The sequence below is a fragment of the Janthinobacterium rivuli genome (assembly GCF_009208735.1).
In the GTDB taxonomy this organism is placed as follows: Bacteria; Pseudomonadota; Gammaproteobacteria; order Burkholderiales; family Burkholderiaceae_D; genus Janthinobacterium.
This window is the reverse complement of record NZ_WFLJ01000018.1, coordinates 1-57671: the sequence shown is the minus strand read 5'-3', so window position 1 is coordinate 57671 and position 57671 is coordinate 1. Positions and strand designations below refer to the sequence as shown.

The 57671-nt window shown below is 58.9% G+C and carries 45 protein-coding genes and 2 tRNA genes (1 of these 47 running past the window's edge); 14 read left to right on the top strand and 33 right to left on the bottom strand.

Going from position 1 to position 57671, the window contains the following annotated elements; genetic code table 11:
- From GCN78_RS22315 to GCN78_RS22275, 9 genes are all read right to left on the bottom strand, one after another.
- On the bottom strand, window positions 1–1597 hold the 5' portion of the coding sequence (locus GCN78_RS22315) for a T6SS effector phospholipase Tle3 domain-containing protein (RefSeq protein WP_152253658.1). The gene continues 695 nt to the left of window position 1, outside the view; the window shows 1597 of its 2292 coding nt (coding positions 1–1597); it begins with the start codon at window positions 1595–1597; its stop codon lies off the left edge, out of view.
- 18 nt (window positions 1598–1615) lie between these two features.
- Window positions 1616–4411 (bottom strand): type VI secretion system Vgr family protein, encoded by a 2796-nt coding sequence (locus tag GCN78_RS22310; RefSeq protein ID WP_152253657.1) that lies wholly within the window; start codon window positions 4409–4411, stop codon window positions 1616–1618.
- A 129-nt stretch (window positions 4412–4540) separates the two neighbouring features.
- Window positions 4541–5404: a hypothetical protein gene (locus GCN78_RS22305; protein ID WP_152253656.1), complete on the bottom strand. Its 864-nt coding sequence runs from the start codon at window positions 5402–5404 to the stop codon at window positions 4541–4543.
- Between the two features lie 74 nt (window positions 5405–5478).
- Entirely contained in the window at window positions 5479–6474 is a 996-nt protein-coding gene (locus GCN78_RS22300) for an extracellular catalytic domain type 1 short-chain-length polyhydroxyalkanoate depolymerase (RefSeq protein ID WP_152253655.1), read from the bottom strand.
- A 124-nt stretch (window positions 6475–6598) separates the two neighbouring features.
- Entirely contained in the window at window positions 6599–8803 is a 2205-nt protein-coding gene (locus tag GCN78_RS22295) for a TonB-dependent receptor (protein WP_226939775.1), read from the bottom strand.
- 147 nt (window positions 8804–8950) lie between these two features.
- A complete protein-coding gene (locus tag GCN78_RS22290) occupies window positions 8951–9757 on the bottom strand; it encodes an alpha/beta fold hydrolase (RefSeq protein WP_152253654.1) in 807 nt (268 codons plus the stop codon).
- A 116-nt stretch (window positions 9758–9873) separates the two neighbouring features.
- Window positions 9874–10512, bottom strand: a complete 639-nt coding sequence (locus GCN78_RS22285; protein WP_198521383.1) for a TetR/AcrR family transcriptional regulator — start codon at window positions 10510–10512, stop codon at window positions 9874–9876.
- Window positions 10513–10619: 107 nt separating this feature from the next.
- The gene (locus tag GCN78_RS22280) at window positions 10620–11576 is read right to left on the bottom strand and encodes a bifunctional helix-turn-helix transcriptional regulator/GNAT family N-acetyltransferase (RefSeq protein ID WP_152253653.1); all 957 of its coding nucleotides are present in this window, start codon (window positions 11574–11576) and stop codon (window positions 10620–10622) included.
- A gap of 73 nt (window positions 11577–11649) precedes the next feature.
- Window positions 11650–12078, bottom strand: coding sequence for a hypothetical protein (locus GCN78_RS22275; RefSeq protein WP_152253652.1), 429 nt, complete (start codon window positions 12076–12078; stop codon window positions 11650–11652).
- Window positions 12079–12192: 114 nt separating this feature from the next.
- Here GCN78_RS22275 and GCN78_RS22270 point away from each other — a divergent pair, with 114 nt between their 5' ends.
- Window positions 12193–13383 (top strand): Lcl C-terminal domain-containing protein, encoded by a 1191-nt coding sequence (locus tag GCN78_RS22270; RefSeq protein ID WP_152253651.1) that lies wholly within the window; start codon window positions 12193–12195, stop codon window positions 13381–13383.
- A 40-nt stretch (window positions 13384–13423) separates the two neighbouring features.
- Window positions 13424–13945, top strand: a complete 522-nt coding sequence (locus GCN78_RS22265; protein WP_152253650.1) for a hypothetical protein — start codon at window positions 13424–13426, stop codon at window positions 13943–13945.
- Window positions 13946–13948: 3 nt separating this feature from the next.
- On the opposite strand, the gene GCN78_RS22260 is transcribed toward GCN78_RS22265, so the two are convergent.
- On the bottom strand, window positions 13949–14665 hold the full coding sequence (locus GCN78_RS22260) for an SDR family NAD(P)-dependent oxidoreductase (RefSeq protein WP_152253649.1): 717 nt from the start codon (window positions 14663–14665) through the stop codon (window positions 13949–13951).
- 152 nt (window positions 14666–14817) lie between these two features.
- Between GCN78_RS22260 and GCN78_RS22255 the strand changes: the two genes are divergently transcribed.
- Together GCN78_RS22255 and GCN78_RS22250 are read left to right on the top strand one after the other, a co-directional pair.
- Complete coding sequence (locus GCN78_RS22255) at window positions 14818–16122, top strand: MFS transporter (protein WP_152253648.1); 1305 nt, start codon at window positions 14818–14820, stop codon at window positions 16120–16122.
- An 83-nt stretch (window positions 16123–16205) separates the two neighbouring features.
- The gene (locus tag GCN78_RS22250) at window positions 16206–16799 is read left to right on the top strand and encodes a cysteine hydrolase family protein (protein ID WP_152253647.1); all 594 of its coding nucleotides are present in this window, start codon (window positions 16206–16208) and stop codon (window positions 16797–16799) included.
- A gap of 175 nt (window positions 16800–16974) precedes the next feature.
- Here the strand turns inward: GCN78_RS22250 and GCN78_RS22245 are convergent, their stop codons facing one another.
- Window positions 16975–17391: an SMI1/KNR4 family protein gene (locus GCN78_RS22245; RefSeq protein ID WP_193316828.1), complete on the bottom strand. Its 417-nt coding sequence runs from the start codon at window positions 17389–17391 to the stop codon at window positions 16975–16977.
- Window positions 17392–17770: 379 nt separating this feature from the next.
- Between GCN78_RS22245 and GCN78_RS22240 the strand changes: the two genes are divergently transcribed.
- A complete protein-coding gene (locus tag GCN78_RS22240) occupies window positions 17771–19351 on the top strand; it encodes an isocitrate lyase (RefSeq protein ID WP_152253645.1) in 1581 nt (526 codons plus the stop codon).
- Window positions 19352–20276: 925 nt separating this feature from the next.
- On the opposite strand, the gene GCN78_RS22235 is transcribed toward GCN78_RS22240, so the two are convergent.
- The 4 genes from GCN78_RS22235 to GCN78_RS22220 form a co-directional block, all read right to left on the bottom strand.
- Window positions 20277–22565: a GGDEF domain-containing protein gene (locus GCN78_RS22235; RefSeq protein WP_152253644.1), complete on the bottom strand. Its 2289-nt coding sequence runs from the start codon at window positions 22563–22565 to the stop codon at window positions 20277–20279.
- 781 nt (window positions 22566–23346) lie between these two features.
- Window positions 23347–24489, bottom strand: a complete 1143-nt coding sequence (gene gapS4b / locus GCN78_RS22230) for a GapS4b family protein (RefSeq protein WP_152253643.1) — start codon at window positions 24487–24489, stop codon at window positions 23347–23349.
- Entirely contained in the window at window positions 24489–25430 is a 942-nt protein-coding gene (gene gapS4a, locus GCN78_RS22225) for a GapS4a family protein (protein ID WP_152253642.1), read from the bottom strand. Before gapS4a ends, gapS4b begins: the two co-directional genes overlap by 1 nt.
- Entirely contained in the window at window positions 25427–26434 is a 1008-nt protein-coding gene (locus GCN78_RS22220; protein WP_152253641.1) for a nucleoid-associated protein, read from the bottom strand. Before GCN78_RS22220 ends, gapS4a begins: the two co-directional genes overlap by 4 nt.
- A gap of 1231 nt (window positions 26435–27665) precedes the next feature.
- On the opposite strand from GCN78_RS22220, the gene GCN78_RS22215 reads away from it, so the two are divergent.
- The gene (locus tag GCN78_RS22215; RefSeq protein ID WP_226939774.1) at window positions 27666–27935 is read left to right on the top strand and encodes a helix-turn-helix transcriptional regulator; all 270 of its coding nucleotides are present in this window, start codon (window positions 27666–27668) and stop codon (window positions 27933–27935) included.
- A gap of 94 nt (window positions 27936–28029) precedes the next feature.
- Here the strand turns inward: GCN78_RS22215 and GCN78_RS22210 are convergent, their stop codons facing one another.
- From GCN78_RS22210 to acs, 4 genes are all read right to left on the bottom strand, one after another.
- Window positions 28030–28653: an Arm DNA-binding domain-containing protein gene (locus tag GCN78_RS22210; RefSeq protein WP_193316827.1), complete on the bottom strand. Its 624-nt coding sequence runs from the start codon at window positions 28651–28653 to the stop codon at window positions 28030–28032.
- A 10-nt stretch (window positions 28654–28663) separates the two neighbouring features.
- The gene (locus GCN78_RS22205) at window positions 28664–29953 is read right to left on the bottom strand and encodes a tyrosine-type recombinase/integrase (RefSeq protein ID WP_152253639.1); all 1290 of its coding nucleotides are present in this window, start codon (window positions 29951–29953) and stop codon (window positions 28664–28666) included.
- Between the two features lie 220 nt (window positions 29954–30173).
- Window positions 30174–30264: transfer RNA gene (locus GCN78_RS22200), tRNA-Ser, on the bottom strand.
- Window positions 30265–30448: 184 nt separating this feature from the next.
- Window positions 30449–32455, bottom strand: a complete 2007-nt coding sequence (gene acs / locus GCN78_RS22195; protein ID WP_152253638.1) for an acetate--CoA ligase — start codon at window positions 32453–32455, stop codon at window positions 30449–30451.
- Window positions 32456–32749: 294 nt separating this feature from the next.
- Between acs and GCN78_RS22190 the strand changes: the two genes are divergently transcribed.
- The 5 genes from GCN78_RS22190 (at window position 32750) to GCN78_RS22170 (ending at window position 36652) form a co-directional block, all read left to right on the top strand.
- The gene (locus GCN78_RS22190; RefSeq protein WP_152253637.1) at window positions 32750–33364 is read left to right on the top strand and encodes a YqhA family protein; all 615 of its coding nucleotides are present in this window, start codon (window positions 32750–32752) and stop codon (window positions 33362–33364) included.
- A gap of 71 nt (window positions 33365–33435) precedes the next feature.
- Window positions 33436–34977: a fumarate hydratase gene (locus GCN78_RS22185; RefSeq protein WP_070218188.1), complete on the top strand. Its 1542-nt coding sequence runs from the start codon at window positions 33436–33438 to the stop codon at window positions 34975–34977.
- 67 nt (window positions 34978–35044) lie between these two features.
- On the top strand, window positions 35045–35890 hold the full coding sequence (gene murI / locus GCN78_RS22180) for a glutamate racemase (protein ID WP_152253636.1): 846 nt from the start codon (window positions 35045–35047) through the stop codon (window positions 35888–35890).
- 142 nt (window positions 35891–36032) lie between these two features.
- Window positions 36033–36108 (top strand) — tRNA-His (locus tag GCN78_RS22175).
- A 247-nt stretch (window positions 36109–36355) separates the two neighbouring features.
- A complete protein-coding gene (locus tag GCN78_RS22170) occupies window positions 36356–36652 on the top strand; it encodes an addiction module antidote protein (RefSeq protein WP_152253635.1) in 297 nt (98 codons plus the stop codon).
- 28 nt (window positions 36653–36680) lie between these two features.
- Here GCN78_RS22170 and GCN78_RS29425 read toward each other — a convergent pair whose 3' ends face one another.
- The gene (locus GCN78_RS29425; RefSeq protein WP_193316826.1) at window positions 36681–37127 is read right to left on the bottom strand and encodes a response regulator; all 447 of its coding nucleotides are present in this window, start codon (window positions 37125–37127) and stop codon (window positions 36681–36683) included.
- Between the two features lie 287 nt (window positions 37128–37414).
- Here GCN78_RS29425 and GCN78_RS22160 point away from each other — a divergent pair, with 287 nt between their 5' ends.
- The 3 genes from GCN78_RS22160 (at window position 37415) to GCN78_RS22150 (ending at window position 41222) form a co-directional block, all read left to right on the top strand.
- Window positions 37415–39529: a TonB-dependent receptor family protein gene (locus GCN78_RS22160; protein ID WP_152253633.1), complete on the top strand. Its 2115-nt coding sequence runs from the start codon at window positions 37415–37417 to the stop codon at window positions 39527–39529.
- Window positions 39530–39856: 327 nt separating this feature from the next.
- Window positions 39857–40516: an FxDxF family PEP-CTERM protein gene (locus GCN78_RS22155; RefSeq protein WP_193316825.1), complete on the top strand. Its 660-nt coding sequence runs from the start codon at window positions 39857–39859 to the stop codon at window positions 40514–40516.
- Between the two features lie 256 nt (window positions 40517–40772).
- Entirely contained in the window at window positions 40773–41222 is a 450-nt protein-coding gene (locus GCN78_RS22150) for a hypothetical protein (protein WP_152253632.1), read from the top strand.
- A 365-nt stretch (window positions 41223–41587) separates the two neighbouring features.
- Here the strand turns inward: GCN78_RS22150 and GCN78_RS22145 are convergent, their stop codons facing one another.
- The 13 genes from GCN78_RS22145 to rluB all read right to left on the bottom strand — a co-directional run.
- Window positions 41588–41968: a hypothetical protein gene (locus GCN78_RS22145; protein ID WP_152253631.1), complete on the bottom strand. Its 381-nt coding sequence runs from the start codon at window positions 41966–41968 to the stop codon at window positions 41588–41590.
- Window positions 41969–42129: 161 nt separating this feature from the next.
- Window positions 42130–42702 carry a hypothetical protein gene (locus tag GCN78_RS22140; protein WP_152253630.1) on the bottom strand — a complete coding sequence of 191 codons (573 nt, stop codon included), beginning with the start codon at window positions 42700–42702 and terminating at the stop codon, window positions 42130–42132.
- A gap of 168 nt (window positions 42703–42870) precedes the next feature.
- Entirely contained in the window at window positions 42871–43218 is a 348-nt protein-coding gene (locus tag GCN78_RS22135; RefSeq protein WP_193316824.1) for an energy transducer TonB, read from the bottom strand.
- Window positions 43219–43278: 60 nt separating this feature from the next.
- On the bottom strand, window positions 43279–45018 hold the full coding sequence (locus tag GCN78_RS22130; RefSeq protein WP_152253733.1) for a methyl-accepting chemotaxis protein: 1740 nt from the start codon (window positions 45016–45018) through the stop codon (window positions 43279–43281).
- 534 nt (window positions 45019–45552) lie between these two features.
- On the bottom strand, window positions 45553–46014 hold the full coding sequence (locus GCN78_RS22125; RefSeq protein ID WP_152253629.1) for a hypothetical protein: 462 nt from the start codon (window positions 46012–46014) through the stop codon (window positions 45553–45555).
- Entirely contained in the window at window positions 46014–47009 is a 996-nt protein-coding gene (gene dusA, locus GCN78_RS22120; RefSeq protein WP_152253628.1) for a tRNA dihydrouridine(20/20a) synthase DusA, read from the bottom strand. The genes GCN78_RS22125 and dusA overlap by 1 nt, the downstream gene beginning before the upstream one ends.
- Before the next feature lie 119 nt (window positions 47010–47128).
- Window positions 47129–48961, bottom strand: a complete 1833-nt coding sequence (gene typA / locus GCN78_RS22115; RefSeq protein WP_034760139.1) for a translational GTPase TypA — start codon at window positions 48959–48961, stop codon at window positions 47129–47131.
- A gap of 207 nt (window positions 48962–49168) precedes the next feature.
- A complete protein-coding gene (gene truB / locus GCN78_RS22110; RefSeq protein ID WP_152253627.1) occupies window positions 49169–50104 on the bottom strand; it encodes a tRNA pseudouridine(55) synthase TruB in 936 nt (311 codons plus the stop codon).
- A 2-nt stretch (window positions 50105–50106) separates the two neighbouring features.
- The gene (gene rbfA / locus GCN78_RS22105) at window positions 50107–50523 is read right to left on the bottom strand and encodes a 30S ribosome-binding factor RbfA (RefSeq protein ID WP_152253626.1); all 417 of its coding nucleotides are present in this window, start codon (window positions 50521–50523) and stop codon (window positions 50107–50109) included.
- 114 nt (window positions 50524–50637) lie between these two features.
- Window positions 50638–53496, bottom strand: coding sequence for a translation initiation factor IF-2 (gene infB, locus GCN78_RS22100; RefSeq protein WP_034760145.1), 2859 nt, complete (start codon window positions 53494–53496; stop codon window positions 50638–50640).
- A 46-nt stretch (window positions 53497–53542) separates the two neighbouring features.
- Window positions 53543–55108 carry a transcription termination factor NusA gene (nusA, locus tag GCN78_RS22095; RefSeq protein WP_100429040.1) on the bottom strand — a complete coding sequence of 522 codons (1566 nt, stop codon included), beginning with the start codon at window positions 55106–55108 and terminating at the stop codon, window positions 53543–53545.
- Window positions 55105–55593: a ribosome maturation factor RimP gene (rimP, locus tag GCN78_RS22090; RefSeq protein WP_035828693.1), complete on the bottom strand. Its 489-nt coding sequence runs from the start codon at window positions 55591–55593 to the stop codon at window positions 55105–55107. Before rimP ends, nusA begins: the two co-directional genes overlap by 4 nt.
- A gap of 344 nt (window positions 55594–55937) precedes the next feature.
- Window positions 55938–57671 (bottom strand): 23S rRNA pseudouridine(2605) synthase RluB (gene rluB, locus GCN78_RS22085; RefSeq protein WP_152253625.1); only part of this gene is annotated, 1734 nt, incomplete at its 5' end.

Below are 57671 nucleotides of genomic sequence, written 5' to 3'. Positions count from 1 at the left end.
CGCAGGGGTCGACGTCCTCCGCCGGTCCCTGATCGGCAACGGTACGGTTTCTCATCATGGACGTTGCGGGAATATTGGCGGGATCGATTTGCGAGGTGCCACGCAAGTCGGCAGGTACCGGTTGCTTCAACGCTTCGCCAGTGATGGTGCGCACGCCATTGCGCTGTTCCGCTTTGCTCAACCTGGTATTGACAGGCCACGCCACCGCCTTGTGTTGCGCACGATGACTACGTAAGGAAACTTCCACGTGCGACTGCTCCGTTTCCGTCGGCAGGCGCAACGGAAAATCAAAAGGCGGCGGCTTGCCTACGAACGATACCGTGGTCTTTCCAGTGGCAGGATCCAGCCTGGTTTTGTTGCTGAATACCCGTTGATAAAATCTGCCGCCCAGTTCCGCCAGCGCGCCGCGTACCTGCGAGCGCTCCACCATCTTGGTATGTCCGGAGGAAATACTATACCCATCCAGACTGGATGTTTCCTCTTCCTCTATGAGCTCACTTCCCGTTGCATAATCGGGCACGCCATCCCATCCTATGCCCTGGATGTTATCCAGCGCCACCGTCATGTCTTCGGGACAAAAATACAGATAGACCTTGCGGCGGTTGTCGCGGTCGTCGGCACTCTGCCAGCGGCTGCCGACCATGCCACGATGATCGTCCTTCTTCAGGTCGGCAAACGGCGGCATGCAGGGCTGACCGTTCCCCTTCGCCACGCCGGCAACAATGTTCACCAGGGTCTTCAGGCGCGCGCCCAAGGTCTGCGCACCACTGAGCAGATGGTAATAGGGTTTCATTGCCGCATCTTCGCCGCCGTCGAACCAGGCTGCCCCTCGCATCAACAGCGGCAGGCTATCCACCAGGCTGTACGGCGGATGCGTAAGTATCAGATTATCGGCCGGCGCCAGCCCCTTTTCCATCAGCATGGCTTGCGCCAGCAGCGACAGCAGACAGCCCTGGCTGTGCGCGACGATGCTGACGGTATCATCCGCATCGTAATCGCGGATCATGGAAATGAGCGCGGCCAGCCGTTGGGCCGCCAGCACCATGTACATGCGGCCGGGCGCCGTCTTCAGCGGGCGCAAGGCATCGCCCATGGGGTCCGCAGGCGCATACATGCCTGGACGCCACATATCGGGTAAATTGCTGGTGGCGTTGCCGAAGGGGCCGCCTTCCTTGGACAGGTCCTTGTCGAGACGGTTGCCGTAGCGATCGACGAACTGGCCATTGACGGTGCGGCATTTCTCTCCTACCTCACGGTAGCCCCAGTAAAACGGAATCACGGGGCTGTTGGTGTCCTTGGCAATCGTGCGCTTGAAGAAGACGGCGTCGGGATCGTCTTCCAGCCTATCCTTGTCCGCCGCCACTGGCATGCGGTAAGACGCCGGGGTAAAGCCGCGCCCCAGCCTTTGCGTCAATCCCTCGCACAGGCCATGCTCCACCGCCTTGTAGCTGACGCCCACGTCGTTGACACCATGGATGACGATGATATTGCCCGGCAGGTTGCGGCGTATCTTGACCTTCTTGCACACGCTGCGTTCGCAATGCAGGATCGCCACATCGTCGCCCACCACGTACGGCACTTTCGGATAGCTGCCCATCGCACTCTCCTGGCGTCATCAATCCTTGTTATTGAACACTTCGATGGCGGCCAGGTGCATCGCGGCGCGCTCCAGCACCTCCGTCTTGCCGCCCCCATCGCTGCGGCCATCTGCCGACGAACCGTCGCCCAGCTTCACGGCAAAGTGCGCTTGCGGCGCCAGTTGCGGTTCCTGCGGCACGCCATCGACAGGGCTGTCGTCGCCCTCGTATTGAAAAATGAATTGCTGATCCGCCTTGCCCTCGGCAAAGATTGGCAACTCCACCGCCATGCTCTGCGGGTCATTGAAGACGAAATTGGGCGCATTGAAGTTCAGCGGCGACTTGCTGCCGAAGGTGATGCCGTCGGCGATGCGGATGAACGCGCCATGCTTGGAAATCAACACGATCTCATCGGCCATGCCCGTCAGCTGGCCTTCGCTGGCGGTGAGCTTCAGGTTTTTTGCCGCATTGAGTTCCATATCGTCATGCTGGCTTTGCAGCAGGAACTTGCCATGGTGGGCGATGGCCCGGATGCCGTCCGCATGGGAAAACAGCGAGATGCCCTTGCCCGCGTTCACCCTGTAGCGCTGGCCCGCCACCGCTTGCAGATGCTGCTGCGCCACCGTGTCGATGCTGCCGGCGGCATAGCTGACGATGGCTTTCGAACTGGCAAAACTGATGCCGGCGGGCGCGGTGACGGCAATCGCGGCCGCACCGCCCAATTCGCCACGGGGCTGCGTATTGCTGCCACCTTCCCAGCCTTTCAAGCTCTGCTGCAATTCCTGCTGCGCCTGGTCTTCCTGTTCCATTGCCTGATGCGTCGCGGCATACCTGCCCAGCGAGCGGAACAATTCCAGGCAGTTTTCCATCAGCCCCAGATATTCGCTGCGCGCCATGTGTCCGCCATCGCCATTCAAGCGCTTCCAGGCCGAGAGCAGCATGCCCTTGCCCGCACGCATGGCCAACTGCTCATCGGTACGCAGCTCTGCGCCCTCGCCGCGCGCGTCGCCCTGACCGTTGCGCCGGTCGTGCGTCAGCCAGCCCAGGTTGAGCTGGGTGGAACCGTGATCGCTGGCAAGCTGGGCATTGATCTGTCCATGCACATCGTCAAAGCGCAGCTGATTGCCACGCGTGCCACGGATCTCGCGGCTCTTGATGCCGGACAAATAGCGGTTGGCGGGCAAGTCGCCTGCCTTGCTCAGGGCAACCGGCAGCGCGCTATGGTTGTACAGCTGGCCCACGATGATGGGCCGGTCCGGGTCGCCGCCGAGAAAGTCCAGCAAGACTTCGCTGCCCACGCGCGGCAAGCCCAGGTAGCCGCATTGCTGCATGCTGCCAGGTCCGCTTCCCGCCCAGCTGGACGCGACGCGCACCCAGGCCGAATCGGCATCCGTGTCCGAGGCGCCCGTGCCGCCTGCGTGCTGGTGATCCAGCGTGCGCGTGGCGGGAAAGCGCACCTTGACCCGTCCCATCGCATCGCAATGGACTTCCTCATTGGGCGGCCCTACCACCACGGCGCTTTGCATGGTCACTGACGGCAAGTCGATGCGCGTGTCGTAGGCCGGCACGATGGGCACGCCGCGCCGCACGGCCGTCAGTTCAATCTGCATGCGCAAGGGGCCGTCGTCCACCGCCGCCGCCAGCTCGCGCTGCGGCAACGATGCGTCATCGGCCAGCCAACGGTTGCGCGCAAACAGGCGCTCCACCCTGACGGCAAGCTCCCTGGGTAAATTATTTTGCGCCGCCACCTGCAGCGACGTGACGACAAAATCGCGCTCGACCGCTGGCAAGGCGTCGATGCCGGGGTGCTCGGCCAGGCTGAAGTATTCGCCCGGACACAGGTCGCGCACACTGCCTTCGGCATGAAAGCAATGGCTCTCGTAATCGTGCTGTTGCATGGCCAGCATACCCAGCTGGCACAAGGCCTCATGATCGTTCCCCGCGCGCGGCGGCAGCACGCGGTAATCGTCCAGCGTGGCCGCAATGGCATTGCCATGCATGCCTTGCTGTCCCCGCCCCAAGGCATCGGCGGTCATGAACGGCCGCGCACGCGGGTGTTCCTCATTCCAGCTATGGCGCGTTACCTTGCCCGCCTGCAGCTTGCGCACTTCGCTCCACGACGTCAGGGTGTCGCGCTCTTCGCTTGCCCGGTCTGCGTGATAGCGCACGGTGTCCGCCAGGTTTTTTCGCAAGCCGTCGGCATGATTGAACAGCACCAGGGTATGAGCCGGCTCGGCATGTGCATTCGCCTTGCCCTCCGCACGAAAAAACCAGGCGACGCCGCTGCGCTTGAGCAGGCGCCGCACGAATGCCGCATCGGATTCATTGTGCTGCATGACAAACTCGCGCTGCGGATACGTTTGCGCCTCGAAGAAATCGGCAAACGCATACTGGAAGGCGTGCGCCAGCACGGTATTGCTGCGTATCCATTCGTCGAGCAGGGTCTTGGCGATCTCGATATCCGTGAGGCGCCGGAAGACGCGCGTATTGCAGCGTTTTTCCATGATGGAAAAAGCATCCGTCAGCACCAACTGGTAGCTGGCCAGCCCGCCGTCGCTGTCACCGGCGCTCGCTTGCGTGACAAGCCCGCAGATACTGCGCAGCTGGCCCTGGTCGGTGACGATATCGAGTGCGGCGGGCAAGGCAATCAAACTACTCAGCGGCAAGTCGGCATGCGTCGAGACACACAGCACGCGGTACTCGATGCCGCCACAGATGGCCTCACTGCCGGCGATGCGCTGCGGTATCAACACACCGGCGGGCACCTTGGGCGAAATCCCCAGGCGCAGGCGCAAGGGGCGCTGGGCACCCGATATCGACTCGTCACCGTCCATGGCGTTCTCCTCATGCGCACTGCATTTAGAGCCTATCCCAGTAGATGAATACATCTCCTTACTGGGATAGGCTCTTAGTCAAGCTGGAGAACCGACAATGCCATGGGATGGCGGAGAAATACTTGATATTTAGTAAGAATCCGCCAAGGTTCCCAATACTTCCCTCAACTTTTCCCGCTTGGCCAGCAAGGCGGGATCAAACGCCGTCCACCGCTCCAGCCGCAGCGCATACGCCGGCGTCATCATCCAGCCGAACACTTCCGCCTTGTCTTCCTCGGGGCCGTAGGCGCCGTACAGGCTGACGAGACCCGGCTGCGGGTGGCCCAGGTTCTGGAAACCTTTGCCGTAGGCCGTGGCGCCGCCCTGGCCGTAGGCCGTGCCGGGCGGATTCAGGGCCAGCCAGGCGGGGTCGCGGTAATAGAAATCGTTGAACAGGCGGTATTCGATGAAGTGGTAATACTCGTGGTGCACGCGCAGCTCCATGCCGGATGGACACAGGGCAGCCAGCAGGTTGTCGGCGTAGACGACGCTGTCGATTTCCGGCGCCGGCATGGCCAGGCGGCGCTGGCCTTCCACGCTCAAGTCCTTGACCAGGACGACATGGCGCAAGCCCGTGCGCGCGAAGACACCGGCCGGGTAGCGCTCCATGGCGGGCAGTACGATGCTGAGCAACAATTGCAGCCCGGCGCGGTCTTGCTCCGACTCCGTAAACGCGTGCGCCGCGCCGCCGGGCATGGACAAGGTCCAGGCGGGCGCCAGTTGCAAGGCCGCCAGGCGCGCGGTGGCGATCGCCTGCAATTGCGCCACGCTGGCGTCTTCTGGTGCGACGGGGGCGTAGCGCACGTTCCAGTCGCATTCGCTGCGCATGCTGTCTTGCTGGGCGGCACGTTCGAAAGCCTGCGCGTCGGCGGCCGAGGTCGCGGGCGGGCCGCTAGTGGCGCAAGCGGACAGCAACGCAAGGGCAAGGCAGGACAGCAGGCGGCAAGCAGGCATGGGATCTTTCACAGGCAACAAAATGGGGCGCAATCGCCGCGCCCCATTCTACAAGCTGCCAGTTCCTCACGCCATCAGCGCTGGTACTGCTTGAAGAAATTCCAGCTGATCACGGTGGCGTCCGGGCCCAGCTCATCGCTGAACGGCCAGCCGGGAGGACCGCCGCTCCACGCATGGTTCATGCCCTCGACCGTGTACTTTTGCGCGATGACGGCGCCGTTGTGCAGGTAGGTGTCGATGGCATAGCTGCGGCCGTACGGCACCGTCTGGCGCACGATGCTGTCGGCGCGGTAGCGCACGCTGTCATTGTCGAGGCCATCGTCGCCATAATCGCTGGTCTGCAGGAATTGCTCGATGGTTTGCTCGCCATTGACCGGGTTGACGACGATGTCGGACGTGCCGTGGAACACCATCGTCGGCATCAGGCGGCGCGGCGAACCGGAGCAGCGCCAGGCATCCTTGCCGCGCACTTTCGGATCGAAGGAACTGCCGTTGAACAGCGAATCGGCGGCCGTGACCAGGCCAGTGGCGCCCTTGTACATGCCGCCCGAATGCACCATCACGGCAGCGAACACGTCCGAGTAACAGGCGGCCATGATGGAGGCCATGGCGCCGCCGGCCGAGATGCCCGTCACATAGATGCGGCTGTCCTGCACCGCGTACTTGCTCTTGACCTTGTTCAAGATGCCCATCAGCACGGCCGGCTCGCCAGTGCCCCGTTCCTGGTTCAGCGGCAACATGAAGTTCCAGCAACGCATGGGGTTGGCCGTGACGTTCTGGCGCGGATAGACGACGATGAAGTTTTCGCTGTCGGCCAGCTGGTTGTAGCGGCTGACGGCGGCCATGCTGTTAGGCTCGGAACCGCAGCCATGCAGCATCAACACGACGGGCAGCGGCGTGTTCGGATTGTAATTGCTCGGCAGCCAGACCTGGTATTCGCGCGAACCCCACAGGCTCGCATACAGGCCGAAGTCCCACTGGCCGGCGGCGGCCGGCAGCGCGGCCAGCAAGCCGCAGGCGGCGATGAGTGCAGATAAGAAGTGACGCAGTTGCTGATGCAGATGTGCCATGCCAGTCTCCTGATTATTATTCACGACGAAAACAGCGACAACAAACCGGCTGGACGCCCGTCGAGCCGGCACTTCCGACCGGCGAAGCCAGACCCAACGGGTCCGGCCCCGGCAGTAAAGAACATTAAAATTTGTAGCCAGCCTTGGCGATGATCTGGCGCGGCGGGCCATAGAAACCGTCGAGGATGAACACGGCGGGAATGTTGTAGCCATCCGTGCGGTAGCGTTTGTTGCCCAGGTTGCTGCCATGCAGGCTGAAGGTCCAGTGCTTCGGCGCTTCCCACACGACGCCCGCCGTCCAGATGCTGTAGCCGCCCTGCGCCAGGGTTTCACTCAAGTCCGTGGTCGGGTAAACCTTGCTGCGGTAGCCATAGCCGACCATGCTGCGCAAGGCGCCGCCAAACACGCCGCGGTCCGTGCGCGTCACGTTCAAGCCCACTTGCCGCGCCGGCGTATTGCTGAACTTTTGCGTATCCGCAATGTTCTTGCCGCCGCTCATGAACTCGTCATAGCCGGCGTCCAGCAGGGCGAGGAAACCGTTGACTTCCCACTGGCGGTTCGGACGCCACGAGAATTCGAACTCGGCGCCTTTCACGGTGCCCTTGCCCGCATTCGTGAAGTCGCCATAGAAGCCCGGCACGCCGCCCGGCTGCACGTAGCTGGTAAACACCGACAACTGGATATCCTTGTAGCGGTTGTAGAACAGGGCCACGTTGGCGTCGAAGGTGTCGTCCGGCGCCGCATACTTCATGCCCACTTCCAGCGCGTCGAGTTTTTCATCCTTGTATGGCCGTGCGGAATCGGGCACCACCAGGTTGTTGGCGCGCACGTTGTAGCCGCCCGACTTGAAACCGCGCGACAGGTTGCTGTAGAAATTCGTCGTCTTCGACGCTTCATAGCGCACGGAAATTTTCGGCGAGGTATTGCTAACCGACAAGGACTTGTCGAAATCGGCCGCCGTCTGGATGGGCCGCGTGAAGCCCACGTCGGCAAAGGAGCGGTTGAGCACGATGGCGCGCTTTTCCTCGCGCGTGTGGCGCAAGCCCGCATTGATGCTCCACGCCTTGCCCACGGGCCAGGTCCAGTCCGTGTACAGCGCCGTGCTGTCCGTCTCGACCGTGCTGACGGCGGCCGTGAACTGGCGTCCCAGGAAGTTGTTGTAGATGCCGCCGCCCGCCGTGCCTTCGAAGCGGTACAGGCCGATCACGCCGGCACCGTAGTCGCCGCTGTACGACGCCTGCAATTCCAGGCTCTTCTGCTCGTCGCGCGAATCGCCGAACACGTCGGCGATCGGCTGCGGCAAGCCGTCGAAGTCGATGGTTTGCTCGGACGTGCTGCGCCGCTTGGCGCCGATCACTTTCACGGACCAGTCGTTCGAGACCGTGTAGTTGGCCACCAGCGAGCCGCCCCGGTTGTGCGTGAAGTTGTTGCCCGGCATGCCGCTCTGGATGTCATACGCATCCTTGCTGGCGGGCCGCTTGAGGGGGTCGAAAGCGCTCACGCCCATGCGCTGGAAACCGCGCACGCCCGATTTGTCATCCGTGGCGTCCAGGCTCAGCACGACGGTCAAAGGGATGTCTTGCGGAAAGTAGCCGATGGACAGCCGCGCGGCCGTGCTGTCCTGGTCGCTGACCTGTTCGCCATTGAACGTATTGCGGCCGAAACCGTCACGGTCCAGCTTGGCAGCCGCCAGGCGCGCGCGCCAGGTGCCGCTCTCGTTGGCCAGGTTGAAGGCGGCCTTGAAGTTGCGCTGGTTGTAGTTGCCGAGGCCCACTTCCGCCGAGGCGCCATTTTCCTTCGCCAGCGGACGCGAAATGTACTTGATGGCGCCGCCGATGGTGTTCTTGCCGTACAAGGTACCTTGCGGGCCGCGCAGCACTTCGATGCGCTGCACGTCGAACACGTCGAGCAGCGCGCCTTGCGGACGGGCCATGTAGACGTCGTCAAAATAAATGCCCACGCCCGGGTCCACGCCCCAGACGGGGTCGGCCTGGCCCACGCCGCGGATGAACGCCGTCAGGGTGGTATTCGTGCCGCGCGACGCGTACACGGTCAGGTTCGGCACGCGCTCCTGCAAGTCGGCCAGGTTCTGGATATTCGCCCGTTCCAGGGCCTTGGCGGAAAACGCCGTGACGGCCAGCGGCACGTCCTGCAGCCGCTCTTCGCGGCGGCGGGCAGAGACCGTCACGGTGTCCATGCGTTCTTTCGCATCGCTGGCTTCCTGGGCAGTGCTGGCGGCAGCAGGGATGGCTTCCTGCGCCTGGGCCTGGGTGGCAAAGGCGCCGGCAACGGCGAGGGCGGCGGGCATCAATTTCAAAGCAAGTTTCATAGCGTCTCCAATGTCAGGCTTGCTTGCCACCAGGGAAGACGGCCGGATGCCAGGATCGCAAGACGTAACGGTACCGGCGCGCGCAATGCGAGCACCTGCCCTGCGATGACTGTTCCCGGCCCTCGGCCCGTGCGGCGAGTGGCCTGTTTATTTTGAATTTATGGTAAGGAAGGACTGCAACAAGGTATTCACACGCTGCGCCTGGTCCAGGGGCGTGGCGTGGCGCGAGTTCGCGATGATCTCGATCTCGCACTGCTGAAACTGCGCGGCAAAGGCCCGCTTGCTGGCGACGGGCGTGTAATCCTGGTCGGCCGCCACGATGAAGACGGGCATGGCCAGGGCCTGGAAATGGATGTCGATATCCCAGTGGAAAATGGCGTCCAGCGCGGCCAGGTAGGCGCGCTTGTCCATGCCCGCCATCTGCGTGGCGAAGCGCTCGACGAGCACTTGCTGGGCGGGATCGGGAAACAGTTTCTTGCCGATGATCTTGCCCATGGCTTTCAAGCCAAACGTGGCGATCACCGTGCGGCGCAGCCAGTAGGCAAACAGCAGCGACGCCGGTTTGCTGCCCTGGAACGGTTGCGAGTTGATCAGGCACAAGCTGGCGACCCGTCCGGGGGCGCGGTTGGCCATTTCCAGGCCCACCATGCCGCCCAGGGAAAAGCCGACGACGTGCGCGCGCGGCACGTCGAGCTGGTCCATCAGGTTGAAGAGGTCGTTGGCAAAGTCGCCGATCTGCCAGTCGCCGTTCGGTGCGGGACTGGCGCCATGGCCGCGCAGGTCGGGCACGATCAGGCGATGGCTGCTGCCGAGGGCGTCGATCTGCGGGCGCCAGTCTTCGGCGCAGGAACCGAGGCCGTGCAGCAAAAACACGGGATCGCCCTGCCCTGTCCCTGTGCCGGGATCGAGGTCGAGGTAATGCAATGGAACATCGGATGTCGTGTGACGCCGCATTCTGTCTCCTTGCTGTTGAACATGCTTTGTGTTCAGGTGCAGGAATATGTTTTCCTGCTGTTGGAAAACATAATACGGAATCCGAATTCCGATTTCAAGTTAAATCGCTAAATATCTCAAGTCAGGTAATTTAAAGCAACACGCACGAGTTCATCTTCCAGCGCCGCACCCGACAAAAAGGACAGCGAACCGGTCAGGGTGTGCTGGTTCAGGATGCCCAGCAGCACGGGCGGCACCACCATCATCGCCTGCGTGGGGTTCGGGTGGCGGATGCTGGACGACTTGCTGGCCAGCACGGCCACCGTGCGTTGCGAGATCAAATGATTGATCTGGTGCACCCTGTCGCGAAATTGCGCATCCTGCGACGCGCGCGTGATCAAGGCCCGCAGGACGCCGCTGCGCCCGCCATTCACGGCCACGAACATGGCCACCATGGCGCGGATGAAGTCTTCCAGGCTACGCCCTTCCCACTGGCGCAGCTCCGTCAGGGTCTCGACCTTTTCCACCATGTCGGAGAAGAAGCGCTGCAACAGCAAGCGGCTCAGGGTGTCCTTGTCGCCCAGTAGACGGTAAAACGTGCCCACCGAGGTTTCCGCCAGTTTTGCCAGGTCGGCCACGCCGATTTCATCGAAGCGGTTTTCCGCCAACAACTGTTCGCCCACCTGCAGCAGGCGCTCGAACGCTTGCTTGCTGCGCGCCTGGGTGGGTTCCGGGGGAACGATCATCTGCGGGAAGGGCATCGGAAAGGAAGGCATGCGGCGTCGGCGTCTCTCGATAGTGGAACCTGGGTTCCGTTATGGGTGCGCGTATTGTAACGCGGGAGACGGCCGATGGGGAGCGCCGCGTGACGGCCTCGCGTGCGCTACCTGCCCTGCCACTCCATGTAGACGTCGGCGCGCTGATAATGGGCGTCGCCGGCCGGCCGCGCCACGTGGGTAAAACCGCTGCTTTCATACAGGCGGATGGCGGGCGCCAGCTTGCTGTTCGACTCCAGAAACAACAGTTTCGCGCCGCTGGCCTCGAAGGCATCGAAGGCCCGTTCGATCAGGCGGCGCGCGATGCCCAGACCCTGGCATTCGGGCGTGACGGCCATCTTCGACAGCTCGATGCTGTCGTCTCCGGCGCGGATCAGGGCGCAGGTGCCGACGATCTTGCCATCAAGGCGCGCGAGGAAAATCTGCCCGCCGTCGTCGAGAATCGAGCGTTGCGGATCGGACAGCACCTTGTCGTCCAGCGCCTCGACATAGAAATAGCGTTCCAGCCATGCGATATTCAGGCGCTTGAAATCGGCCGCGTAGGGGGCCGCGTAATCGATGACTTCCACCGCGGCCCGCTCGCGCTGGCGCCGGCAGGCGGCGATCGTCTCGCCGAAGCCTTGCGCTTGCAGGCGCGCTTCCGCCCGGTCCAGGCTGGCCATCAGCTGCGGCGTGCCCTGCTCGAACACCGCATCGACAGCCGCGCGCACGTCGTCCCACAGGGGCGTCATGTTGCGCAACAAGGCTTGCCCGGCGTCGGACAGCGCCAGCAGGCGCCGCCGCTCGTCCTTGGCGTCCGGCATCTCCGTCACCACGCCGGCGTCGAGCAGCTTGCGCCCCAGCTGCACCACCACCGGATGCGTCTGCCCGATCTGCGCGGCCAGGGCCGTGATCGACGTGGGGCCGTTGTCGCGCAGCAGCAATAACAAGGGGAAACAGCGCGACGTCAGCTCGACGCCGGCGGCCAGATAGCTGGTATCGACGCCCGCATACAGTTGATCGGAAAGACGGCGCAGGCGGCTGGCCAGCATCAGCGAGCCATAGGTTTGCAGGTTGGAGGACATGTTGAGCAGATATATGTAAGTAGTTACGTATACCCTAACGTAAACCATCTTCCGCGGTCAAGCACCGGTTGTTTTACTCCCCGTCCTCCGCCAGCGCCGCTTGCAGCCTGGCCCGGAACACGGCCCCGGCCATCTCGCCCAAGGTCGGCCAAACCTGCGTCAGCCAGCGCTTGCCCTCCTCGCTCGGTTCCACATATGGTTCCCTGCGCGTGGCGCAGGCCAGGCCTATGTCGATGACTTGCTCCGCCTCTTCCAGGCCGCCGGCGATCATGGCGGCGATGGGCAAGGCGATCAGCTCGGCGGTCAGCTGCGGACGCAGCAGGCAGGCGGGCGCGATGATGGCGAACGACGCTTCCACATAATTCCAGCAATTGGTGGGCCAGTGGGCGTTTTTCACATTTTCCAGGAAGACAGCATCACTGAGCGTTTCCGGATGGGCCTGCGCCTGCGCATACAAGGCGGCAAGGGCGACGAGTTGTGGCGGGGAAATCCAGGTTGACATCGAAAATGATCCAAGGCGGGCGGCGATGGCGGACTGTAGCATGCCCAGCAGACGCGCCGGAACACGGCTGGCCCGGGCATAATGGCGCAGTCACCACTCTCAGCAATAATAACCATGCCGACATCGTTCGCACACTGGAAAGCCGAACTTTTAATTGTGGGCAACATCGTCCAGGATGACGACAGCACCACGCCGCCCGATGAAGCCCAGCGGCGCTTCCAGCGCTACTGCGCCATGCTCGATGCGCTGACGGGCAAGGAAGGCGCCCAATACGCGCTGGCCATCTTTCAATCCGTGCAAGCCGAACACGATTACGGCGCCTACCAGATAGCCAACCGCGCCGCCTGGCGCTACGGCGAGACGGCGTATTGCATGGCCCTGCTGCATGAACTGCCGCGCCTGATCGCCACCTTGCCCGACTGGGCCGGCGAGTTTCTCGTCGGCATCGCCAATGGCGCCGGTACGCCCCACGCCTCGGCCATCAACTGCTTCAACTCCCTGCTGGCCGGCGCGCCGCCCGCGCCTCAGGCGCTGATCGCGGCCTTCATCGCACAGGAAGAAGACGATGGCTGGTTCGAGCATTGCCCCGGCGTGCTGAGCGCCATTGCCGGCGAGCGCTACGCGGGCATCATGCCTGGCCACGCTGGCGCCGCCAGCTACCAGCTGTTCCTGCTGCCCGGCGAAGGCGGCGCCCTGCCCTGGCAAGATGCGCTAGCCTGGGCCGCGGCGCGCGGCGCCTGCCTGCCCACGCGCAGCGAACTGGCCTTGCTGCATGCCAACTTGCGCGACGCCTTCCCGGATGCCTGGTACTGGTCGTCGGAAGCGGACGCCATCCTGCCCCGCCTGGCCTGGAGCCACGATTTCGATAACGGCACCCAATACAACTTTCGCAAGACCTACTCGGGCCGCGCCTGCGCCGTGCGCCGGGTCGAATTGGCGCCAGCGGCCGCCGCACTCATCCCCTTGCGGCAGGGCGAGCGCTATGCCGGCCTGATTCTCGGCAAGAATGGCGCGCCCGACTACCATCTGCTGTTGCAGCCGGACAAGTTCGAGCCGGAGTTCAACTCGTGGCAAGCCGCATCAGCCTGGGCCGCCAGCCTCGGCCACAGCTTGCCGGATCGGCGCGAGCAGGCCTTGCTGTATGCGACATTGAAAGAGGCATTCCGGCCAAACTGGCACTGGTCGAGCGAGCCGGGCGACATCGAGGACGAAGCCTGGTGCAAGGACTTTGACACGGGCGTCGCCTATCAGACTTTGCGCGAGTTCGACGGCTATGCGCTCTGCGTGCGCCGGGTGCTTGTATAGTGCGCGTTTGCTCAGCCGAGCTGTACCATCAAGGAAAACCATGCTGTTATCACTCGACGATCCCCTCTGGCCCACCCTGGAAGGCGGCTACCGCATGCCCTATGACGTGGCCGAGGCGCTCAAGGCCATGCAGGCAGGCGACGACGTGTGGCATGAGCTGTGGGAAGAGCTGCACCACCAGGGCGACGTGGGCGTGGCCTCGTATGCGGCCGTGCCCCAGCTCGTCCACCTGCTGGGCGGCGCGGATGACTCGCGCGAGGAAGATTTCTATGCGCTCATCGCCCTGATCGAACTGGAGCGCCACCGCCTGCACAATCCGCCCCTGCCGGACTGGCTGGCCGCCAGCTACCATGATGCCTGGGCACAATTGCCCGCCATCGCCGCGCGCGACCTGCAGGGCCCGCTGGACCCCGTCATGCTGGAATCCGTGTTCGCCGTGCTGGCCCTGGCCAAGGGCCAACTGCGGCTGGGCGCGCTGCTGCTGCAGATGGACTCGTCCGAAGCGGATGAGTGGCTGGAAGAGCGTCTCGGCTGGAGCGAAGTCTACGGCGCTGACGCCTAGCGGCTAGAAACGCTCGTCGCGCAGCGCCGGCATCACCAGTTCGCGCACGAACGAGGCATTCGACAGGCTCAGCAGCATGCGCACGACGGCGACGACGTCATGCACGGGAATCAGTTCGCCTTCGCCGCGCGCGCTAGCGTCCGCCAGCGGCACGGACAAGCCATCGTAGGTATTCAGATAGCCCAGCTGCAGCGCCGTCACGGCCAGTCCCTGTGCGCGGAAACCTTCACGCAAGGCATCGGCGATGCCGTTCAGGGCGAATTTCGAGGCGCTGAACGTCACTTCCGGGCGGCCGCTCTGGCGCAGGCCCGACGTCGACCCAGTGAGTATCAGCTGCGGCTTGCCGCTGGCCAGCAAGCGCGGCACCAGGCGCTTGAGCAGCAAGATCGTCGCCGTAATATTCGTATTGACCATGTCGACGATGGCGTCGTCCGCATCGCCGAGAAAAGCGTAGTCGTCGCTGAAGGCCTTTTCTTCCCACACGCCCAGGTTGTAGATCACCGCGTCCAGCGCGGCCGGCGCTGCACGCGCGATGCGTTCGACGGCATCGGCGGGTGCCGCCAGGTCCGCCGCGATCCATTGCAGCTGCGTGCCTGCGGCCACGGGCAAGTCGGCAGGCTCATGCCGCGATACGCCGATGACGGCATGCCCGTCAGCGAGCAAACCGTCCACCAGCGCGCGTCCCAGGCCCCGGCTGGCGCCCACGATCATGATGTGCATACTGTGTCCTTTCCAATGAAGTCAACGCTGATGATAGCGGCGTTGTATTAAGCACAGCTGAGGCTAATCCCCATACGCACCGCATTTACTCACGCGGCGGAAATGCGTATGCTAGGTCTTGCAATCTCCGATAACACACAAGAACGAGACACATGCCTACCTCCACCACCGCCGCAAGCAACGCCGCAAGCCGTCCCCTCACCCAACAAGACTACAAGACCCTGTCGCTGGCCGCCCTGGGCGGCGCGCTGGAATTCTACGATTTCATCATCTTCGTCTTCTTCGCCAACGCCATCGGCCAGTTGTTCTTCCCGCCGGAAATGCCGGACTGGCTGCGTTTGCTGCAAACCTTCGGCATCTTCGCCGCCGGCTACGTCGTGCGTCCGCTGGGCGGCATCGTCATGGCCCACTTCGGCGACTTGCTCGGCCGCAAGCGCATGTTCACCCTCTCCATCCTGATGATGGCCGTGCCGACCCTGCTGATCGGCCTGTTGCCGACGTATGCCACCATCGGCCTGGCCGCCCCGCTGCTGTTGCTGCTGATGCGCATCTTCCAGGGCGCGGCCGTGGGCGGCGAAGTGCCGGGTGCCTGGGTGTTTGTGTCGGAACACGTACCGAGCCGTTTCACGGGCTTTGCCTGCGGCACGCTGACGGCCGGCCTGACGGTGGGCATCCTGCTCGGTTCGCTCGTCGCGACGGGCTTGAACACCGTCTACACGCCGCAAGAAATCACCGATGGCGCCTGGCGCTATCCGTTCTTGCTGGGCGGCATCTTCGGTTTCGGCGCCATGTATCTGCGCCGCTGGCTGCATGAAACCCCCGTCTTCGCGGAAATGCAGCAGCGCAAGGCCCTGTCGACGGAAATGCCCTTGAAATCCGTGCTGCGCAGCCACCGCGGCGCCGTCGCCGTGTCGATGCTGCTGACGTGGATGCTGTCAGCCGGCATCGTCGTCATCATCCTGATGACGCCCGCCCTGCTGCAAAAGATCCACCACATCGCGCCGCGCACCACCCTGGTGGCCAATACCGTGGCGACCCTGTGCCTGGCCTTCGGCTGCATCATCGCCGGCATGCTGGCCGACCGCTTTGGCGGCAAGCGCGTGATCTTCGTCGGCTCCGTGCTGCTGGCCATCAGCACGTATATTTTCTACACCACCATCGGCAGCCGTCCCGACCTGCTGCTGCCCCTGTACGCGATGACGGGCCTGTTCGTCGGCGTCGTCGGCGCCGTGCCCTACGTGCTGGTGCAAGCGTTCCCGGCCCAGGTGCGCTTTTCGGGACTGTCGTTTTCCTACAACTTGTCGTACGCCATCTTTGGCGGCCTGACGCCCGTGGTCGTGACCCTGATGCTGAAGAACAACGTGCTGGGCCCCGCCTATTACGTGATCGGCGTGTGCGTGATCGGCATGCTGACGGCGCTGTTCATCAAGGACCAGCGGCAGACCGTGGGACGCTAGATTGGCGCCCTGCGGTAATCACTCCAGCACTATTTCCCCAGTCAGGCGCCAGGTGCGCCTGCCATTCCGCCCAGGCTACCAACATGCATGCCCACCGTCCCGCACTCATCATCATCGACATGCAACAAGGCATGGCCAGCCCCGCTGCCGGAAGCCGCAATAATCCCGCTGCGGAACACCAGATTGCCACCCTGCTGCAAGCCTGGCGCGCAGCGGACGCCACCGTCGTACATGTGCGCCACATATCCAGAACGCCAGGCTCGCCCTTCTGGCCCGGCCAGCCCGGTGTGGAATTTCAGGCAGCGTTGGCGCCCTTACCGGAAGAGCATGTCGTGGAGAAGAATGTGCCGGATGCCTTCATCCACTCGGGACTGGAACGCTGGTTGCGCGTGCGCAGCATCAGCAAGCTGGTCATCGTGGGCGTCAGCACCAACAATTCCGTAGAGTCAAGCGCGCGCACGGCGGGCAATCTGGGCTTTGCCACGCAAGTCGTCGCCGATGCGTGCTTTGCGTTTGCTCAAATCGATTATGCGGGCACATCGAGAACGGCGGACGAGGTGCATGCGATGGCGCTGGCCAATTTGCACGGCGAGTATGCGCAAGTGGTGGCAACAACGGACGTGATCGACGCACTGACCCGCCCTTGCCCTGCGCCGGCGCACCACCTTGTCCGCTAAGCTGTAGTCGGCATACGACATCTGCGCTAAAAAAAGCATCGCCGCCGGGTCCTCGGTACATTGCCAGAAAGCACACACAAGCTTGCGCCACCTTCGGGTGGCTCCTTTCGCCCCGTTTTGTTGCACTGCACCAAGTTCTGAACAGGCGTTTCACATCAGCAGCTGCCCCGCTCACCTACCAAGAAAATAGCAATAGGAAGTTTTCAAAGGTGTTTGAAATCTTTCGCCAGTAATCATCGTCCCATAAGATGACAGAGGGCGCGCTCCAGGCGCCCCTGAAATCGAGACAGAATTGACTGCCGTCGCCAGCCATGCCGAAACAAATGATTTCTGTAAAATCAACGATGTCCGGTATGGCTCCCGGGCCAGCACTGACACTTCCAGGCTCTCCATAGCAGCCATCGCCGACGAAACAAGCGCCAAGCTTCGCTGTCTGGGCATTCAATTCGACGACATCCGTATAGATTTGCGCCAGTTCCGTCTGCAAGACGCCACCGAAAGAATCCAGTTCTTCCTTCAGTCTCAAATTACAAAATCCTTCCGCATCCCGATATCTTGCCGCAAAAGCAACATACTCGATGGGTAAATCCATACCGTTCATCTGCATTGCTGACTTTACCTTTCACAATCGGATCATGATATTAAAACAAAATTACTTCTGCGCCACCTTCGGGTGGCTTTTTACGCCCCGATTTGTCGCGCCGCACCAAATTCTGAAAAGGCGTTTCACATCGCAAAATCTCAAGCGTCAAACTCATCCATGAATGCTCTCACTTTTTGAAAATCTATTCCACATCCTGAAAAATTATAATTAAGCCTTTGAAAAACAAGGATTAAATTTAAGTTATATGTCTTATATAAGACTTGAACATCGGCGCCAATCGGCCTACTATTTAGTCATGCAGTTCGCATCGACAAAGCGGCGCACTCGACGATTTTCTCAAACTTAGTTTTTCTTTAGGAGATACACCATGTCCCAATATCAAGATGACATCAAGGCTGTTGCCGGTTTGAAAGAGCAACAAGGCAGCGCATGGAACGCCATCAATCCCGAGTCCGCCGCCCGCATGCGCGCCCAGAACAAGTTCAAGACCGGCCTGGACATCGCCCGCTACACGGCGAAGATCATGCGCAACGACATGGCCGCCTATGATGCGGACCCATCGAAGTACACCCAGTCGCTCGGCTGCTGGCACGGTTTCATCGGTCAACAGAAGATGATCTCGATCAAAAAGCACTTCAACAGCACCGACCGCCGCTACCTCTACCTGTCCGGCTGGATGGTCGCCGCCCTGCGCTCCGAGTTCGGCCCGCTGCCAGACCAGTCGATGCATGAAAAAACCGCCGTCTCGGCCCTGATCAAAGAGCTCTACACTTTCCTGCGCCAGGCCGATGCCCGCGAACTGGGCGGCCTGTTCCGCCAGCTGGACGCGGCTCAAGGTGCTGAGAAGCAAGCCATCCAGGCCAAGATCGACGGCCACGTCACCCACGTCGTGCCCATCATCGCCGACATCGATGCCGGTTTCGGCAATGCGGAAGCGACCTACCTGCTGGCCAAACAGTTCATCGAAGCGGGCGCCTGCTGCATCCAGATCGAAAACCAGGTGTCCGACGAGAAACAATGCGGCCACCAGGACGGTAAAGTCACGGTGCCACACGAAGATTTCCTGGCCAAGATCCGCGCCATCCGCTACGCCTTCCTGGAACTGGGCGTGGACGACGGCATCATCGTCGCCCGCACAGACTCCCTGGGCGCCGGCCTGACCAAGCAGATCGCCGTCACCAACGAACCAGGCGACCTGGGCGACCAATACAACTCCTTCCTCGACTGCGAAGAAGTGTCGGCCGACGCGCTGGGCAATGGCGACGTCATCATCAAGCGCGAAGGCAAGCTGCTGCGTCCAAAACGCCTGCCGAGCAACCTGTTCCAGTTCCGCGCCGGTACCGGCGAAGAGCGTTGCGTGCTCGACTGCATCACCTCCTTGCAAAACGGCGCCGACCTGCTGTGGATCGAAACGGAAAAACCGCATATCGCGCAAATCGGCGGCATGGTCAGCGAAATCCGCAAGGTCATCCCGAACGCCAAGCTGGTGTACAACAACAGCCCATCGTTCAACTGGACCCTGAACTTCCGCCAGCAAATCTTCGACGGCATGAAAGCGGCAGGCAAGGACGTGTCCGCCTACGACCGTGCCCAGCTGATGAGCGTGGAATACGACCAGACGGAACTGGCGATCGCCGCCGACGAGAAGATCCGCACCTTCCAGGCCGACTCGGCCCGCGAAGCCGGCATCTTCCACCACCTGATCACCCTGCCGACCTACCACACGGCCGCCTTGTCGACCGACAATCTGGCCAAGGAATACTTCGGCGACCAGGGCATGCTGGGCTACGTGGCCGGCGTGCAGCGCAAGGAAATCCGCCAGGGCATCGCCTGCGTGAAACATCAAAACATGTCCGGCTCGGACATCGGCGACGATCACAAGGATTACTTCAGCGGCGAAGCGGCGCTCAAAGCAGCTGGTAAAGACAATACGATGAACCAGTTCTGAGCGTTTGGTTTGCTGGTAGAGTGAGAAAGCCCGCTTTGGCGGGCTTTTTTGCGTGTGCCGAGAGGGGATTCCTATCAATGAAAGCGCTCGTTACTCTTATTGATATTCACCCAAGTGCAGCAGTAACGTGCCCCAAATTATGCCCCCCAATTAGACTCATCTTCTTTTTTGAAATATAACAATTAACAGAGTTTTAAATTGCACAGTCCGGTTACGCCCCGTTGCGGACCATTCGTTTATGGACTCAGGGGGGGGGCAGTGCCCACATCCCAAGACAAGCTCAACGGCTATCCTGCCACAGCCAAATGCTTGCTAAGGCGTTCCGCCGCCAGCGTGCAACTGCCTGCGGAAAAAGTGGTATTGGTTTCTACCAGCTCCTTGTACAGAGCACGGAAGGCAGACTCGGTTGGATCAAGGTTCGACGGAGTCCCTGCTAAAACGCCAACCACCGGCATAAACATACCTGCAGACACCACAGCAGCGGAGAGAAAAATTTTTCAAATTCATATCATGGCCTCGGGATAAATTGTTTTTATGGGGTGCGGATTAATCCGATATCGCAGAATTACCGACAACAATCAGTCGAAATTGATCGTCCGGTATTGGCTGCGGACTCGTTGCCATTTAGACTTGGAAAATAATTAACTGGGTTTCATCACCATTGAAATGAAGACCACTTGAAATGACCGAGCGCAACCGCCTGTCCCAGCAAAACCAGGCGGGGAGCGCCTGCCCTTGGCACGCGTCGCCTCCGCGCAGTGGCAGCAATCGGGCGATTCGCAGAACAACGGGGTCGGTTCAGGTATTCAGCCATTTCGAGCAACGGAGTCAGTTCCGGCATTCCGCCATTTCAGATAGAAAATTGGCCGATTGCCGGAACTGCCCCTAGCCCACTCTAGCCTACTATCACGTAATGGACGTTCTACTAAAAGGAAGAAACTAATAGATCATAATATGCTTTATTGCTTTTTTGAAATTCCAGTAGAGCATCAATGTTATTTTTAAAAATTTCCAATCGATCCAATCTAAATTCAATCGATTTATTGAACTTAGCTTTTGCCAGTAATACCCCATACACAAAAAATCCATACAAATGTATTTTCTTCAATTCAAGAATCTTATTCTCGTCTACTGAGTTAAGCAAATTCAATGGCTTATCAATTTCGCCAAATTTCACACAGCATGTCGCAAAATTTGTTTTATAAATTATATTACTCGAATCTCGTTTCATTGAAATTTCAAATTGTTCAGCAGCCAATTCGTCTTTTCCCTGAGCACTATAAATCAACCCTCCAAGGTTACATAACCTAGGGCCTTCCAATCCAAACCCTCTAAATTTCTCATAGTCAGCTTGTGCTTCCGCAAATAGTTTTAAGTCGCGTTGCTTGGAAAGAATATGCTCCGCCATCGCATAACTAAAATGACAAACATTATTTTTTGAAACTTCTCTATATTCGGACGCGGCAAACTGAGAAAATTCAACAGAATACATTTCATCCAATTTCTCATTATAATTTTTTGGTGATTTTTCTGCGTCAGCGTTACAGAAGACACCTATCGTTAAACCTATTTCTAAAAATTCGGAAGAAATTTTTTCGACAAATTGTAGAATATTTTCTTCCTTATACGTTGAATTCGCTCCAGCCACACATAAGGTTGACTTATCCAGAATTCTAATGTAACTCTCGGAATGAAAGAAATTTAAAGCTTCCCTATATAGTTTTTTGCGGGCAATGTTTACTGCGGCAGACCCATATTTTTTCTGATAGATGCCATCTCTCGAGAAGAACATTGTTATTGAGAAAGGATGTTTATTATTTGCTACTTCACGATGTATGAAATCTTTTAATTCACCAGCATCTCCTGCATTGTACGACTCCAAGTCTGCGGCCAAAAATTTCGAAACATAAGGAACGATGCGTCCTATACTACCGGCAGGTATAGCTTCAAGCTCAGCTCCTACGTCAATATCAATAGATTGCTCGTTAATGTCTGAAATAAAAGCAAATGACAATTCTGGTTGAACGTTAAAAATAGTAATTCTGGTCAGCTCGACTTTTGGATAAAATCCGATAGTACGCTTTGATCTTCCATCGGACATAAAGAATTTTCTTTTCCCATTCAGTCCGGCTGGGTAAACTCTAAATTCCTGCCCCAGAGTAACCCCGATACTTGACCCGATGTCAACGGCTATAATTCTTGTATGTCTGTCTTGTTCCAAAACACGGCCACAGGACCCAAGTATATCATCAAATAATATAACCTGATTTCGCCCAGCACTTTTTGCGCGATAAAGAGCAGTGTCTGCGCGATCTAATAAAGATTTGCTATAACCATCTTCAGCTGAAAACTTTACTGAAGCGGTATGAATTGAGACACCAACGCTTGCAGTTATGGAGCGCTCTGCAAGCGGGGGTAAAGTAATCATGGATAGGTTCTCATAACTCGTGAGCTTGCCCCATTCACTGTCTGATGGCAGTGGTTCATCAGCAATTCGAGTTCTAAATTGATTAGCCCATTCTGCAATATCATCTCGACTGAAACTGCCAACTATCAATACAAGGAATTCTTCTCCCGACGGGTGACCTACGTATATTTTTACGCGGCTTTCTGTATTCTGCTCAATACTTTGGGCAGTTCTTTCAAGCCTCACACCGAAAGTCTTCAGAACTTGATCTCCATACAAGTGACCGTAAGTATCATTTACTTGTTTAAAATAATCAATATCCATTGCAATAACCGCCAAATTGGTCGGCGGAGAACTCTCTTGGCCTTCGGTATGAAGGCCCAAAGGGTTAGAAAATTGCTCAATTGACTTACTTAGCTGCAGCTCAAAAGCTTCTTTACCTAATAGTAACGTAAGAGAGTTATGTGTAACCTTGAATGCATTAGCCGCATGTTCAATGGATATAGATATTCTTTCTTTTATTGCTTTTCTTGTGGCGATTCTAGGTGAGCTGGAAAATAGTGCCATGACAACACAATCTAATTCTGGCAATGAAAACCAAGAAGCCCGATCACTAGTTGCGTGGTAGGCGATCGATTCAGATTGAGCCTTTTCAAGAGATAATATTTCTGCGGGACTAATCTGCCTCACATCGTCAAGAATATTCCAAATTTTATTAAATTTATAATAAATTAAAAATGCAACAATATCATTCCCAATTTCTTTTTTTATCTCAACACTTAAGAAGCGTAATTTTTCAAGTTTCATATTATTTTCTTTTAGTCTAATTTAAAATTTTTTAACTTTGCGCAGCATAATTATTTTTCAGCAACTTAGATTAAATGGATAACAGGCTGTTTTTTATACTTTTTTAGGTCCGTTTCTGACCGGATGCAGAACGAAGAGACTCAATCAAAAAGCAGCACTTTATCGAGTTTCGATATGAACGAGCGAGACGGGATCAAGCGTGACGGTGTCAGGTCCGTCATTCGGACAGGGACTCAGACATAGGGCCACAGATGCCCGAATTTACTTGACTATCGCACAATGCAAGGAGTGCATGGCGTCGACATCTGATGCGATAAAGTGCAGCAGTTCCAGTTCTTTCCCGTAGCCTGTTCCACGCTCCATCTCTGCCATGAAATCCCTCTGAAACAGGAGTGGGGGGCAGGTCTGCCATTTTGAACGCTACGCAAGCAAGGACACAGCACGCTCACCCTCCCCAACGCGCATTCGGCGCCAATCCTATCGAGTTAACTGCAGAGCTACTGAACAATCACAATAGTTTCAAGCCATCCAATGCATGAGTTCGTGTCCAAATGATGGACCTGACCCTCGTCCTTGTGACCCTCGTCCTTGGGCATGTTAGGCGTCAAAAAATTAGAACATCACGGGCATTACACCAATGTGATATTGATTTCATCGACCCGGCCCTGGTTAGCCGGGCAATCAAGGGCGGATCTGGTCAACGATTCTATAATAACAACGTCTAAACCAGTGTCTGCCAGCTTCCACAATCATGGCAATCCGATGATATTCCTCAGGGAGCCTAGTCTTTGATCATCAACTCTGCAAATAGCACGTCGATCTTCGATCGGAGGTTTGCAGCGAGCTCGTTTTTCACAAACGTTGAAACCTTAGAGCTCGTATTTCCCTTAACGGTAAATTTGTCGATAGAATAGATAAATGGAGCGCTCATTATTCTCGCAAAGTTTCGCGTCTTGTCAAAGCTGTATATCAACGTGCACGTTCCAGAATTCTGGGCCATCTCGAATTCGTAGTCCACTACCAACTTCGTAACGAAGAAGTATTCGAAATAGTCCTCGGACGAGAATATTGAGATATCGTTCAGCTTATCTCCGTCTATCTTGAGATTCCGCATCGTTCCTTCCATCCACTTGATCCCTGGATCATCAGGCAGCGACTCCTTGGATTCGTTCCTGCGGATGTTCACATCAACGATAACCCCTAGGCCTTTATTGGCACCGAAAGCCGCCGCCAACTTTAGCATGAATAGAATTCTGTTCTTGTTGTCGAACGACTTGAAGAGTATCTTTCTCGGCTCACTGTTGTCGCTGATCCCGTCTTTCTTTAGCCTCTGTGTTACTGACTTCAGCAGTTGCTCGTTTATTTTTCCGGTTTCCTTCGAAGAGTGTTGTGACAAGATTTCGAGCTTCAGCGCGCCATCTTTCTGTTCTAGCAGGATCTTCGCAGAAAAATTCAGGTCCCTTCCCAGCAGATCCTGACTGTAATCAGTCCGATTAATGACATATTCGATAGTCGCGCTATGGGTTCCACTAAAGGACAACGTAGGATTAGATGCGAAAGTAACACCAGGAATGTTATCGAGGTCCACGAGGTCAACAAGTTCACCGGCCAATTCTTTTAGGCTATTTTGCCAGTTCGCGCTATCCGATACGAGTTTCAAATCCTGTGGCTGCTCTTTGGGGCGAGTTTCTCTAGATATAGAGGCTTCAAGCAATGAAACGAATTCAAACGGGCGGAGGATCGTCGTGGAAAGAATCGGAATTGTGTTGCTTTTCTCCGAATTAGCGCAAAATACGCCTTTCCCACGCAGCGCCGTTGCCACCTCACCATACGAAATGTGGTCACTCCCTAGCAATATCCTAAGTTGTTCGCCATAAGGAAGCCAGTTATCGGCCTCTACTTTTTCCTTGATTGTGTCCGACATCATTGTTCCAGTGCGTTTAAATTCGACGGGTTAAAACAGAATGGGATGAATTTTTTTTTCCGGTCGACGAAAGGAAGCTCAGACGCAACCGCGTCATTGGCGTGGTGGGCCGGGTTGTAGTCTGGAAATCCTATACGGATCTCATGCGGCCATGCGCCCGCAAAGCCAAGAGAGAGGGACAAGATTCGCCGATAGCAGTCCTGCTCGAATGCTTGGTTAACGTACAGGTAGAGTATTTCCTTATCGGAAGTGCGCGCCTTGACAGGGATGATGTCCGAAACTATCAACTCCAATGGAAGTACGCTGCCGTACCGCTCATCAAGGCGATTCACGAGGCCGCCAGTTTCCGGATAGAAAAAATCAAACTGCTCGATACCAATTTCTGCTTTGATGTGTGTGATCGCATTGAGGATGAAGTTGTACCTGGCTCCGTCTACGAGATATACGTTCTTGTTGCATTTCTCGTCCAGCGACTTTATATTTTTTATGATTGATAGAATGTCCTTGTTCGCCGTTTCTTTTTCCGAACTGGTCCAAATAAGAAGCCCTGAATGCTCCTTGTGCTTTCTGCTTTTGTGCTTTGAAAGCAGATCACGTAGGCCAGAGTCATATTGGGCACACGAAATAATTGCATTAGCTTCCTCTAAGTGATTTTTGAAGTCAACCTTTAGCTCACTTTCCTTTTCGCTATACCCGTTCAGGTTGTTCTTTACAGAAATATGAACAATGTCTGTTCTGCTATCGTAAAATGGGTTGTTGTAGATAAATACCAGATCGTTGCCATGCGAGCGCCTCTGATTATCCATTGCAGTTTTATGATCCTGGTCGTTGCATTGGATGGAAACAGACTGCAAACTCGTTCCCCAGCCGATAAGGTCCAAGAAAGCCTTGGCCAATTTTTCTCCGATTTCGCCGGACCGCTTGGAGTCTTCCCCGCTCATCGATTCTCTCCCATGTCGATGGTGATTGTCATATACCGTCCGTCTTTTGACGATTCTTTCCTTACCGACTGCATGGTATTTTTTCCGCTTAAGAGCAACTCAATGCCAGGAGAGATGCGAATTCTTCTGAACGTGGACTTTACCGCGCTCTGTATAGATTTCTGGTCCAATACCGCGCCACTATCGAGCCTGAGCCCCGTTGACGAAGATGTGGTTTCGACGATTTCCTCCGAGCGTTCATCTCCGACGAATCGACTGTTTATCGCAATCAACCTTTCCAGGGTCGGCTCTTCGGAAGCCAGCAGTGCATGGAATTCGTCTTTGTATTCGGAGACCTTGGCAGGTTCTGATATCTCTTTGACCGTTGCCTTAACAATCTTGCCTATGTATTGCGCAGAAGATTTTTCAGTAGCAAATGGTTTCGTTTTTAAGAAGTCATCTACCCAATAAGCAGTAGTAGCATTTCCACGCTCTGCTGTGAGAACGTGAAATCCATCCTCGATGATCAATGCCGATTTCTGGATTTCTCTGGGGTCAATACCTTCGTTATCGTGCAGAACCAGCGAGCCATTTTCATTTCTAATCGATAGATATTTTTCCTTCGACTCAACCTTGAATATACCAATGGCTCGGGTAATCTTAGCGCCAATTGTAATTCCGGAGAACAGCATCACGAAAAGGTCACCTCCAGCTATATTCGGATGAGTCGTCTTACTGTAGAGATGTTTGGCAATCTTCTCAGATTCACGGAAAAAGTTCTCTTCATTATTGAATATTTCCGCGGCGTAGACGAGCATCTCGTTTAGATTGACGTCAGATTCGTGATAGAAAGAAAAGTCCTTGCAGCTACTCTTTAATCCACCCAAGTAGTCCTTGAGAATAATCGCGGAGATACTGGGAGTAATAGCTGGCTCGGACTTAGATAAAGTTATTCCCTCATCGCGAATTTTGTTACCCACGTGGTGTGCAACAAGTTTGTTAAGCTTTGCGAGGCCTATGTCCATCAATAGTTCCAAATCAGATAAAGGAAGTGGGGACACTGCCCCTTACGGGACATAGTCCAGCATGTACGCACAGTTTCTTTTTGCGCAAATTTTTACAATATTGCAAATTTATTGATTATTGTCAATAAGACTTGCTTGATGGAAGTCAGTTCACTACCGAACGAGCCCAACTATTGCCTTGCAAAGTCCAATTGTTATGTCTTAAGTCAAGAATCTGGCGAATGGTTTCATCTGCAAAAAGAAGGAGCAAGGATGAGGTCTGCCATTCGGACACGGACTCACGCAAAGGTGCAGTAGATGCATGCTCATTCGAAAGTCTAATTTGGAGTGCAACGTTGAGCACGAAGTGCGAATAAGCAGGTGTGAAGTTAGCTAACCGAAGGTTAGCTAACTTCACCTATCCTGCCCCGCTTCGCGCAGCGACTAAACCACAAAAATTGTCGGACACAACTTCGACCAAACCATTTTTTTACAGGTACGAAAGCAAATTTAGCAGGAATGTATACCGAAACTAGCACGGTAGTTCCGCCCTGTGCAGCGACTGAAACGCTTAAATCACCGGGTAATACCTCGGTCGAACCATTTTTTTGCAGGTACGAGAGCAGATTTAGCAGGAATGTATGCCGAAAGTAGCGCGGTTGATCAGCGGCAATAGGCAGCGTCCAAGTGGGAACATTTGACATGCATCTGGGCCGACCTTGATCAATGTCAGCAACAAATTTTCATAGTCTGCTGTACGAGTACTACACGGCAATAGCGCGCTTCCCCTCCGATGGCTGCGCCTTTCCGCGTGGACAGAAAGAGCTCCCCCTGGAGGCGGTCAAAACGATTGCTGACAGGTATTGATGGCGTGAGATGCCTGCAGTCGCATGCACATGTGACGGCGATATAGCAACAGGACCAATGAAATCGGGGCCGCGCCAATGCATCTATCGCATGATGAATGCGCTGTCGATTGCCGAATTTTTAGCTGCTAAAGCTTCCACGAACCCGCTCCTGTGTCCAGCCTTGATCTCACACAAAGTGCGCGGCAGGCTTGATCCAAGTGGCATGGCAGGCCGATTCTTGTTGCACCAGCGATTACGGCATTCGATACTGGACCCATGTTTTCGGAATAATGATTGCGAGCGCGTCTCGGCGAAGGACGAATCGGTCGCAGGGCAAGGCCTGCGGCATATGCCATTCGCCCCGGTGCTGCCGCTGGCATTTTTGATTTACGAAGGGGGACGCCATGAAAGCAGCGACAGCCGAATACCTGAAAGAGCGCCGCGTTGAACCTCGCATGGGCGAAGAGCGCTTCATCCGCCTGGGCGAAGTGCTGGCAACCTGCGGCAAGTCGCGCAGCAGCGTTTATGCAGGCATCAAGGAAGGCAGCTTCCCTGCCCCCGTGAAGCTGCAAGGACGCTCCTCTGCGTGGATCAGGAGCGAGGTGCTACGTTGGATGCAAGCGTGTATCGAGGCCAGCAGACCTGCAGACCTGCAGACACGGTATGCTCAATAATCGACACTTCATCAAGCACCAGGCCAATCGACAACAAAGGGACCAGAGCCGAATGAAGCCGGGAGATACCGGGATACCTGCGGCATAGATACGCTCACCTCCGCCGCTGCGCCACCCTGGCATCCCTCATGGCCTCGATCAAATCATCTTCATCAATACCCAATCCAAGGCAGCCAAAGATGATGTCGGCGCAGTAGTCGTACAGCAAATCAATCACTTCGGCGCTGCGCTCCTTCTGGATTTTCTCCAGCATGATCTGCATGTCGCTTCTCACGCCTTCGTCGGCCACGACGCGGCTCAGCGCCGGGAATACAAGGCCGTGCAACCGCTCCAGCGCTTGCCTTCCAACCTGGCTTACGCAGCGCTCCACCTTTCTATCGTCCATGGCAACGGGAAGCAGGCAATGCCGCCTGACGGGCTTCGGTGGACGCATGTGGGCCGCGTCGAACTCTGTACGCGGGTCCAGCCCATCATGCAGCATCTGGCGTGCGACTACGCGGCGGCATCGAGCAAGCGTTGGCGATACCTCCGGGTAGTGGCCGAATGTTAGGGCATTTTCCTTGCCGTCCTTCTGGCGAAATTTCATGCGCCAGACCTTCGAGCCAGTCGGCATGACTTCAACATACAGGCCGTAGCCGTCGAATAACCTGAATGGCTTGTCTCCAGGCTCCGCCTGTATCAGCTGTTGCTCAGTCAGAGGTTCAATTCGTCTTGGCATGGCAGCCTCCTTAACGATGCGGCACTGGCCACACCAGTTCCAGCGACCCATGATGGCCTGGCTGCGGCGTATCCCCGCGCTCCACGGCTTCCAGGTAGTCGGCCCACTCCTGCATCATCTTGTGGCGCTCCGCCAGGAACTGGGCGCGGTCGTAGGCGCTGGCCACCTTGTCCTTGGGTGCGTGCGCCAGCTGGCGGTCCACCACTTCATGGCGGTAGCCCAGGCGCTCCTTGATGGTGCTCATGGCCAGCGCCCGGAAGCCGTGGCCGGTCATGCGTCCCTTGTAGCCCATGCGGGACAGCGCCACCAGCAGCGTGTTGTTGCTCAGCGGCTTGTCGTGGTCCCGCTGGTTTGGAAACAGGTACGTACCGCGGCCCGTGATGGTGTGCAGCTGGCGCAGCAAGGCCAGTGCCTGGCGCGAAAGGCAGACGTGGTGATTGGTCGTGTCCGGGTTGACGGTCAGCTTGCCGCGCTTCATGCGCTGCCAGGGAATGATCCACTCGCCCTTCTCCAGATCGACTTCGCTCCATGGCGTTTCTATCAGTTCGCTGGTGCGCACGAAGACCAGCAGCATCAGGCGCAGCGCGATGCGCGTCGGCTCGAACATGCGCGCCTCGTTGCGCGCCAGCGCATCCAGGAAGGCGGGCAATTCATCGGCGTCGATAGCAGCGTAGTGCGAGGCGCGCTTGGTCTTCAGGACGTCCTTCATGTCCACCACCAGGTTGCGGTCGGCCAGGCCGCACTGGATGGCGTAGCTGAATATCTGCGAACAGACGGCTTTCAGGCGATGCGCAATCTCGGTCGCGCCGCGCTCCTCGATCTTGCGCAGGGTATCAATCAATTCGCGGTGCCTGATTTCCGTGATCGGCCTGTCGCCGATCCGTGGAAAAATATCGGCTTCAAGACGCTGCAGCATGTTCTTGGCAGTACGCTCGCTCCACGTCGGCACCTTGTTTGCGTACCACTCCCTGGCGATTTTCTCGAAGGTATTAGAGGATTTTTCGGCGGCGAGCCGCCTTGCGTCGTCGCGATGCTTGGCGGGGTCTATTCCTTTCAGCAGCAATCGACGCGCCTCCAGACGCTTTTCTCGCGCATCCTGTAGCGTGACTTCTGGATAAGGGCCGAAGGTGAGCCGGTTTTCCTTGCCGTCCAATTGGCGAAACTTCAACCGCCAAATGCGCGAACCGCTGGTTGCGACTTCAAGATAGAGTCCACCACCATCAAATAGCTTGTAAGGTTTCTCCCTGGGCTTGGCATTCCTGACCTGCATCTCGGTCAGCGAAACGTTGTTCTTGGCCATGGTAGTCTCCCTCGGCACAATGCCGGAAACTACTTTTGACCAACTTCCGGGGGCAAGGTTCCTAGAGCCGGGGGCATACGACCTGGGTAATGCCCCCCGATGAGCTGGATGCAGCTGGACAGTACTGGACGCCAAAATACAAAAAAACCGCTTTAGCACGGGCTAAAACGGTTTTTTGTGGACGTTCTTGGACTTCCTTGAACTGGCCAATTTGTATCCTTGGCGGAGAGAGGGGGATTCGAACCCCCGATAGGCTATGAACCTATACACGCTTTCCAGGCGTGCGACTTCAACCACTCATCCACCTCTCCTGCAGGCAATGCGTCTACTTGCTCGCATTGCGTACTATTTCTCGCTTGTCGCGAAGCCGCAGATTATAGCAAAGATTCTACGGACTGCCAAAGTTATTTACCGTGGGGTAAAAGTTAAAGCACACAACGACAAGCGGCAGCCCAACAGAGGCCATGCTCGGTCCCCGCAGGGACCGACCTTGCATTACGACGCTTCCTTCAACTGCTCCAGGATAGCCGGGTTTTCCAAGGTCGAGACGTCTTGCGTGATCGTCTCGCCCTTGGCCAGCACGCGCAGCAGGCGGCGCATGATTTTGCCGGAGCGGGTTTTCGGCAGGTTGTCGCCGAAGCGGATTTCCTTCGGTTTCGCGATCGGGCCGATTTCCTTGCCGACCCAGTTACGCAACTCCAGGGCCAGTTTCTTGGCTTCCTCGCCTGTCGGACGCGCTTGCTTGAGCACCACGAAGGCGCAGATCGATTCGCCTGTCGTGTCGTCCGGACGGCCTACCACGGCGGCCTCGGCCACCAGCGGGTTGGCCACCAGGGCCGATTCGATTTCCATCGTGCCCATGCGGTGGCCCGACACGTTCAGCACGTCATCGATGCGGCCCGTGATGGTGAAGTAGCCCGTGTCCTTGTTGCGGATGGCGCCGTCGCCTGCCAGGTACATCTTGCCGCCCAGCTCTTCCGGGAAGTAGCTGGATTTGAAACGCTCGGGGTTGTTCCAGATCGTGCGGATCATCGATGGCCATGGACGCTTCACCACCAGGATGCCGCCCTGGCCATTCGGCACGTCCTGGCCCGCTTCGTCGACGATGGCGGCCATGATGCCCGGCAATGGCAGGGTGCAGGAACCGGGCACCATCGGCGTCGCGCCAGGCAACGGGGTGATCATGTGGCCGCCCGTTTCCGTTTGCCAGAAGGTATCGACGATCGGGCATTTCTCGCCGCCGATATGCTTGTAGTACCACATCCACGCTTCCGGATTGATCGGCTCGCCGACCGTGCCCAGCAGGCGCAAGCTCGTCAGGTCGTAGTTGCTTGGGTGAACTTTCGGGTCCACGTCGGCCGCCTTGATCAGCGAACGGATCGCCGTGGGGGCGGTGTAGAAGATGCTGACGTTGTGCTTCTTGATGGTTTCCCAGAAGCGACCCGCGTTCGGGTAGGTCGGGATGCCTTCGAACACCACTTGCGTGGCGCCCACGGCCATCGGGCCATACGCGATGTAGCTGTGGCCCGTCACCCAGCCGATGTCGGCCGTGCACCAGAACACGTCGTTCGGCTTGATGTCGAAGCTCCACTTCATCGTCAGCGCGGCCCACAGCAGGTAGCCGCCGCTCGAGTGCTGCACGCCCTTCGGCGTGCCCGTCGAACCCGAGGTATACAAGATGAACAACGGATGCTCGGCATCGACCCATTCCGGCTCGCATTGCGCGCTCTGGCCTTCGACCAGGTCGTGCAGCCACGTGTCGCGGCCGGCCACCATCGGCAAGTCGCTGCCCGTGCGTTTGTAGACGATGACGTTTTTCACGCAATCGCAGCCGCCCAGCGCCAGCGCTTCGTCGACGATGGATTTCAACGGCAGCTTTTTGCCGCCGCGCAATTGCTCGTCGCCCGTGATGACGGCCACGGCGCCCGCGTCGATGATGCGTTCCTGCAGGGATTTCGCCGAGAAGCCGCCGAACACGACGGAGTGGGTGGCGCCGATGCGCGCGCAGGCTTGCATGGCGGCTACGCCTTCGACGGACATCGACATATAGATGATGACGCGGTCGCCCTTGGCGATACCCTTGGATTTCAGGCCGTTGGCGAACTTGCAGACTTTTTCATGCAGCTCTTTATAAGTTGCCTTGGTGACGGTGCCGTCGTCCGCTTCGAAGATAATGGCCGTCTTGTCGCCCAGGCCGTTTTCGATATTGCGGTCCAGGCAGTTGTACGACACGTTCAGCTGGCCGTCTTCGAACCATTTGTAGAATGGGGCGTTGTCTTCGTTCAGGGTGCGGGTGAACGGCTTTTTCCAGCTCAGGTTTTCACGCGCCAGCTTGGCCCAGAAGCCTTCGTAGTCGCGTTCGGCATCGGCCACCATGGCGCGGTAGGCGTCCATGCCGGAAATCGTTGCCTGTGCGGCAAACGCTGCCGACGGTTCAAATATGCGCGACTCTTCTGGTCCCTGCTGCTGTGTGCCCTGCCCTTGGTTCTCTGTACCGGCCATGCTAGTCTCCAGTGTAGTAATTGTTTGCTAACACAATATTCCTGCTGTCTTACGGACGCCTTACAGTCGGCGTTTTCCCCGATCAATTCTAACCATAATCGCCACAGGCGACAGGCGTCAAGCGTACGACGCCCAGCATTCTGGATGGAAAAACTGATAACAAGTCAATTAGTTGACGTCGCTTTGTATTTCATCAAGGCCAAGAATCCAGATCGAGGGCATGCGCAGTGATCAGCAGCAAGTGTAAAATGTCGGGCATACCAAAAATTGGTATTTACCCCCAGGAAACTCCAGATGATCGACCACTCACAAAAGCCCTCACATAGCAAACTGCATCCCCTGTCCGCCTTCATCTTCATGTCGCGCTGGCTGCAGCTGCCGCTGTACCTGGGCCTGATCCTCGCACAATGCGTCTACGTATTTCACTTCTGGGTGGAACTGTCGGACCTGATCGGCGCCGTGTTCGGCAATGACGCGGCCCTGCAGCACGTCTTGACGGCCGTGGCCGTACCAGGCGGCGCCCTGCCGACCAAGCTCAATGAAGCGACCATCATGCTGGTGGTGCTGGGCTTGATCGACGTGGTCATGATCTCGAATCTGTTGATCATGGTCATCATCGGCGGCTACGAAACGTTTGTGTCGCGCATGCACCTCGACGACCACCCGGACCAGCCGGAATGGCTGTCGCATGTGAATGCGTCCGTGCTGAAGACGAAACTGGCGATGGCCATCATCGGCATCTCGTCCATCCACCTGCTGAAGACCTTCATCAACGCCAACTCGTACAAGATCGAAGTGATCATCGCGCAAACGGTGATACACATGGTCTTCATCCTGTCGGCGATGGCGATTGCGTACACGGACCGCATCATGACGGTTACCCAGAACCAAGCCAGGGCGCCCCACTAAGTTCTGGCGCTCCCATACTGATTAGCAAACAGCATCAAAGTCTTACCCTTCTTATCCACCGCGAGAACACCATGACTGTCATAAAGCAAGAAGACCTGATCGAATCCGTCGCCGCAGCGTTGCAGTACATTAGCTACTACCACCCTGCTGATTACATCGAGCACCTGGCGCGTGCCTACGCGGCCGAGCAAAGCCCGGCGGCAAAAGATGCGATCGCGCAAATCCTGACCAACTCGCGCATGTGCGCGGAAGGCAAGCGTCCTATCTGCCAGGACACGGGTATCGTCAACGTCTTCCTGAAAATCGGCATGGGCGTGCGCTTCGAAGGTTTCAGCGGCACCGTCACCGACGCCGTCAACGAAGGCGTGCGCCGCGCGTACAACTTCGACGACAACAAGCTGCGCGCCTCCATCGTGGCCGACCCGCATTTCGACCGCAAGAACACCAAGGACAACACGCCAGCCGTCGTGCACATGGAATTGGTCGAAGGCAATACCGTCGACGTGAAAGTCGCTGCCAAGGGCGGCGGCTCGGAAAACAAGTCGAAGATGATCATGATGAACCCGTCCGACTCGCTGGTGGACTGGGTCATGAAGACCGTGCCGACCATGGGCGCCGGCTGGTGCCCGCCAGGCATGCTGGGCATCGGCATCGGCGGCACGGCCGAGAAAGCCATGCTGATGGCAAAAGAAGTGTTGATGGAAGACATCGACATGTTTGAGCTGAAGCAACGCGGCCCACAGAACAAGCTGGAAGAACTGCGTATCGAGCTGTGCGACAAGATCAACTCGCTGGGCATCGGCGCACAAGGCCTGGGCGGCCTGACGACCGTGCTCGACGTCAAGATCATGATGCACCCGACGCACGCCGCGTCGAAACCTGTCGCCATGATCCCGAACTGCGCCGCCACGCGCCACGGCCACTTCGTGCTGGACGGCTCGGGCCCCGCCTACATGACGCCGCCATCGCTGTCGTCGTGGCCGGAAGTGCACTGGACGCCGGACACGGAAAAATCCAAGCGCGTCGACCTGAACACCCTGACGAAGGAAGAAGTCGCTTCGTGGACGCCGGGCCAGACCTTGCTGTTGAACGGCAAGATGCTGACGGGCCGCGACGCCGCGCATAAACGCATCCAGGACATGCTGGCCCGTGGCGAAGAGTTGCCGGTCGACTTCAAGAACCGCGTGATCTATTACGTCGGCCCGGTCGATCCGGTGCGCGACGAAGCCGTCGGCCCGGCCGGCCCGACCACCGCCACGCGCATGGACAAGTTCACCGACATGATGCTGGAAAAAACGGGCCTGATCGCCATGATCGGCAAGGCCGAACGGGGCCCGGTCGCCATCGAATCGATCCAGAAGCACCAGTCGGCCTACCTGATGGCCGTGGGCGGCGCCGCCTACCTGGTGTCGAAAGCCATCAAGCACGCCAAGGTGCTGGGCTTTGCCGACATGGGCATGGAAGCGATCTACGAATTCGACGTCGTCGACATGCCGGTGACGGTGGCCGTGGATGCGAAAGGCACCTCGGTGCACAACACGGGCCCGAAAGAGTGGCAAGCGAAGATCGAGCAACTCAATAGCGTCAGCAAGATTCCCGTGACGGTTGCTTAAACAGGCTCTACCATGAACGCCGCGCGGCCACATCAGCGCGGCGTTTTTTTATCTACTTCGGCTTTATATGACTTCTATTGCAAGCACTGCCCGCCCGGACGCGCCCATCGGCATTTTTGACTCCGGCGTGGGCGGCCTGTCGGTGCTGCGCCATATCCGCGCGCAGCTGCCGCAGGAAGACCTGATGTACTTTGCCGATTCCGGCTACGCCCCATATGGCGACAAGACGGAACAGCAAGTGGTCGACCGTTCGCTGGCGATCACCGCCTTCTTGTTGCAGCAAGGCGCCAAGGCGCTGGTGGTGGCGTGCAACACGGCCACCATCGCCGCCATCAAGGCGCTGCGCGCGCGCTATCCCGACCTGCCCATCGTCGGCGTCGAACCGGGCTTGAAACCGGCGGCAAGCATCAGCCGCAACGGCAAGATCGCCGTGCTGGCGACAGAACGCGCCTTGCGCGGCGACAAGCTGCTGGCCCTGCGCGAGCAGGTCAGCGCCGCCACGGGCGCCACGTTCATCTTGCAGCCCTGCATCGGCCTGGCCGACCGCATCGAGCAATGCGAACTGGGCACCGATCCGCAGGACGCCACCAGCGCCATGCTGGAACGCTACATCGCCCCCATGCTGGAACAAGGCGTCGACACCCTGGTGCTCGGCTGCACGCACTACCCCTTCGTGCAGGACGCCATCGAACGCACGGTGCGCGCGCACACGCAGGAAGCAATCACGCTGGTGGACACGGGCGACGCCGTGGCGCGCCAACTGGCCCGCCTGCTCGATGCGGCCGGCTTGCGCCGCACCGCCAACGACGCGCCACGGCTGCAGGGCTACACGACGGCCAAGGCCGAGTCCCTGGCGAAAGCCTTCGCCGGTTTGCTGGACTTGCACCCGCCCGTCGAACACCTGTCCGTGTGAGCGGTGTGAGCAAAAGCGGGCGTTTTCATGCAATCTTTCGATTCTTTAAAAAAGACTGCATTTAGATTTGCCACTTCGCCGAGTTCTTTGTATAATTCGGCACCTGTTCAGCAAAACAGCTAAACAGGCAAGTAAGACAGTGGTGGCTGTAGCTCAGTTGGTAGAGTCCAGGATTGTGATTCCTGTTGTCGTGGGTTCGAGCCCCATCAGCCACCCCACAGAATTAGTGGTAAATAAAAAGGGTTACATGCCTCGGCTTGTGACCCTTTTTTCATTCCAGCAAACATGCATGAGGCAGCATCAGCCCTCACCTCCCGCAGCATAAAGGCCAGTTCATCAGCGAACGAGCCAACCCGTGCGCGGCAGTCAGACTTGATGTGTATACCTGATTTTACGTATCCCAAAGAATACGCTTGCATGCGTGAAAAGCATCCATGCTGGCGCCACGTTCGATGAGGAGGTCTGATGGTACAAAAGCTCAACAAATGGGATAGCGCGCAGCACCTCAAAACCGAAGAGGATATCGTTGCCTACTTTGAAGCTTGCCTGGAAGAAGCCGGCGACGACGCATCGTTCATCGCCAAAGCGCTCGGCAACATAGCCAAGGCGCGCGGCATGACGCAACTTGCCAAAGATACGGGACTGGGACGGGAAAGCTTGTACAAGGCCTTGTCCGGCGAAGGCAATCCAAGCTTCGACACCATTTTGAAGGTGACGCATGCACTCGGCTTGCAGTTCCGCGGCGCAGCGCTGAACACCTGACCACTCATCAGCCGAGGCAGCGTAAACCCTACCCCGCCAGCACCGACTGCACCGTCGTCGCCAGGTCGTCCAGGCGCACGGGTTTGACGAGGAAGTGGCGGAAGCCGACGGCCAGCGCGTCGTCCATGTACATGGGCAGGCTGTGGCCGGTGACGGCGATCAGCACGGCGTTGGCCGTCTCGGGATTATGGTGCAGGCGGCGGCCGATTTCGATGCCGCTGATGCCGGGCATCTCGATGTCGAGGTAGACGGCGTCGGGCACGCACAGCTTGACTTGCTCGACGGCCATCTGCCAGTTGCGCACCACCACGGCGTGGTGCCCCAGCGCTTCGAGCAGCATGGCCAGCGATTCACCCACTTCCTGGTTGTCGTCGACCACCAGCAGATTGAGCTTGCGCGCAGCACTTGCCGGCTGGTCGCCCTGGCGGCGTTCCACAGGGGAAGTGCCTGGTGTCGTTTCAGTTGTCTGGCTCATTGTACGTTCACGTCTGAGGGCTGCAAAAACGGGAGTATACAAGAAGCAGGCAGAATGCCGCCGCACCCGAGCAATGGTGCCGAGCGGCAATCGAGATCGCCCGCTGTACCGCGTCAGCAACACTTGCCAGCTTCTCACAGGTAAAGCCGGCACTACGCAGTGTTCGCAATTGACGGATAAAATGAGAATCATTATCATTCTTATCCCCTTGCGCCGGATGTCCACGCCACGATGTTGTCGCGCCGCCTGAATGCCCGCGCAAACATTGTCATTACGGAGATCCATGCATGGCTGCCACACCTTCCCCACTGCCCTTGTCGCTGCGCCCGTGCGCGCTGGCCATCGCCCTCGTCTGCCTGGGCGCTCCACTTGCCGTGCAGGCACAGGAAGCTAGTTCGCCCAACACGGCCGATAACGCCGGTCCCATCCTGGAATCCATCCAGGTCAGCAGCAACCTGCTGGGCACCAGCATGGCCGCCAGCACGAAGAATTTCGCGGGCGCCCGCACGGTGGTGCAAAAGGACGATATCGACAACGCGGGCGCGTCCAGCCTCAGCGACGTGATGCGCCGCATTCCCGGCGTGCAGACCAGCGACAACTCGGGCAGCGCCGGCAGCGCCATCTCCCTGAATATCGGCGTGCGCGGCCTGGCCGGGCGCTATTCGCCGCGCAGCACGGTCTTGCTCGATGGCATCCCGATGTCGGTCGCGCCCTATGGCCAGCCGCAACTGTCGTTCGCGCCCGTCAGCCTGGCCAATGTCGAGACGGTCGATGTGGTGCGCGGCGGCGGCGCCGTGCGCTTCGGCCCGCAAAACGTGGGCGGCATCATCAACTTCAAGACGCGCCGCGTGCCCACCACGCCAGGCGTCACGGGCGACGCCAGCGTGCGCTACAACGCTTACAGCGAGGTGGGCCACAACACGCAGGCCAGCGTCTTTGCCGGCACCCAGCTCGACAGCGGCCTGGGCCTGGCGGTGCTGTACTCCGGCATCCGCGGCAGCGACTGGCGCGTGGGCAGCGACGAGAAGGTCAACGACTTCGCCCTCAAATTCCGCTACGACCTGAGCCCAACAGCCGAGGTGTACGGCAAGCTGTCCTACTATGACGTGACGTCGCGCACGCCCGGTGGCCTGACCGCCGCGCAATACAAGCAGGACCCGTTCCAGAACACGCGCCCGACCGACTTCTGGAGCGGCGAGCGCAAGGCCTTCGACATCGGCTACCTGAATGCCATTTCCGGCACGCAGGAATTCGAGGTGCGCGCCTATTACAACAAGAGCTCGCGCGAAAGCACGCTGATCAGCGGAAAAAACCTGGGGCATCAGCCGCGCAACTATGAAACGATGGCCATCGAGCCGCGCTATACGCAGCGCTTCATGACCGGCAAGGTCTCGCAGGACGTCACCGTCGGCTACCGCTACCTGGCCGAACGGGCCGACGAGGCGATCTACAACGTGGTCATCGCCAGCGGCGCGCGGCAGACGCCGACGCGCTTCGCCGACAATGCCACCGATGCCCAGGCCGTGTATATCGACGACAAGATCGCCATCGACGCGTGGCGCATCACGCCCGGCGTGCGCTACGAACACATCAAGACGGAACGCTACAACCACTTGCCGACCGACCAACAGATCGAGTTGCTCAACAACAAGGCCCTGCCTTCGCTGAACGTGGCTTACTTGCTCAACAACAACGTGACCCTGTTCGGCAACTACAACAGCTCGTTTGGCGCCGTGCAAAATACGCAGCTCAATGCGCAGTCAAGCAAGAATCCGCTGCAGCCGGAACTGGCGAAAACCGCCGAGCTGGGCGCGCGCTGGAAAAGCGGCCAGCTGTCGGCCGAGGCGACCTTGTTCAACATCAAGTTCGACAACCAGATCCAGTCCGTCGGCAGCGGCGAGAACGTCGTCTTCTACAACGTGGGCGCCACGCATCACCGGGGTCTGGAATCGGCCATCGACTACCATTTCGACCGATCCGGCCCGCTGGCCGGCTTGAACGCCTACGCCACCTACACCTACACCAAGGCGACCTTGCAGGATGGCGCGAACGCGGGCAATGACGTGCCCTTCTATTCGCGCACCACGGACACCGTCGGCGCCCACTACCAGCTGGGCGCCTGGGGTTTCGACCTGTCGAGCAGCCACCAGAGCCGCCAGTTCGCCGACGAAGCCAACACCGTGGCGGAAAACGCGGCCGGCAACCTGGGCGTGATTCCGGGCTTCCGCACCTGGAACACGCAAGTGAAATGGAAAGTGCCGGGCCAGGCCGGCCTGGAGCTGGTCGCCGGCGTCAACAACCTCGCCGACAAGCGCTACTTCACGCGCACCTCGGACGGCAACTTGGGCAAGATGGTGGGTGCGCCACGCATGGTCTACCTGCAGGGACGCCTGGCGTTCTGAGCGTGCGCGCCGTGCCGCCTCCCGAATCGATAGGCGGCGCGGCCGGGAGACAAGACAAAACCTGTGCCATTGTTGTAATGGTGCAGGTTTTTTTACGTCCCCGATGTTACAAAAATTCCTTGATGCAAGCATGCCCACGACTGCGTCCGCTCTTGGACGAGATTGCAATCAGTTCCCCATGGAAATTAGTTGCAATACGGACATAAATGATTTCACAATTGCAAATATTTTTAGCGCGTGCGTGTTCTTTGTGTGATTTTTGGTGATATTCTTTAAATGTCATTTAGGAAACTAAATTATCTTTCAATCAATCAAGCGAGAACCCACATGAATACGCCAACCACCCTGCTGAAGATTGCCGCATTGGCCACCCTGGTCGCCACCGGCGGCGCCAACGCCGCGACCGAACTGGTGGTCAACGGCAGCTTTGAAAACAATGTCATCGCCTCAGCCTGGGCTCCGCTCAGCAGCGTGACAGGCTGGACCTCGTCTGCCAGCGGCAACTCGGCCTTTGAAATCCAGAAAGGCGCCACGCAAGGCGGCCAGAGCGGATTCAATCCCGTCGCCGCCAACGGCACGCAATACCTGGAACTGAATACGGATCGCCTGACATCCGTCTCGCAAGCCATCGCCACCACGGCTGGCGGCACGTATGCACTGTCGTTCGCCTACTCGGGCCGTCCCGATACCGCTGGCGGCGCAAACAGCCTGATGAATGTCTACTGGGGTTCGACCCTGCTCACGCCAACGGCCCTGGTTGGCAACACGAGCGGCGTGTGGCAAACCTACAGCCAGAACGTGACGGCGCTCGGCGCGTCGAGCCTGCTGCGCTTCGAATCGATCGGCCCGGTCTCCGCACCGACCTATGGTTCCTACCTGGATAATGTCTCGGTGATGGCTGCCGTGCCGGAACCGGAAACCTACGCCATGCTGCTGCTGGGCCTGGGCTTGCTGGGTTTCATGGCACGCCGCAAGCGCGCCGCCTGAATCTGACGTCGTCGCGCAAGCGCCGCCCCGCCACCTGGCCGGGCGGCTTTTCTCATGGAAAAACGGATGCATTTGCGCAGGAAATGTTGCCAAGAAGAATTAAATTGGCGCTACAATAGTGGGGTATCAAGCAATGCCAAGCATCGCTCCGCCAGGGCCCCTACCCCGCCCTGATCATCAGCACGCATTTTTTGAACAGGATGACTGGCGCCGCCGGGCCCGCTTGCGCTCCCGGCATGGCCACCACACACGTACCATGTCTGCAGAAAAAAACATCACCGAAACGAGTTCCTACGGCAAGGAAACCCCCGTGGGACGTCCCGACATCGATGGCCGCGCCGGCATTTTCGTGCCCACGGCGGAATTTGACATCGACAACACCACCACCATCCGCAAGGGCGCGGGCATTGTCGGCTTCGGCAACCTCGATGGCACCCTGACCGTGTATTTCGAAGCCAACCGCTTCGACGAAAGCAATCTGCACAAGTGGGAACACAAGGCGCGCAAGGCGTATGACCGCATGGTCATGGGCGCGCCCACGGTGTCGAAGGCGAAAATCGATGCGCGCATGCTGGAACAGGTCGGCATCATCGATGGCATGGGCATCAATCTCAAGCACCCGGAACGGCTGACGCAGTGGCTGGCGATCTCGAACGTGCCGGACACGGCGCCGGAAGAGCCGGTGGTGCGCTGGAAAAACCGCTAAGCGGCGGGAGAGCGAGGCGGGGCGCCAGTGACGAGGTGTTGTCCTACATCGTGGCGGACATTCATCCGATGCCCAAAAGCATTAATTCAACCTATGATGAAAGCCTCACCACACCGCATACTACTCAGGAGTACGACATGTCCCGCCTCATCCCGATCAGCTTTGGCGCCTTGCAAATAGGTCTGGCAGCGGCGGCGATGTACATCCTGTGCTCGGCGGACGTGCTGCACCAGGGTTCCGTCTACTTTCACTGAGTTCCACTGATTCAGCGCCCCGGCGCCGCCCGCCAATGACAAAGCGCGCCGTGCTTCGCATGGTACGAAGCACGGCGCGCTTACTCACACCTGATGAGCGGCGTTCGGTATCTAGCGACGGCCGTGGTAGCGTCCATGCCCGCCCCAGCCGCCACGGTGTCCACCGTAGCGCCCAAAGCCAAACACGAAATCCAGCCCGATCGATACGGGTGGATTGTAATAATACGGTTGCGGTGCATACACGGGCGCCGGCACATACACGGGTTGCTGCACGTACACAGGCTGCTGCACATACACGGGTTCATTCGTGTATTCCACGCGCGGTTCGCTCATCACGCGCCCCGACTGAACCGGCTCGGACGAGACCGTATGCCATTCATAGGGATTGTAGGCCCCCTGCGGCGCGCGCGAACCGTAATACGCGGGACCGGGGGGCGCCACGACGCAGCCACCCAGGGCGGCCAGCGACATTACTGCCAACAGGGTTTTCATTGCCATTCTCCTCGAGTACCAATTCTCTGCACTACCTTAATTAAGTACTATAAGAAATTACACGGGGCTTTGCTGCGCTTTTACCGATTGTTACACCCCGACGCACGCCGCAACATGAAATGTAGCAAAGCAGCCACAAGCGGCGGGCGCGGCATGTTTCCTCAAATAAATGGAATCGCGCACGCATCGATGGCCTTGCCGGCAGCATCGTAGCGCTGCACGCACACCTGGTAGCGCACGCCGTAATCGAGTTCGACCTGCTCGACCTTGCCATACTTCAATTTCCAGTCGGGCTGCACCTGTTGCCGGCCAGCCAGCGCGGCCACATCCTGCGGAATCGCCATCGCCGTCTGCGTCTCGCCCTGGCGCGCATCCTGGCGCCGCGCCACGTCCATCGATACGCTCACGGCCAGATCCACGCCCCCATCCACATAGCGCAAAGTCGGCGCGCCGCGCCATGCGCGCATCACGCCCCAGGCGCAAGCCTTGCCGCCCGCCTCGCATTGCTTCAGCTGCGCCAGCGGAAAATATTCAGGGGCAATCTTGCCATCCTTGATGGGCCAACTGGTGCGCACGCCGTCGCGCTTGCCCGTCAGGGGATTGTCCCAGCTCAGGCTATTGACGATGGCGACGGTCTGCCCCGCCTGCAAGCCCACGGGCGTGCCCAGCGATGCGCAGGCGGAAAGCAGCAAGCCGGTGGCGGCCAGGGAGGAAAGGGTCAGGATGCGCTGCATGGTAGGCCTCTTGTGGTGGGATATCCCGAAGGTATGTTTCGAGGGTAACAGAATCGGCGGCGACAGTGCCGTTGGCTGGCGCACATAACAGTACGGGCGGCACCCTTGCAGGCGCCGCCCGTAGCGGAGACGAGCATGCCGGGAGTCAGGCTCCCGGCGCTACGTGGATCAGTCCAGCTTCCAGGCGTAGTCGACCTTGGTCCAGGTTTGCGCCGCGGCGCCATCCTTGGTGCCCGGCTTGAACTTGCATGCGGACAGGGCCTTGATGGCGGCCTTGTCCAGGTTCTTGAAGCCGCTGCTCTTCTCGACTTTCGAATCGGCAACGCTACCATCGGCATTGACCAGGAAGGACATCGACACGGTGCCCTGCTCTTCGTTCATCAGCGAGGCTTTCGGATAGTCGGCCTTGCAGTTCTTGGAATCGAACGACGCCGGCACCTCGGCAGCGAAGGCTGCGGAAGAAACGGACACCAGCAAGGCTGCTGCAACACTCATCAAACGCTTATTCTCAAACATGTGCTTCCCCATGATTATCAGATACGGTAATTACAATTTCCTGTGCGCTGTTAGCCGCGCTTAAAACTCTTCCCAATCGTCATTGCTGCCGGCGCCTGCCGCCTTGCGCGGCGCAGGAGCGGCCACGGGAGCGGCCGCTTCCGCCTTGCGGGTCAGCGACTTGACCGGGCGCAATGCCGGCGCCGGCTTGCGCACGGCAACAGGTGCGGCGGCAACGGGAACCGGCACATACGCTGCCGGCTTCTCTTCGCCTTCGACCAGTTTGAAGATGCTGACCACGTGGGCCAGTTCGGCCGCCTGGTCCTGCAAGCTTTGCGCCGCGGCGGCCGCCTGCTCCACCAGGGCCGCATTCTGCTGCGTCATGCCATCCATCTCGATGATCGACAGGTTGACTTGTTCGATGCCGGCGCTCTGTTCCTGGCTGGCACTGGCGATCTCGCTCATGATGTCGGTTACGCGACGCACGCTGTCGACCACTTCGCCCATCGTCACGCCAGCCTGGCCGACCAGGCGCGTACCGCGTTCCGTCTTCTCGGCCGAATCGTCGATGAGGATCTTGATTTCCTTGGCCGCGCCAGCGGAACGCTGGGCCAGGTTGCGCACTTCCGACGCCACCACGGCAAAGCCGCGGCCTTGCTCGCCGGCACGTGCCGCTTCCACGGCCGCGTTCAGCGCCAGGATGTTGGTCTGGAAGGCGATGCCATCGATGACGCCGATGATGTCGACAATTTTCTTCGCCGACTCATTGATCGAGCTCATGGTGTCAACCACTTGCGACACCACGGAGCCGCCCTTCAGGGCCACGTCCGACGCCGTGGCGGCCAGCTTGTTGGCTTCGCGCGCATTGTCCGCATTCTGTTTCACGGTCGAGGTCAGCTCTTCCATGGCCGACGCCGTTTTTTCCAGCGCGCTGGCCTGCATTTCCGTACGCGACGACAGGTCGATATTGCCGTCGGCGATCTCGCGCGACGCCGTGCCGATGGTTTCCGTACCGACGCGCACCTGGCCGACGATGCCCACCAGGCTGTTACGCATTTCCTTCATTTCCGCCAGCAGGCTGGACGTATCGGAAGGCTGGGTATGGATACCGATCGACAGGTCGCCATTGGCGATGCTGCCGGCGATCGATGCCGTGTAGTCGGGTTCGCCGCCCAGCTGTTTCAGCAGGCCGCGGGTGATCACCAGTGCCGCCGCCACGCCCATCGCCACGGCCAGTACGCCGAGGATGATCATGAACAGGCGCGCGCTGTCGAAGGCCTTGCGGGCATCCGATTGCATCTGCTCATTGAGCTTGTCTTCCAGCACGGCCAGTTGCTCCAGCGCTTCCATCCATTTTTTCTGTACCGGGCGGATTTCCTTGATCATCACGCGCGTGGCGCCTTCCGCATCGTTGGCCATCCACAGGGCCGACGCCTTGGCGATGGCCGGCATGGCAGCCGCTTCGTATTCCTTGATCGAGGTCAGCAAGGCTTTCTCTTCAGGAGTCGACTCGACGGCGAATTTCTCTTCGAGCTTCTTCTGCGTTTCCTGATAGGTGGTCGTTTGCGTCTTGATACGCGCCATTTCCGGCTCCATATCGCTCGCGTCGGTCATCAGGGTCAGGATGCGCAGCGAGGTGATGCGGTCGCTGACGTTGCCACGCATGTCGATCACCAGGCGGGTGACGACGTTGTTGACATTGATCACGTGATCGAGACGTTCCTGGATTTGCGCCATGCGCGCGATGCCGAGGACGGTCACGGCCACCAGCAGAACCAGTACCAGGGCGAAACCCAGGCCCAGGCGGGTACCAACCTTCATTTTTGCTAAATTCATTTCGGCTCTTCGTAAATGAAACTATTGATAAGGATTTTTGCCCGGCACGACAAGACGAAGGCTGCGCAACACCGGTATCCGCCCTTACCCATTGGTATGCTGGCGGTATCCGGCCGCACGCAGCCTGGGGTACTTCCTGATCTACAACAGCCCTGAAAACGCCAGTGACTGCGAATGCAAATTTGTTCCACATACTGAAAATTTGACACCGTTGATGTGAGATCAACATCAAACATTCATATGAGAAATATTTGTCTATAATCAATTATAGGTGTAAATTTTGCCTCAAAGCAAGCAATAAGTACCTGAATAAATAGCAGATTAACTTTCTTCGGGGAAATGGCAACAACGCCGATTCTTGCCTCTTAGAAATGCCCCATGGCAGTGCGGGCATGCGCCGAAACAGCGCATTTACAACACATGGCATAGCCAAAAAACATCGTATCGGGAGGGGTACTCAGAGGAAGGGGGCGTGCGGACAATACCACTGCGTCCGCGCAGCGGTATAGACAAGTTGGATCAGCGGTCCCAGCTGCAATGCATCACATAGGCGTGACGCTCTGTGCCAAAGACAAAGACGCTCCAGATGGCGCCCAATTGTCCAGCCAGGCTGCGCTGACCGGACGATACCAGTTGATACCAGCGGGGTTCGCCGCCCAGCAGTTCGGCCAATTCCCGCTCGAAACCGTCGAACAGGCGCGCGTCGAGCGGCTGGCGGTCCACCTCGCTCGTCGGGTTCAAGCGCTCCAGCAGCCACTGGCGCGGCGTGCACAGGACGCCGCTGGACGCGACCGTCCCGATCGGCTGCAGGCGTACAGCGTCCGGCGGCAGCCGCAGCGCGCGGCACACGGCGTCGAAGGACGCCTGCGGCGCCAGCGCGCCCAGATAGGAACAGCCGAAGAGGCTGCCGTCATCCTTGAGCGCGCTGACGGCCAGCAGATAGCCGTCAATCAGGCGCGCCTGGCCGTGGAAGTCTTCCATTACGCCGGCAAGGACAGGCGCGCCGCCGCTTCCAGCAGCAAACGCGGGTCGCCCGACGCCAGCTTCTTCGAATCGGACAGGGTCTGGCGGAAGCCGCGCGCGCCGGGCAGGTTTTGCATCAGGCCCAGCATGTGGCGCGTGACGCTGTTCAGTTTCAAGCGCCCCGCTTCCTTCTCCAGCTGCGCGCTGATATACGGAATCATCGCTTCGAGCACCTGTTCGCGCGTTTTGACGGGAGCGTCGTCGCCGTAATAGCGCTGGTCGAACTGTGCCATCACGTAGGGGTTGTGATACGCCTCGCGGCCCAGCATCACGCCATCGAGGTGCTGCAGGTGCAGATCGATCTCGTCCAGAGTCTTGATGCCGCCATTGATGATGAACTCGAACTGGGGGAAGTCGCGTTTCAAGCGATAGGCGTAATCGTATTTCAGGGGCGGCACTTCGCGGTTTTCCTTCGGGCTCAGGCCTTTCAGGATGGCGTTGCGCGCATGCACGATAAACGTCTTGCAGCCGGCATCGGCCACGGTGCCGACGAAGTCGCGCACGAAGTCGTACGATTCGCTGTCATCGATGCCGATGCGGTGTTTCACCGTCACGTCGATATCGACCACGTCGCGCATGGCTTTCACGCAGTCGGCCACCAGTTGCGGCTCGGCCATCAGGCAGGCGCCAAACGCGCCCTTCTGCACGCGCTCGGAAGGGCAGCCGCAATTGAGGTTGACCTCGTCGTAGCCCCACTGCTGGCCCAGCTTGGCGCTGGTGGCCAGGTCTGTCGGGTCGCTGCCGCCCAGCTGCAGCGCCACCGGATGCTCTTCCTCATTGAAGCGCAGATGGCGCTCCACGTCGCCGTACACGAGCGCGCCCGTCGTCACCATCTCGGTGTAGAGCCAGGTGTGGCGCGTGATTTCGCGGTGGAACTTGCGGCAATGGCGGTCGGTCCAGTCCATCATCGGGGCGACGGACAGGCGGCGGGAAGGCAAAGAAGAGGAAGTCATGGTGTCTACAAAAAACAGGAGCTGCAAATGACAAACCCGCTGCGCGCCTCACCGGTGAAGGAAAGGCGGAGCAACGGGCTTGAGCGTGGCATGGCCCGCAGGCCATGCGCTACAACAGATTACGAATCACGCGACGCTTTTTTACGCTCGTGCTCTTTCAGGAAGCGCTTGCGCAGACGGATCGATTTAGGCGTGATTTCCACCAGTTCGTCGTCCTCGATGAATTCGACCGCGTATTCCAGCGACATCTGAATTGGCGGTACCAGGCGCACCGCTTCGTCGGTACCCGACGAACGCACGTTGGTCAGCTGCTTGCCCTTGATCGGGTTGACGACCAGGTCGTTGTCGCGCGAGTGGATACCGATGACCATGCCTTCGTAGACCGGGTCATTGTGCGACACGAACATGCGGCCGCGGTCTTGCAGTTTCCAGATGGCGTAAGCAACGGCGGCGCCGTCATCTTGCGAGATCAGCACGCCGTTACGACGGCCAGCCATTTCGCCACGGGTGTTGTCGACTGGCGCGTATTCATGGAATACGTGGCTCATCAGGCCCGTACCGCGGGTCAGGGTCATGAATTCGCCCTGGAAGCCGATCAGGCCACGCGCCGGGATCAGGTACTCGAGACGCACGCGGCCCTTGCCATCCGATTCCATGTTTTGCAGGTCGCCACGACGACGGCCCAGTTCTTCCATGACGCCGCCCTGGTTGACTTCTTCCACGTCAACCGACAGGTTTTCAAACGGCTCGTGGCGCACGCCATCGACCATTTTGAAGACCACGCGTGGACGCGACACGGCCAGCTCGAAGCCTTCGCGACGCATGTTTTCGATCAGAATCGTCAGGTGCAGCTCGCCGCGGCCCGATACTTCAAAGATCGTGTCGTCGTCGGTTGGTGCCACGCGCAGAGCAACGTTGGCTTTCAATTCTTTTTCCAGACGGTCACGCAGTTGACGCGAGGTCACGAACTTACCTTCGCGGCCAGCCAGCGGCGAGTTGTTGACCATGAAGTTCATGGTCAGGGTTGGCTCGTCGACGGTCAGCATCGGCAGCGCTTCCGGGGTGTCCAGTGCGCACAGGGTCGAACCGATGCCGATTTCGTCGATACCGTTGATCAGGCAGATGTCGCCGGCAACGGCTTCGTCCACCAGCACGCGCTCCAGGCCCTTGAAGTTCAGCACCTGGTTGATGCGGCCCTTGATCGGGGTCGCGCCTGGGCCATTGATGACCAGCACGTCTTGACCAACTTTAACGGTACCGCGGTTGACGCGGCCAATGCCGATCTTGCCGACGTACGACGAGTAGTCCAGCGAGGTGATCTGCATTTGCAGCGGACCTTCCGGATTGTCGTCACGTACTGGAACGTGTTCCAGGATGGCGTCGAACATCGGCTTCATGTCGCCGCCGCGCACGTCTTCGGTCAGGCCGGCATAGCCGTTCAGGCCCGAAGCGTAAATGATAGGGAAATCCAGTTGTTCGTCGGTCGCGCCCAGCTTGTCGAACAGTTCGAACGTCTGGTTGATGGCCCAGTCCGGACGTGCGCCTGGACGGTCGATCTTGTTGACGATCACGATAGGCTTCAGACCCAGTGCCAGCGCCTTGCGCGTGACGAAACGGGTTTGCGGCATCGGGCCTTCCTGTGCATCGATCAGCAGCAGAACCGAGTCAACCATCGACAGAACACGTTCCACTTCGCCGCCGAAGTCGGCGTGGCCTGGGGTGTCGACGATGTTGATGTGGGTGCCTTCGTACTCAACAGCGCAGTTCTTCGACAGAATCGTAATGCCGCGCTCCTTTTCCAGGTCGTTCGAGTCCATGACTCGGGTGTCGACCGCTTGGTTTTCACGGAAGGTGCCGGACTGGCGCAGCAGCTGATCCACCAGCGTGGTTTTGCCGTGGTCAACGTGGGCGATAATGGCGATATTACGAATTGCGCGTTTTGTATTTGACATGGTCGTAGTAGTTACTGAAAAACTGCGGAGTGCGTACAAGGTGTACGAGATACCCGAATGCTAATCTATTTCCGGAACCGCGTAGTATAGCATGTTGCGTTGCAACGCTATCTAAAAATGCTGGCGGCTCCCACAGTCGGGGACGGTTTGTTTAAAAAAGCGACACTGTTTGACGAGTGTCGCTGGGTAATGTGACGTTGCTGTGACTTATTGATGCGCCGTGGCAATGAGCCTCTCGGGCGCCAGGATGCTGTATTCCTGCAACTGGCCCGTGCCCAGCAATTTGCTGTCGTGATACACGCGCACCCTGCCCGGTTCGGCTGGCACGGCGACGTCTTCCTTGCCCAGCGCGATGCGCTGGCCATGCAGGAAACGCTTGGCCAATTCTTCCGTCAGCTGGACGGCGGGGAAACTCGACAATAATGCATCGACGGGCGCCAGCAAGCTCAACGGCTCGGCATGCGCCGTCAGCGCATCCAGGGTCACGACGCCATCGAGCGTCAGATTGCCCACCTGCGTGCGGCGCAAGGCGTTCAGATGGCCGCCGCAACCGAGGGCATGGCCGATGTCTTCGCCCAGCACGCGGATATACGTGCCTTTGCTGCACATCACCGACAATTTCAGGAACGGGGCTTCATAGCCGAGAAACTCGAGCTTGTGGATGGTCACCGGGCGCGCTTCGCGCTCCAGGGTGATGCCTGCCCTTGCATACTCATATAAGGGCTTGCCGTCTCTTTTCAGGGCCGAGTACATGGGCGGCGTCTGCAGGATCGGCCCGCGGAACCGCGCCAGCACGGCTTCGATCTGCTCTTGCGTGACGTTGACGTCGCGCGTTTCCAGCACGTCGCCCTCGGTATCGCCCGTATCCGTCGTCTGCCCCAGGTGCACCAGGGTTTCGTAGGTCTTGTCGGCTTCCAGCAAGTCTTGCGAGAACTTCGTCGCCTCGCCAAAGCACAGCGGCAGCAAACCCGTGGCGAACGGATCCAGGGTGCCCGTATGCCCCGCCTTCTTCGCGTTCAGCACGCGCTTGGCCTTGATCAGGGCATCGTTGCTGGACCAGCCGACGGGCTTATCCAGCAGCAAGACGCCATCGACCAGGTCGCGCACCCGCTTGATGCCCGGTGGTTTCTTCGGACCCGCCACTGTTATTGCTCGTCCGTCTCGGGTTTCGCGTCCGGCTCGGCGTCGGCCGCGCGCGTGGCGTTGGCCTTGTCGATCAGCAAGGACATTTCCATGCCGCGCGATGTCGAGCTGTCGTGCACGAAATGCAGCATCGGCAAGGTGTGGATGTGCAGGCGCTTGCCCAGCAAGCCACGGATGAAGCCAGACGCGGCCATCAGGCCTTCGGTGGTGTTCTTAATGGCTTCCTTGCTGTCTTTCAACATCGTGAAAAACACCTTGGCGTGCGCGTAGTCGGGCGTGATCTGCACTTCGGTGATGGTGATCATCGTGCCGACGCGCGGATCCTTCAATTCGTAGGCGACGATTTCAGCCAGATCGCGCTGGATCTGGTCGGCCACGCGCAAGCCGCGCGCTGGCATGGTTTTGCTATGTTTAGCCATGATTTTATGCTGTCCTAAGTGCCGCAGGGCGCATGGGTCAAACGGTTGCCCGTTGACCAATGCGCCCCACGTGTTTGCGCGGACATCACTATGTCCGCGCCATTGCTGCTGTGATTACAGGGTACGAGCGATTTCCTGGACTTCGAATACTTCCAGCGTGTCGCCAACCTGAATGTCGTTGTAGTTCTTCAGCGACAGGCCGCACTCCAGACCGGCGCGAACTTCTTTCGCATCGTCCTTGAAGCGTTTCAGGGAGTCGATCTCGCCGCTCCACACCACGATGTTGTTGCGCAACAGGCGGACGGAAGAAGCACGCTTGACCACGCCATCGGTGACCAGGCAACCGGCAATCGCGCCCACTTTCGAGACCAGGATAACCTGGCGGATCTCGACCTGGCCGATGACGGTTTCGCGTTTCTCTGGTGCCAACATGCCCGACAACGCCGATTTGATCTCGTCGATCGCATCGTAAATGATGTTGTAGTAGCGAATGTCCACGCCATTCGACTCGGCCAGCTTGCGTGCCTGGGCATCAGCACGGGCGTTAAAGCCGATGATGACCGCTTTCGAGGCGACTGCCAGGTTGACGTCCGATTCCGTGATGCCGCCGACAGCGGCGTGAACCACTTGTACGCGCACTTCGGAAGTCGACAGTTTCTGCAGCGAGCCAACCAGCGCTTCTTGCGAACCTTGCACGTCGGTTTTGATGATCAATGGCAAGTTTTTCACTTCGCCTTCGGCCATCTGGTCGAACATGTTTTCCAGTTTCGCCGCTTGCTGTTTCGCCAGTTTCACGTCGCGGAACTTACCTTGACGGAACAGACCGATTTCACGCGCCTTGCGCTCGTCAGCCATGACGACGACTTCTTCACCGGCAACCGGCACTTCCGTCAAGCCCTGGATTTCGACCGGAATCGAAGGACCCGCTTCAGCGATGGACTTGCCGTTCTCGTCCAGCATGGCGCGAACACGGCCATACGAAGAGCCAGCCAGAATCACGTCGCCGCGTTTCAGGGTACCGGACTGCACCAGGATCGTCGCGACAGGACCACGGCCCTTGTCCAGACGTGCCTCGACTACCAGGCCGCGCGCAGGCGCATCGACCGGTGCCGTCAGTTCCAGCACTTCGGCTTGCAACAGCACTTGTTCCAGCAGGTCGTCGATACCCTGACCCGTTTTGGCCGAGACCGGCACGAATGGCGATTCGCCACCGTATTCTTCCGGCACGACTTGCTCGGCGACCAGTTCCTGCGTCACGCGGTCCACGTTGCCACCTGGTTTGTCGACCTTGTTGATCGCCACCACCAGCGGTACGCCGGCTGCTTTCGCATGGGCAATCGCTTCTTTCGTTTGCGGCATCACGCCATCGTCGGCGGCAACCACCAGAATGACGATGTCGGTTGCCTTGGCGCCACGGGCACGCATCGCGGTAAACGCTTCGTGGCCCGGGGTGTCGAGGAAGGTGATCATGCCGCGTGGCGTATCGACGTGGTAAGCGCCGATATGCTGCGTAATGCCACCCGCTTCGCCGGAGGCAACCTTGGCACGACGAATATAGTCGAGCAGCGAGGTCTTGCCGTGGTCGACGTGACCCATGACGGTGACCACCGGTGCGCGCGGCTTGGTTTCGAAGTGCGCGTGTTCGCCCACGTCGGCCAGCAGCGCTTCCGGATCGTCCAGTTCGGCGGCGAACGCCTTGTGGCCCATTTCTTCCACCAGAATCATGGCGGTTTCCTGGTCCAGCACCTGGTTGATCGTGCACATCTGGCCCAATTTCATCAAATGCTTGATGACTTCGGATGCCTTGACGGACATCTTGTGTGCCAGTTCGGCCACGGTGATCGTTTCCGGTACGTGCACGTCCTTGACGACGGCTTCCGTCGGCGCCTGGAAGTTCGATTCACGGTCGTCATGGTGCGTCGGGCGACGGCCCTTCGCGCCACCGCGCCAGCTGTCACGGCCGCCTGGGCCGCTGTTGCCGCGTGGCTTGGGACCACCGGTGGTGCCGCGTTTTTTCGCGTCATCGGACCAGGTGGACGACACATTGGCCGACTTGATGGATTTCTTGTCTGCAACAGCAGGCTTCTTGTCGCCCGGCTTGTCGCCAGGTTTCTTGTCAGCAGGCTTGTGCAGGGTGCCTTCCGGCGCCTTTGGCTTGACCGGAACCGGTACGGGTTCCGGTGCCTTGATGGCGCGGCGTGGCGCGTTCATCATGGCCTTGATCTGGGCGACTTCGTCGGCAACGGCCTTGCGTGCACGCTCGGTGGCTTCCGCTTTGTCAGCGGCTTCCTTGGCAGCAACAGCAGCGGCGGCAGCTTTCTTCTTCGCTTCTTCAGCGGCGGCGGCTTTTTTCGCTTCGGCGGCGGCGTCATCAACGACAGGCGCGGCGGCGCTGGCGGCAGGCGCGGCGGCAGCCTTGGCGGCCGCTTTCTTCGCTTCCGCTTCCGCTTCTTTCTTCGCGGCCAACTCAGCCTGTTGCGTGGCTTTCGCCTGGGCTTCTTTTTCCGCGTCGAGCTTGGCCAGACGTTCTTGCTTTTCGCGCAGATCGGCTTCCTGGCGGGCGATCAGTTCAGCCTGTTTACGGGCTTCTTCTTCACGGCGCGCCACGTCGGCGGGATCGATCACCGGTGCGGCAGGCGCGACCGGTTCTGCTGCGACCGGCGCAGCTTCGTCACGCTGGACGAAAGTGCGTTTCTTGCGCACTTCCACCTGGATGGTGCGCGATTTGCCGGTGGCGTCAGCTTGCTTGATCTCAGTCGTTTCCTTGCGGGTCACGGTGATTTTTTTCTTTTCTGTGTCAGCCGCTGCGCCGTGTGTGCGGCGCAGATGATCCAAAAGCTTGTCCTTATCATCTTTCGACAATGGATCTGACGTCGAACTTTTCTCGACGCCGGCAGAACGCAGCTGCGTCAGCAGCAAATCTGCAGGCATCTTCAGTTCGGTGGCAAATTGGGCTACGTTGTTACTCGCCATTCAGTCCTCTTTTCTATGTGTCGCGGAGATGATAAAGATACTCAAATTAAGCCTTTGCGGATTCGGCCAGACTCCATGCCTTGGCTTGCAACGCCTTGGCACGATCGTCGTATTTCGAGTCAACCAACTTCATCTCATCGTCGGTCACATCTTTAAATTCACTTGTAATCAGTTCACGCGCACGGTCCGCAGACAAGGCCAGGATTGCGCCAAATTCGTCGTATGCCAGTGCTGCAAATGCTTCAACGGTCTTGATACCAGCCAGACCCAGCTTGCCGGCGGTAATGCGGTCCATGCCTTCCAGACCGACCAACGCCTCGTCCATGCCTTCCAGACCCTCTTCCGAAGCAATCGCTTCGGTCACGAGCGCATCACGCGCACGGGTACGGAGTTCATTGACGGTATCTTCGTCAAACGATTCGATTTCCAGCATTTCGGAAATTGGCACGTAAGCGATTTCTTCCAGACTGGCGAAACCTTCTTCCACCAGAATATCGGCCACTTCCTGGTCGACATCGAGCTTTTCCATGAATAGGATGCGCACGGCAGCCGTTTCCTGGGCAGCTTTGTCAGCCGATTCTTCGGCCGTCATGATGTTGATCTTCCAGCCGGTCAGGTCCGAGGCCAGGCGCACGTTCTGGCCGGAACGGCCGATCGCGATTGCCAGGTTTTCTTCGTCCACGACGACATCCATCGCGTGTTTTTCTTCATCGACCATGATCGACGACACGTTCGCCGGCGCCAGGGCGCCGATGACGAACTGCGCCGGATCTTCCGACCACAGCACGATGTCGACGCGTTCGCCACCGAGTTCGCCGGTGACGGCCTGCACGCGCGAACCGCGCATGCCGACGCAAGTACCGATCGGGTCGATGCGCTTGTCGGCCGTGTAGACGGCGATCTTGGCGCGTACGCCGGCATCGCGGGCTGCGGATTTGATTTCCAGCATGCCTTGCTCGATTTCCGGCACTTCCAGTTCAAACAGCTTCATGATGAATTCCGGCGCGGTGCGCGACAGAATCACTTGCGGGCCGCGCATGTTGCGGTCGATGCGCAAGATGAATGCACGCACACGGTCGCCGATACGCAGATTCTCTTTCGGAATCATCTGGTCGCGTGGCAGACGCGCTTCGATCTTGCCCGATTCGACGATGGCGTCGCCGCGTTCCATGCGCTTGATGGTGCCGGTGACGAGCGAATCGCCGCGTTCCAGGAAGTCGACCAGGATCTGTTCGCGTTCGGCGTCACGTACGCGCTGCAGGACGACCTGTTTGGTATCCTGGGCGAAGCGGCGGCCGAATTCAACGGATTCGATCGGCTCTTCGATGTGGTCATCGACTTCGATATCGGGAATCTGTTCTTTTGCCTCGAAATGCAGGATCTCCTGATCCGGCAATTGCAGGCCTGCTTCATCGGGCACCACGTGCCAGCGGCGGAACGATTCGAATTCGCCCGTTTCGCGGTCGATCGAAACGCGGATGTCTACCTCACCCTCATACCGTTTCTTCGTGGCTTGCGCCAACGCGAATTCGAGGGCGCCGAAGACGACATCTTTATCGACGTTTTTTTCGCGCGCCAGCGCGTCAACCAATAATAAAACTTCGCGGCTCATGCTTTGCGTCCCTTAAAAACCACCTGCGGCACCAAGCGTGCCTTATCCACATCCGCGAGCGTAAACTCCAACATCGCCGGACCATCCTTACCTTCAAATTCCAACGACAATTTATCGCCCACGGGTTCTTGCAAGATCCCCTGGAACGATTTCCGGTTGTTCGTACCCGGCATCGCCACCATCAGCTTGACGATGATTTCCTGGCCTGCGAAACGGACAAAGTCTTCCAGCTTGCGCACCGGACGATCCAGACCCGGGGAAGAAATCTCGAGACGTTCGTAAGGAACGTTCTCTACCGTCAACACATGCGATAACTGGTGACTCACCGTGGCACAGTCTTCGACCGTGATCGGACCTTTTTCAGCGGCATCGGCGGCGCTGAAATCAATAAAGACGCGCAGCAGTCCGCGCTCGGCACGTTCGACATCAACGAGCTCATAGCCCAGACCTGTAACTGTCTTTTCAATTAATCCCAACTGCTGCAAGAAATTCTCCAGAAATAAGGCCCGTTTTCGGCATGCCAGCGCCGCATCGGGCGCCTACAACATGCAAAAACACGCATTCAAGTCATATATGGCCCCTTGCGGAGCCATTACAAACGGTTCAACAAAAAAAAAATGGGCATCTGCCCATCTTCTTGTATTTCCCCAACCAGATGAAAGCACTCCCCACCAAACAACCCTGCGGAGAACTTTTATTAGGCTGCAGATTATAACCTCTTATTAACTTCGCCGCAATGCCGCACGCAAGGAGCGGCCCGGCTTACAACAGTTACAAGAGCGCGCACCCGCCGCAGATTGGCGGGCGCGCAAGAAGAAACGCTTCCGAATTAACCTTTGCTGCGGCGGCGCGGCATGCCATCCATGCCGCCACGATCCATGCCGCCACGCGGCTGGCCACCGGAACGCGCCTGACCACCGGCACCACCGCCGGCATTGCGGCGCGGACCCGTGTTGGCGAAGCCGAAGGTCGTTTGCAGCGGATCGGGCTGACGCGGACCACGTTGCGGCGCGCGGCCTTCGCCACCCGGACGGCCTTGACCCTGACCGGCGGCGCGCGGAGCACGGCCTTGCGGCGCACCTTCGAACGATGCCGACGAGCGGGGCTGGCCACCCTGGAACGGGCCTTGCGGCTGTCCACGGCCCGGACCACGCGCATCGCCTGGACGGCCGGCGCCGCCTGGGCGACCCTGGCCTTGCGGGCGGGCAAACTGGCCTTGCGGCTGGCCACGACGCGGCGCGACCGGGAACGGATCGGCGTTGCGGTTGCTCACGTCGATGCGGTTGCCATTCGGCTCGTCATCGCGGCTCGCCTTGCGCGCTTCGCGGCCCTTGGCGGCGCCAGCGGCACGGGGGTCGCCCGATGCCGGCATTTTCTTTTCGATGCCGTAGGCGGTCAGCAGGTCGCGCACGGTGTTTTCATCCATCTCTTCCCAGCGGCCGCGTTTCAGGCCGCTCGGCAGGGTCATGGCGCCGTAGCGGGTACGGATCAGGCGCGAGACGGTCAGGCCGATGGCTTCGAACATGCGGCGTACTTCGCGGTTACGGCCTTCGCCGATCACCACGCGGTACCACTTGTTGATGCCTTCGCCGCCGCCATCGGCGATCTTCGAGAACTGCGCCAGGCCGTCTTCCAGCTCGACGCCGGCCAGCAGCTTCTGGCGCATGCCCTCTTCCAGCTCGCCCAGGGTACGCACGGCGTACTCGCGGTCGATGCCGTAGCGCGGGTGCATCAGGCGGTTGGCCAGGTCACCGGAGGTGGTAAACAGCAGCAAGCCTTCCGTGTTGAAGTCAAGGCGGCCAACGGCCAACCACTTGCCCGCCTTCATGGTCGGCAGGCGGTCGAACACGGAAGGACGGCCGTCCGGATCGTTATGGCTGACGATTTCGCCGGCCGGTTTGTGGTAGACCAAGACGCGTGGCGGCTTCTTGCTGACGCGGCGCTGGATCAACTTGCCATTGATGCGCACGTGGTCGGTCGGCAGGATGCGCTGGCCGATGTGGGCCGGCTCGCCATTGACGGACACGCGACCCGAAATGATCAAGTCTTCCATGTCGCGGCGCGAACCGAGACCGGCTTCGGCCAGCACCTTATGCAGCTTCGGCGCATCGTCGTCGGAGGTCAGGTCGCGGCGTACGGCCGCTTTTTGCACGCGGCCCGTGCCGCCTTCTTCGCTGTCGAAAGCGTCGGAGGTGACGAACGAGAACACGGCGTCGGCGTCGCTGACCTTGCCTGGCGCAGCCTGGCGGCCCTTGCCTTTTTTACGGCTCTTGCCCGCATTCTTGCCGGCGCCCGGCACGTCGTTGCGCGGACCGCGCGGCAGGCGTGGACCGGACACGAGGTTGCCTTCGGCATCGAACACGTCGGCGACAGGCGCCGCAGCTTGCTCGGCGGCAGGCGCGGCAGCAGCCGTCTCGGCCGCCTGCGGCGCTTCGGCGCGCGGCGGCTGGCGCAATGCGCGCTCCGCCTGCACGCCACGCATCTGACGCGGACCGCGGGTAGCACGTGCTTCGGCCGGCTTGTCGGCGGCGGTTTCCGGCGCCGTTTCAGCGACGGCGGCAGC

What these genes read in the sequence shown, in the direction of transcription:
- GCN78_RS22310 (WP_152253657.1), bottom strand. Translation starts at nt 4,411, where the DNA reads ATGGACGGTGACGAGTCGATATCGGGTGCCCAGCGCCCCTTGCGCCTG.
- GCN78_RS22305 (WP_152253656.1), bottom strand. Translation starts at nt 5,404, where the DNA reads ATGCCTGCTTGCCGCCTGCTGTCCTGCCTTGCCCTTGCGTTGCTGTCC.
- GCN78_RS22300 (WP_152253655.1), bottom strand. Translation starts at nt 6,474, where the DNA reads ATGGCACATCTGCATCAGCAACTGCGTCACTTCTTATCTGCACTCATC.
- GCN78_RS22295 (WP_226939775.1), bottom strand. Translation starts at nt 8,803, where the DNA reads ATGAAACTTGCTTTGAAATTGATGCCCGCCGCCCTCGCCGTTGCCGGC.
- GCN78_RS22290 (WP_152253654.1), bottom strand. Translation starts at nt 9,757, where the DNA reads ATGCGGCGTCACACGACATCCGATGTTCCATTGCATTACCTCGACCTC.
- GCN78_RS22285 (WP_198521383.1), bottom strand. Translation starts at nt 10,512, where the DNA reads ATGCCTTCCTTTCCGATGCCCTTCCCGCAGATGATCGTTCCCCCGGAA.
- GCN78_RS22280 (WP_152253653.1), bottom strand. Translation starts at nt 11,576, where the DNA reads ATGTCCTCCAACCTGCAAACCTATGGCTCGCTGATGCTGGCCAGCCGC.
- GCN78_RS22275 (WP_152253652.1), bottom strand. Translation starts at nt 12,078, where the DNA reads ATGTCAACCTGGATTTCCCCGCCACAACTCGTCGCCCTTGCCGCCTTG.
- GCN78_RS22270 (WP_152253651.1), top strand. Translation starts at nt 12,193, where the DNA reads ATGCCGACATCGTTCGCACACTGGAAAGCCGAACTTTTAATTGTGGGC.
- GCN78_RS22265 (WP_152253650.1), top strand. Translation starts at nt 13,424, where the DNA reads ATGCTGTTATCACTCGACGATCCCCTCTGGCCCACCCTGGAAGGCGGC.
- GCN78_RS22260 (WP_152253649.1), bottom strand. Translation starts at nt 14,665, where the DNA reads ATGCACATCATGATCGTGGGCGCCAGCCGGGGCCTGGGACGCGCGCTG.
- GCN78_RS22255 (WP_152253648.1), top strand. Translation starts at nt 14,818, where the DNA reads ATGCCTACCTCCACCACCGCCGCAAGCAACGCCGCAAGCCGTCCCCTC.
- GCN78_RS22250 (WP_152253647.1), top strand. Translation starts at nt 16,206, where the DNA reads ATGCATGCCCACCGTCCCGCACTCATCATCATCGACATGCAACAAGGC.
- GCN78_RS22245 (WP_193316828.1), bottom strand. Translation starts at nt 17,391, where the DNA reads ATGGATTTACCCATCGAGTATGTTGCTTTTGCGGCAAGATATCGGGAT.
- GCN78_RS22240 (WP_152253645.1), top strand. Translation starts at nt 17,771, where the DNA reads ATGTCCCAATATCAAGATGACATCAAGGCTGTTGCCGGTTTGAAAGAG.
- GCN78_RS22235 (WP_152253644.1), bottom strand. Translation starts at nt 22,565, where the DNA reads ATGAAACTTGAAAAATTACGCTTCTTAAGTGTTGAGATAAAAAAAGAA.
- gapS4b (WP_152253643.1), bottom strand. Translation starts at nt 24,489, where the DNA reads ATGTCGGACACAATCAAGGAAAAAGTAGAGGCCGATAACTGGCTTCCT.
- gapS4a (WP_152253642.1), bottom strand. Translation starts at nt 25,430, where the DNA reads ATGAGCGGGGAAGACTCCAAGCGGTCCGGCGAAATCGGAGAAAAATTG.
- GCN78_RS22220 (WP_152253641.1), bottom strand. Translation starts at nt 26,434, where the DNA reads ATGGACATAGGCCTCGCAAAGCTTAACAAACTTGTTGCACACCACGTG.
- GCN78_RS22215 (WP_226939774.1), top strand. Translation starts at nt 27,666, where the DNA reads ATGAAAGCAGCGACAGCCGAATACCTGAAAGAGCGCCGCGTTGAACCT.
- GCN78_RS22210 (WP_193316827.1), bottom strand. Translation starts at nt 28,653, where the DNA reads ATGCCAAGACGAATTGAACCTCTGACTGAGCAACAGCTGATACAGGCG.
- GCN78_RS22205 (WP_152253639.1), bottom strand. Translation starts at nt 29,953, where the DNA reads ATGGCCAAGAACAACGTTTCGCTGACCGAGATGCAGGTCAGGAATGCC.
- acs (WP_152253638.1), bottom strand. Translation starts at nt 32,455, where the DNA reads ATGGCCGGTACAGAGAACCAAGGGCAGGGCACACAGCAGCAGGGACCA.
- GCN78_RS22190 (WP_152253637.1), top strand. Translation starts at nt 32,750, where the DNA reads ATGATCGACCACTCACAAAAGCCCTCACATAGCAAACTGCATCCCCTG.
- GCN78_RS22185 (WP_070218188.1), top strand. Translation starts at nt 33,436, where the DNA reads ATGACTGTCATAAAGCAAGAAGACCTGATCGAATCCGTCGCCGCAGCG.
- murI (WP_152253636.1), top strand. Translation starts at nt 35,045, where the DNA reads ATGACTTCTATTGCAAGCACTGCCCGCCCGGACGCGCCCATCGGCATT.
- GCN78_RS22170 (WP_152253635.1), top strand. Translation starts at nt 36,356, where the DNA reads ATGGTACAAAAGCTCAACAAATGGGATAGCGCGCAGCACCTCAAAACC.
- GCN78_RS29425 (WP_193316826.1), bottom strand. Translation starts at nt 37,127, where the DNA reads ATGAGCCAGACAACTGAAACGACACCAGGCACTTCCCCTGTGGAACGC.
- GCN78_RS22160 (WP_152253633.1), top strand. Translation starts at nt 37,415, where the DNA reads ATGGCTGCCACACCTTCCCCACTGCCCTTGTCGCTGCGCCCGTGCGCG.
- GCN78_RS22155 (WP_193316825.1), top strand. Translation starts at nt 39,857, where the DNA reads ATGAATACGCCAACCACCCTGCTGAAGATTGCCGCATTGGCCACCCTG.
- GCN78_RS22150 (WP_152253632.1), top strand. Translation starts at nt 40,773, where the DNA reads ATGTCTGCAGAAAAAAACATCACCGAAACGAGTTCCTACGGCAAGGAA.
- GCN78_RS22145 (WP_152253631.1), bottom strand. Translation starts at nt 41,968, where the DNA reads ATGAAAACCCTGTTGGCAGTAATGTCGCTGGCCGCCCTGGGTGGCTGC.
- GCN78_RS22140 (WP_152253630.1), bottom strand. Translation starts at nt 42,702, where the DNA reads ATGCAGCGCATCCTGACCCTTTCCTCCCTGGCCGCCACCGGCTTGCTG.
- GCN78_RS22135 (WP_193316824.1), bottom strand. Translation starts at nt 43,218, where the DNA reads ATGTTTGAGAATAAGCGTTTGATGAGTGTTGCAGCAGCCTTGCTGGTG.
- GCN78_RS22130 (WP_152253733.1), bottom strand. Translation starts at nt 45,018, where the DNA reads ATGAAGGTTGGTACCCGCCTGGGCCTGGGTTTCGCCCTGGTACTGGTT.
- GCN78_RS22125 (WP_152253629.1), bottom strand. Translation starts at nt 46,014, where the DNA reads ATGGAAGACTTCCACGGCCAGGCGCGCCTGATTGACGGCTATCTGCTG.
- dusA (WP_152253628.1), bottom strand. Translation starts at nt 47,009, where the DNA reads ATGACTTCCTCTTCTTTGCCTTCCCGCCGCCTGTCCGTCGCCCCGATG.
- typA (WP_034760139.1), bottom strand. Translation starts at nt 48,961, where the DNA reads ATGTCAAATACAAAACGCGCAATTCGTAATATCGCCATTATCGCCCAC.
- rbfA (WP_152253626.1), bottom strand. Translation starts at nt 50,523, where the DNA reads ATGGCTAAACATAGCAAAACCATGCCAGCGCGCGGCTTGCGCGTGGCC.
- infB (WP_034760145.1), bottom strand. Translation starts at nt 53,496, where the DNA reads ATGGCGAGTAACAACGTAGCCCAATTTGCCACCGAACTGAAGATGCCT.
- nusA (WP_100429040.1), bottom strand. Translation starts at nt 55,108, where the DNA reads ATGAGCCGCGAAGTTTTATTATTGGTTGACGCGCTGGCGCGCGAAAAA.